This window comes from Actinomycetospora callitridis, assembly GCF_028737265.1.
GTDB lineage: Bacteria > Actinomycetota > Actinomycetes > Mycobacteriales > Pseudonocardiaceae > Actinomycetospora > Actinomycetospora callitridis.
Genome location: NZ_JAQZAK010000018.1, coordinates 1 through 47,982, shown reverse-complemented (window position 1 = coordinate 47,982; position 47,982 = coordinate 1). Strand labels below are relative to the sequence as shown.

The window sequence follows — 47,982 nt, the reverse complement described above, 5'->3', positions numbered from 1 at the left end:
ACTGGCAAACAAGACCAGGTGCACTCAAAGAAACCCAAACCGACACCCGACAACAAACCCCGGATGCCGACGGGAAAAACCCACCAAACATTCAGCACACTGTTGAGTTCTCAAAGGACAACCACACCACCGTACAAGCCGACCCACAGGGCCAGACCTTCCGGAAGGCGACCTTCCTAGCCTAGTTCTCCGCGAGGCCCGAGGGCAACCCCTGATCTCGCGATGACCAGAACTCTACACACGCCCGAAACCTGCCCTCACGCGGGGGGTGGATCAGCGCGTCGTCCCTGGTCACCCGAGGTTCCCCCGCGCCCAGCAGGCGAAACGGCTCAGGCGCCGGCCAGCTCCACCCCGGCGGCGTTGCGCTTGCCCCGTCGCAGGACCAGCCAGCGGCCGTGCAGGAGGTCGCCGTCGGCGGGCGCCCAGTCCTCGGTCTCGATCTTCGCGTTGTTCACGTACGCGCCACCTTCGGCGATCGTGCGCCGGGCCGCGCCCCGCCCGGTGGCGAGGCCGGTCCCGACGAGCATGTCGACGATCGTGGGGCGCTCCGAGCGCTCCGCCGTGTACGACGGGATCTCGGCGACCGCGGCGGCGAGCGTCTCGGCGTCCAGCTCGCGCAGCTCTCCCCGTCCGAACAGCGCGCGGCTCGCGGCCTCGGCCCGCTCGACCTCCTGCTGACCGTGCACCTGCGCCGTCACCGCCCGGGCCAGGGCCCGCTGGGCCTCGCGCGCCTGCGGCTTCTCCTCGGTGAGCCGCTCGAGCTCCTCGATCTCCTCGCGCTCCAGCCACGTGAAAGCGCGCAGGTACGTGCCCACCATCGCGTCCTCGGCCTGGATCCAGAACTGGTAGAAGGCGTAGGGGCTGGTCATGCTCGGGTCGAGCCAGACCGTGCCCGACTCCGTCTTGCCGAACTTGGTGCCGTCGGCCTTCGTGATCAGCGGTGTCCCGAGCGCGTGCAGCGACCGCCCCTCGACGCGGTGGACGAGGTCGGTGCCCGCGGTGAGGTTGCCCCACTGGTCGCTCCCCCCGGTCTGCAGCGTGCAGCCGTACCGGCGGTGGAGCTCGAGGAAGTCGTAGGACTGCAGCAGCTGGTAGGAGAACTCGGCGTAGCTGATGCCCTCGTCGGACTCCATCCGCCGGCTCACCGCCTCCTTGGCGAGCATCCGCCCGACCCGGAAGTGCTTGCCCACGTCGCGCAGGAAGTCCAGCGCGGAGAGGCCCTCGGTCCAGTCGAGGTTGTTGACCAGCAGGGCCGCGTTCTCGCCCGCGTCGAAGTCCAGGAACGGGCGCAGCTGCGCGCCGAGCTTGTCGACCCACTCGGAGACGACCTCACGGTCGTTGAGGACCCGCTCGGACGTCGGCTTCGGATCGCCGATGAGGCCGGTCGCGCCACCGACGAGGGCGATCGGACGGTGCCCGGCGCGCTGGAACCGGGCGAGCGTGAGCCACTGCAGCAGGTGCCCGATGTGGGCGCTGGGCGCGGTGGGGTCGATCCCGGAGTAGAGGGTGACCATCCCGGCGTCGAGGTCGCGGCGCAGGGCGTCGAGGTCGGTGCTCTGGGCGATCAGGCCCCGCCAGGCGAGGTCGTCGAGGAGGTGCGGGCCCCCGGTCGAAGCGGTCACGGCGCCATTCTCGCGCGCGGGCTCACCAGTCGGGACCGTCGGCCCGCGCCCGTCCCGCCTTGTAGGGCGTCACGGCCCGGGAGCCCGCGACCCAGAACCGCCACGGACGCTCCTGGCCCGCCGCGACGCCGACGCGCGGACCGGTGCGGACCTCGGCGTCCGGCACCCGCTGCCCGGTCTCGAGCCGGACCGGCGAGGACGAGGACAGTACGTCGATGCCGTTGTGCTCGCGCCCGAGCCCGAGCAGGGCGCACAGCCGGGCGGGGCCCCGGGCCAGCTCGGCGTCGCGTCCCCGCGCCGTGGGGCGGCGGGCGTGCGCGAGTCCCAGGTCCGAGATCACCTCCCCGGCGCGCAGCAGCACCGCACCGGCCTCGCCCTCGGTGACGCAGACGACGTTGGCGCAGAAGTGCATGCCGTAGACGAAGTAGACGTAGAGGTGCCCGGCCGGTCCCCACATGACGGCGTTGCGCGGGGTCTGTCCCCGGAAGCAGTGCGACCCGGGGTCGTCCGCGCCGCGGTACGCCTCCACCTCGACCACGCGCACGCGCACCTCCCCCTCGGGGGTGTCGGCGACGAGCTCCGCGCCGAGCAGGCGGGGGGCGGCCTCGAGCACGTCGACCGACAGGTCCGAGGCGTCCAGCAGCGTCATCGCCGCTGATCCTCCCCCGCGTGGCCGCACCGTCAGCGCGGCGCCCCCGTCCGCGCGAGGTACTCGTCGGCCCGGATCGCGCGGGGCTCGTCGTACCCGACGGGCAGGTGGACGCGGCCCGAGGTCGTCCGGAAGTACACCTCCCAGGCGTGGAAGGCCAGGAACGCGCGCTCGTCGGACGCCATCACGTCGGCGTAGGCGCGCACGGCGCGGACGTAGCGCGGGTCGTTGTTGTAGCGGCGCAGCGCCCGGTCCACGCCCGTCGCGGTGTCGGCCCCGTTGGCCTGCAGGTAGTTCGCCGCCCCGAGGATCGCGTCGCGGGGGTCGTAGACGTCGCCACCCAGCCCGTAGCTCGCCCAGGTGGACGGCATGAACTGCATCGGTCCGCGCGCCCCGGCCTCGGAGTGCGAGGCGATGCGTCCCATCCGGGACTCGACGAGGTTGACCGCGGCGAGGACGTGCCACGGGACGCCGAAGCGCTGCTCGGCCTCGGCGTAGAGGGCGCGCAGCCGGTCGGGCGGGAGCGGCTCGGCGATGCGCCACGCCGGGAGCTCGTCGCCGGGGGTGCCCTTCGCCATCGCGAGCAGGTCCCGTCCCGCGGTGACGATGCGGTTCGTGACGTCGGCGGGGCCCGGTGGCAGGGCGGCGAGGACGGGGGCGAGCCGCTCGGGGTGGAACGCGAGCTCCTCGTACGCGACCTGGGCGGTCCGGGCCGCGGCCGCGACCTCGCGCGGCGGCCGGGCGGGGTCGGCGATCGTGGCGTGGGCCGTGTCGATCTCCCTGGCCAGGGCCGCGGGGTCGCTGGAGACCGTCGGGCCGTGGGGGCCGATCGCGTCGGTCGACGGTGCCGGTGTGGCGGCCGGGACGGGTGCGGCGGGGGGCGGCGTCGGGGTTGGGTCGGCGCATCCGGCGAGCGCGGCGACCAGGGCGGCGACGACCGCGAGTCGCCGACCCCACCGTCCCCCGTTCACGGTGTCCGAGCGTAACGACGTCGGGCATCCTCGGGCGTGGCCGAGGAGGGCTCATGACCGCGTCCACACGGACGGAGGACCTGCTGCGCGGGCTCCGGGGCCGCTGCCTGGCGCTCCCCGAGGTGACCGAGGGCCCGACGCACGGCGCGCCGACGTGGTTCGTGCGCCGGCGGTCGTTCGTCAAGTTCGTGGATCCCGCCGGCCACCGGCTCGACGAGCGGAGCATCGCGTTCCGGGCGGCGGCGCCGCCCGGGGCCCGCGACGAGCTGATCGCCGCGGACCCCGGGCAGTACTTCGTCCCGCGGTTCGGCGGGCGCGAGTGGGTCGGCATGCGCCTCGACACCCCGGGCCTGGAGTGGGCGGAGGTCGGCGAGATCGTCACCGACGCCTACCGGCGGGTCGCCCCGAGGTTCCTGGTCGCGCGCCTCGACCGCGACCACGGACCGTGAGCCCGAGGTGCCCAGCCCGATCGTCTGCGTGGCCCTGTCGGCGTGTCCCCCGATTCGGACAGACTCGACGTCTGCGACGGTCCGTCGCTGACACGAAGCCGGGTGACCGTCAGCGACGGTCGATCGGGCGCCCGGCCCAGGCGTGGGCCTCGATCGCGGCGGCGAAGACGCGGTCGAGCTGCTCCGACACGCGCTTCGGGGCGGTGCCGCCGTGCGCGTCGCGCGAGGCGATCGAGCCGGCGACCGTGAGCACGGCGCGGACGTCGGGGGTCAGCGCCGGGTCGCACTCGGCCAGCTCGGCGTCGGTGAGCTCGTCGAGCCCCACGCCGCGGGACTCGGCCGCGCGGACGCAGGCGCCCGCCGCGGCGTGGGCCCGGCGGAACGGCACGCCCTGGCGGACCAGCCACTCGGCAAGGTCGGTGGCCAGCGTGAAGCCCGCCGGGGCGAGCTCGGCGAGACGGTCGGTGTGGAACGTCAGCGTCCTGATCATTCCGGCCATCGCCGGGAGGACCATCGCGAGCTGGGCCGCCGAGTCGAACAGCGGCTCCTTGTCCTCCTGCAGGTCCCGGTTGTACGCGAGCGGCAGGGCTTTGAGGGTGGTCATCAGGCCCGCGAGGTTCCCGACGAGCCGGCCGGCCTTGCCGCGCGCGAGCTCCGCGACGTCCGGGTTCTTCTTCTGCGGCATGATCGACGACCCGGTCGACCAGGCGTCCGCGAGCGTCACGTACCCGAACTCCGCGGTCGCCCAGAGGATGACCTCCTCGGCGATCCGGGAGAGGTCCACCGCGATCTGGGCCAGCACGTACGCGCCCTCGGCGGCGAGGTCGCGCGACGCCGTCCCGTCGATGGAGTTGTCGACGGCGTCGACGAACCCCAGGTCGTGGGCGACGGCCGCCGGGTCGAGGCCCAGCGAGGTCCCCGCCAGCGCCCCCGACCCGTAGGGCGAGTACGCCAGGCGCCGGTCGAGGTCCCGGCACCGGCCGACGTCCCGCAGCAGGGCCTGGGCGTGCGCCGCCAGGTGGTGGGCCAGCAGCACCGGCTGCGCGTGCTGCAGGTGCGTGCGGCCGGGCATGGCGGCGTCCGGGTACGCGCGGGCCTGGATGAGCAGCGCGTCGACCACACCCGCCACGCCGCGCACCACCTCGCGCAGCTCGTCGCGCAGCCACATCCGCAGCTGGGTGGCGATCTGGTCGTTGCGGGAGCGGCCGGCGCGCAGGCGCCCGCCGACGTCCTCCCCCGCCCGTTCGATGAGACCCCGCTCGAGGGCGGTGTGCACGTCCTCGTCGTCCTCGGCGGGCAGGAACGCGCCGGAGTCGACGTCCTCGGCGAGGCGGCGCAGCCCGTCGAGCATGGCCTCGAGCTGCTCGTCGGTGAGCAGCCCCGCGCCGTGCAGCACCCGGGCGTGGGCGCGGGAGCCGGCGATGTCGTAGGGCGCGAGCACCCAGTCGAACTGCGTCGACTTCGACAGCGCCGCCATCACCGCGTCCGGTCCGGACGCGAACCGCCCGCCCCAGAGGGCAGACCCTTCCGGCATCAGCCCTGGTCCCGCTTCGCCGCGATCTTCGAGGGCAGGCCCCAGAGCTGGACGAAGCCCTTGGCCAGCGACTGGTCGAACAGGTCGCCCTCGTCGTAGGTGGCGAGGTTGAAGTCGTAGAGCGACTTCGCGCTGCGGCGCCCGGTGGGCACCGCGCGACCGCCGTGCAGCGTCATCCGGACCTCGCCGGTGACGTGCTCCTGGGTGGTGTCGACGAAGGCGTCGAGGCTGCGGCGCAGCGGCGAGAACCACAGGCCGTCGTAGACCAGCTCGCCCCAGCGCTGCTCGACCTGGCGCTTGAACCGCGCCTGCTCGCGCTCGACGGTGACGTTCTCGAGCTCCTGGTGGGCGGTGATCAGCGCGATCGCGCCCGGGGCCTCGTAGACCTCGCGGCTCTTGATGCCGACGAGGCGGTCCTCGACCATGTCCAGCCGCCCGATGCCCTGGGCGCCGGCACGCCGATTGAGCTGCTCGATGGCCTGCAGGACCGTGACCTTCTGGCCGTCGATCGTCACCGGCACGCCGGCCTCGAAGCCGACGACGACCTCGTCGGCGTCACGCGGCTCGGCGGGGTTCGCGGTGTAGGAGTAGACGTCCTCGATCGGCCCGTTCCAGATGTCCTCGAGGAAGCCGGTCTCGACCGCGCGGCCCCAGACGTTCTGGTCGATCGAGTACGGCGAACGCTTGTTGACGTCGATCGGCAGCGAGCGCTCCTCGGCCCACTGGATCGCCTTCTCGCGGGTCCAGGCGAAGTCGCGGACCGGGGCGATCACGTCGAGATCCGGCGCGAGCGCGCCGACGCCGACCTCGAAGCGCACCTGGTCGTTGCCCTTGCCGGTGCAGCCGTGGGCGACGGTCGAGGCACCGTGGGCGCGGGCGGCGTCGGCGAGGTGCTTGACGATCAGCGGCCGCGACAGCGCCGACACCAGCGGGTAACGGTCCATGTAGAGCGCGTTGGCCCGCAGCGCCGGCAGGCAGAAGCCCTCGGCGAACTCGTCGCGGGCGTCGGCGACCGCGGCCTCGACGGCCCCGCAGTCCAGGGCGCGCTTGCGGATGACCTCCAGGTCCTCGCCGCCCTGCCCGACGTCGACGGCGACCGCGACGACCTCGCGCCCGGTCTCCTCCGCGATCCAGCCGATGGCGACGGAGGTGTCGAGACCTCCGGAGTACGCCAGCACGATCCGCTCGCTCACTGCTCTCCCTCTTCCTGCTCACGCTCGATGGTCGAGGACGACCGCGCCGTCGTCCGGGTGCTCAACGTCCGCAGCAGCGCCGCGAGACCTGCCCCGTCGAGGGGCTCGCGGGCGACGACGAGCACCGTGTCGTCACCGGCGATACAGCCGACCACCTCGGCCAGGGCCGCGCGGTCCAGTGAGCTGGCCAGGTAGTGCGCGGCCCCCGGTGGGGTGCGCAGCACCGCCAGGTTGCCGGAGTGGTCGGCGGAGACCAGCAGCTCGGCGAGCAGCCGGGACAGTCTGTCGGTGCCTCCGACGACGCCGCGCACCGGGCTGCCGTCGTCGGGCACGACGTAGCGGCCGACACCGCCGTCGGCCCCGCGCAGCTTCACCGCGCCCAGCTCGTCGAGGTCACGCGAGAGCGTGGCCTGGGTGACCTCGACGCCCTCGGACGCGAGCAGCGCCGCGAGCTCCGCCTGGCTGTGCACCTCGCGCTCGGTGAGCAACGAGACGACGCGAGCCTGGCGCGCGGCACGGCTCCCCATCGGCGTGCTCCTCGGGATGCCCCTGGTCTCGGTCATCGCGACCGCTCCAGCAGCCACGCCAGCACCGCCTTCTGGGCGTGCAGGCGGTTCTCGGCCTCGTCCCACACCGCCGACGCGGGCCCGTCGATGACGCCCGCGGTGATCTCGTCCCCGCGGTGGGCGGGCAGGCAGTGCAGGACGGTGACGCCGGCGCCCGCGCGGGCGACCGCGGCCTCGTCGAGGCGGAACGGCTCGAGCACCGCGCGGTCGCGGCCGTCGGACTCCTGCCCCATGGAGGTCCAGGTGTCGGTGACCAGCACGTCCGCGCCGTCGGCCGCGCCCGGGTCGTCGGTGACGGTGACCGAGCCGCCGGTCTCGACGGCGCGCACCCCGGCGTCCTCGACGACCGCCGCGTCGGGGGTGAAGCCCGTCGGCGCGGCGATCCGGACGTGCATGCCGGCGGTGGCGCCGCCGAGCAGCAGCGACCGGGCCATGTTGTTGGCGCCGTCGCCGAGGTAGGTCAGCGTGAGGCCCGCGGTGCAGCCGTGGCGCTCGACGATCGTCTGCAGGTCGGCGAGGACCTGGCACGGGTGGAAGCCGTCGGTCAGCGCGTTGACCACCGGCACCGTCGCGGCGCCGGCCATCTCCTGGATGCGCTCCTCGGTGCTCGTGCGCCACACGATCGCGTCGACGTAGCGCGAGAGCACGCGGGCGGTGTCGGCGATCGTCTCGCCGCGGCCGAACTGGGCGGCGTTCCCGTCGATCATCACGGGCGTGCCGCCGAGGGCGGCGATGCCGACCTCGAACGACACCCGCGTGCGCGTCGACGCCTTGTCGAACACCACCGCGACGGCCCGCGGGCCGGCCAGCGGCGTCCGGGCGAACGGGGCGGCCTTCATCGCCGCGGCGAGCTCCAGCACCTCGGCCTGCTCGGCCGGGGTCAGGTCGTCGTCGCGCAGCAGATGACGGACAGGAGATCCCGCCGAGGCGGAAGCACCCTCGCCGCTCCTCCGTCGCGTCGGGCCTGCTTCGCCGGCGGGTGGCACCGGTGCGTCGGTCGTGGTCACGAGCCCGCCGCCTCCGCGGCGGCCGCGCCCTGGTCGAGCACCTCGGGCAGGACGGCGAGGAAGCCGTCGAGCTGGGCGTCGGTGACCACGACCGGCGGCGCGAGCCGCACCCGCTCCGGGACGGCGTTGTTGATCAGGTAGCCGGACTCGCGGGCCGCGGCGGTGACCTGGGTGGAGATCGGGCTGCGCAGGGCGATCCCGATGAGGATGCCGACCGCGTCGACGTGGTCGACCTGACCGTGGCCCAGACCCTCGATCCGCGTGGCGACGTCGCGACCCAGGGCGGTGGCCCGCTCGAGCAGCCCTTCGGAGGCGATCGTGTCGAGGACGGCGAGCGCCGCGGCGCAGCACACGGGGTTGCCGCCGAAGGTGGTGCCGTGCTGGCCCGGGCCGAGGAGGTCGCCGGCCGCCCCGACCCCGATGCAGGCGCCGATCGGCAGCCCGCCGCCGAGGCCCTTGGCCAGCGTGACGACGTCCGGGACGACGTCGGTCCGCTGGTGGGCGAACCACAGGCCGGTGCGCCCGACACCGGTCTGGACCTCGTCGAGCACGAGCAGGGCGCCGCGCTCGGTGGTGATGTCGCGGGCGGCGCGCAGGTACCCGTCGGCGGGGACGATGACGCCGGCCTCGCCCTGCATCGGCTCGAGGAACACCGCAGCGGTGTCGTCGTCGACGGCCGCGCGCAGCGCCTCGACGTCCCCGTAGGGCACGAACTCCACGCCGGGCACGAGCGGCTCGAACGGCGTCCGCTTGGCCGGCTGCCCCGTCAGCGAGAGCGCGCCCATCGTCCGGCCGTGGAACGCGTTCTCGGCGGCGATGATCTTCGGGCGCCCGGTGCGCCGGGCGATCTTGAAGGCGGTCTCGTTGGCCTCGGCGCCGGAGTTGCAGAACAGCACGCGACCCTCGTGGCCGAGCAGCCCGAGCAGGCGCTCCGCGAGCTCGACGGTCAGGGGGTTGATGACGAGGTTCGACGTGTGGCCCAGCGTCGCGACCTGCCGGGACACCGCCTCGACCACGGCCGGGTGCGCGTGGCCGAGCAGGTTGACCGCGATGCCGCCGAGCAGGTCGAGGTACTCGGTGCCGTCGGCGTCCCACACCCGCGCACCGTCGCCGCGCACGAGGCTGATCGGCGGCGTGCCGTAGTTGTCCATGAGCGAGGCGGCCCACCGACGGCGGAGGTCCTCACCGGCTGCAGCCGTCTCCTTGGCGATCGCCGTCATCGTCAGGCCTCCTTCCCGTCCGTCGGGACGACCATCGTCCCGACCCCTGCGCTGGTGAACACCTCGAGCAGCACCGAGTGCGCGACCCGGCCGTCGATGACGTGGGCGCGCGGGACACCGCCGCGCACGGCCCGCAGGCAGGCCTCCATCTTCGGGATCATCCCGCTGGCCAGGCTCGGCAGGAGCGTGGCGAGCTCGGTGTCGTCGATCTGCGAGCGCAGGCTCGAGCGGTCCGGCCAGTCGGTGTAGAGCCCCTCGACGTCGGTGAGGACGACGAGCTTGCGGGCGCCGAGGGCCTCGGCCAGCGCGGCCGCGGCGGTGTCGGCGTTGACGTTGTGCACGACGCCGTCGACGTCCGGCGCGACCGTCGAGACCACCGGGATGCGCCCGCCCGCCACGAGGTCGAGCACCGCCGCCGGGTTGACGTCGACGACGTCGCCCACCAGCCCGACGTCGACCGCCTCGCCGTCGACGGTCGCGGTGCGCCGGGCCGCGGTGAACAGGCGCGCGTCCTCGCCCGAGAGCCCGACGGCATAGGGGCCGTGGGCGTTGATGAGCCCGACGAGCTCGCGGCCGACCTGGCCGACGAGCACCATCCGCACCACGTCCATGGTCTCGGGCGTGGTGACGCGCAGGCCGCCGCGGAACTCGCCCTCCATGCCGAGCCGCCCGAGCATGCTCGTGATCTGCGGCCCGCCACCGTGGACGACCACGGGGCGGATGCCGGCGAGGCGCAGGAAGACCATGTCCTCGGCGAACGCCCGGCGCAGCGCGTCGTCGGTCATGGCGTTGCCGCCGTACTTGACGACGACCACCGCGCCCTGGAAGCGCTGCAGCCACGGCAGCGCCTCGGCCAGCACGCCGGCCTTGGCGGCAGCCGAGTGGAGACGGTCGGGGACGTCGGCGGGGACGGGGATGGACGTGAGCGTCTGGTCGGTGTCGATGTCGGTCATGTCGAAGCCAGAATCATGATGAATACGCGCTGTTCTCCTCGACGTACGCGTGCGACAGGTCCGTGGTGAGCACGGTGGCCCGCCCGTCGCCCAGCCCGAGGTCGACGTCGACGGTGACCTCCGGGCCGGAGAGGTCGGCCTTCGAACGGTCGCCGACGGCCGCAGCGGCCTCGCAGAGCAGCACGCCGTTCACGGTGACGCTCAGGCTCTGCGGGTCGACGTACGCCTCGCTCGCCCCGACCGCGGCGGCGATCCGGCCCCAGTTGGGGTCGGAGCCGAAGAGCGCGGTCTTCACGAGGCTGTCGCGGGCGATCGTGCGGGCGCCGAGCAGGGCGTCGCGGTCGTCGCGGGCGCCGGTCACGGTGACGGCGATCCGCTTGGTGACGCCCTCGGCGTCGGCCTGCAGCCCCTTCGCGAGCTCGTCGCAGACCTCGGTGAGCACCTCGGTGAAGGCGGCGGCGTCGGCCTCGATCCCGGAGGCCCCGGAGGCGAGCAGCAGGACGGTGTCGTTGGTGCTGGTGGCGCCGTCGATGTCGAGGCGGTCGAACGTCGTCGACGTCGCGGCGCGCAGGGCGGCGTCGGCGGTGGCGGCGTCCACGACGGCGTCGGTGGTGACGACGACGAGCATCGTCGCGAGGCTCGGCGCCATCATCCCGGCGCCCTTGGCGAAGCCGCCGACCGTCCATCCGTGGCGGGTGCGGGCGGCCTGCTTGTCGACGGTGTCGGTGGTGAGCACGGCGGTGGCGGCGGCGGTGCCGGCCTCCTCGCCGTCGGCGAGCTCCGCCGCGGCGGCGTCGACCCCGGCGAGGAGCTTCGACAGCGGCAGGCGCTCGCCGATGAGGCCGGTCGAGCAGACGGCGACCTCGATGGCCCCGCAGCGCAGGACGTCGGCGACCTTCTCGGCGGTGCGGTGGGTGTCGCCGAACCCGTCGGGCCCGGTGCAGGCGTTGGCCCCGCCGGCGTTGAGGACGACGGCGCGCAGGTCGTGCTCGACGAGCACCTGCTGCGACCACAGCACGGGGGCGGCCTTGACCTGGTTGCGGGTGAAGACCCCGGCGGCGACCTGCGTCGGACCGTCGTTGACCACCAGCGCGAGGTCGGGGCGCTCACCGTGCGCCCGCAGGCCGGCGCGGACGCCGGCGGCCCGGAATCCCCGGGCGGCGGTGACGCTCACGGGCTCACTCCTGTCGTCGCGAGCCCGAGGGTCTCGTCGAGCCCCAGGGCGAGGTTGACCGACTGGAACGCGCCGCCGGCGGTGCCCTTGGTGAGGTTGTCGATGACGGCGGTGACGACGAGGCGCCCGGCGTCGGGGTCGACGGCGACCTGGATCTGCACGGCGTTCGACCCGACCACCGACTTGGTCGCGGGCTGGACGCCGGCCGGCAGCAGGTGCACGAACGGTTCGGCGGCGTAGGCCTTGGCGTAGACCTCGCGGGCCTGGTCCTCGGTGACGGCGTCGTCGGCCAGCGGGGCGCTCGCGACGGCGAGGATGCCGCGCGGCATCGGGGCGAGGACGGGGGTGAACGACACCCGCACCGGCTCCGGGCTGACCGTCGCGAGGTTCTGGACGATCTCCGGGGTGTGCCGGTGCCCGCCGCCGACGCCGTACGCGGTGGCCGAGCCCATGACCTCGGAGCCGAGCAGGTGCGCCTTGGCGGCCCGTCCCGCGCCCGAGGTGCCGGAGAAGGCGACGATGCTGATGTCCGGGCGCACGAGCCCGGCCGCCACGGCGGGGAAGGACGCCAGGGTGCTCGCCGTCGGGTAGCAGCCGGGGACGGCGATGCGGCGGCTGCCACGCAGCGCCTCGCGCGCACCGGGCAGCTCGGGCAGGCCGTAGGGCCAGGCGCCGGCGTGCTCGCCGCCGTACCAGCGCTGCCAGGCCGCCGGGTCGGTCAGCCGGTGGTCGGCGCCGCAGTCGACGACGAGCACATCGTCCGGCAGCTGCGCAGCGAGCTCAGCAGAACGCCCGTGCGGCAGGGCGAGGAAGACGACGTCGTGCCCGGCGAGCTGCTCGGACGTGGACTCCGCGATCGTCCGGTCGGCGAGGGTGGGCAGGTGGGGCTGGTGGCCGCCGAGCGCGGTGCCCGCGGACTCCCCCGCCGTCACCGCCCCGATCTCGACCTCGGGGTGGCCCAGGGCGAGCCGCAGCACCTCACCCCCAACGTACCCACTGGCTCCGGCCACGGCGACGCGCATACGCATCACTATGCATGCTCACGGAAATCCATGCAACGAGGGGGTCAGCGACGGCGCCGCCCGGCCCGCCAGGTGAACGTGATCGTCTCGTCCGGGGCGAGATCGCGCCAGCGTTCCCGCAGCGTGCGCAGCTCCTGGACCGCGACCGAGGCCTGCGCCGCCGTGAACGGGCTCGGGCCGGCCTCGGTGATCCCCCACGCCCGGTCCAGCGCCGCCTTCGCCGACGGACCGTCGCCGTCGAGGCTCTGCTGGAGGACGCCGACGACGGTCTCGGCGAGCCGCAGCTCCGCCGCGTTCTCCCGCCGGACGGCGTCGGAGCGCTGCCGGCGGTCGTGGCGCAGGCGGCCGGACACGACCTCGACGCTGTCGAACAGCGCGCCCGCCTGCAGGGAGCCCCAGAGCCCGCGGGTCAGGCCCAGCGCGCGCTCGCCGATGAGGTGGACCGCGTCGTGCGGGACCTCCCCCGTGCGGTCGTAGGAGCGCAGCCGCAGCCGCACCCCGTCCTCCCGGTCGATGAGCGCGAGCGACCCGCCGTCGGGGCGCTTCGAGAACGCGACGTCCACTGCGCCATGCCACCACCGACCGGTGGCGGCGCGCAGGCGATTTCTCCCGCGGTCACTGGCTGGTGTCGCTCGCTGAGCGAGCGATACCAGCCGGTGACGGTCTCAGTTGCGGCGGCTGTGGTCGGCGCTCAGGGAGTGGCGGGGCCTGCTCGTCGACGGGTACGGCGCGCGGGGGCCGCCCGTCGACTCGTCGCGGGCGTCCGTCGGGAACGACGGGTGCGGCTCGCGGAACGACCCGGACGGGCTCGGGTCGCCCACCGGCTCCCCGAACGACAGCGACGGGCTGGGCTCGCGGAACGCGGGCAGCGGGTAGCGGTCGGCGGGGCCGCCCTCGACCGTGTGCTGCTCGGCGAACGGCAGCGACGGGTGCGGCTCCTGCGCGGCGTCCTTCGCGGCGTCCGGCACGGCGGGGACGTCGCCCGACTGCATCACGGCCATCTGCAGGGCCGGGATGCCCTGGGAGTCGGTGGCGCTCCGGAGCGGCTCGGCGGCCGGGTCGACCGGGGCCCGGCGGACGACGGGGCGCGACCCGGTCGCGGACGGGTCGGCGCCCCACGTCGGGATGCCGCCGGTGACCGGGAGGACGGGCAGCTCGCCGGTCTCGCCGGTCGCGTCCTCCTCGACGCGCGGGGCCACCGTCGGCGGTGCGTCGGCGTCGGGCACGGGGGCGGCGTCGCGGCGGCCGACGGCGACGAGGTCCCGGCCGAGCAGGCCGGACACGAGCCAGTCCAGGGCGATGCGCACGGTGCGGTCGGCGGTGGGCATCGCCCACAGGTGGTAGGCGCGGTGGAGCACGAACGCGGGCCACCCGGTCATGCGCAGCGGCCCGATCTGCGCGGCGCCGCGGCGGCGCCCCAGCCCGGCGACCGCGCCGGCGTTCTTGTGGCGGTAGCCGCGCAGCAGGCGCCCGGAGAGGAACGCGTCGACGTTGCGCGCGAGCAGCCGGGCCTGGCGGACGGCGTGCTGGGCGGTCGGGGCAGTGGTGGCCGGTTCGCCGGTGCGGGTGGTCGGGACGGTCACGTCCGGCACCGCGGCACAGTCGCCGGCGGTGAACACGTGGGCGCGGTCGCGCACCTGCAGCGTCGTCGCGCAGCGCACGCGGCCCCGCGCGTCGAGGGGCAGGTCGGTGCGCTCGAGCAGCGGGTTGGGCACGGAGCCGGCCGCGACGACGATCGTGTCGGTGGCGAAGGTCGTCCCGCCGGCGAGCACGACCTGCCCGCCCTCGACGGAACTGATCTTGGCGCCGACCCGCACCTCGATGCCGCGGCGCAGCAGCTGGGCGTGCACGCGGGCGGCGAGCGCCGGGCTGACCTCGGGCATGATCCGCCCGGCCGCCTCGAGCACCACCCAGCGGACCTCCTCGCCGATGTAGGCGGGCTGGTGACGGGCGGCGCGCCGCGTCATGTCCTCGAGCTCGCCGAGCACCTCGAGGCCGGCGAAGCCGCCGCCGATGACCGTGAAGGTGAGCAGGCGCCGGCGCTCGGCGAGGTCGGTCGTCGAGGCGGCGGCGTCCAGGCGGGACAGCACGTGCTCGCGCAGGGCGAGGGCGTCGGTCACCGAACGGAACGGGAGCGCGCGGTCGTCGAGACCGGGGATCGGCAGGCGGCGCGGGGCCGTGCCGGGCGAGACCACGAGCACGTCGTAGGTGAGCTCGCGGGTGCCGCCGTCGGGCAGGCTGACGACCACGCGGCGGCTGGAGTCGTCGACCGCGGCGACCGACCCGGTGATCACGTCGCAGCGTCGCAGGACCCGGCGCAGGGGCACCGTGAGGTGGCGCGGCTCGATCGCGCCGGCCGCCGCCTCGGGCAGGAACGGCTGGTAGGTCATGTGCGCCTGCGGGTCGATCACCGTGATGCCGGCGATGCCGGAGCCCGCGTCGCCCGCGCCGAGGTGGCGCCCGCCCCGCGTGCCGCCGGGGAGCCGCGCCTGCAGCGCCCGCGCCGCCACGAGTCCCGCGTAGCCGCCCCCGACGACGACCACGCGCGCCCCCTCGGCGCCGTCGCCGGTGCGCGCGCCGCGCAGCCGGACGAGGAAGACCACCGCGACGACGCAGAGGAAGCCGCCGAGCGCGGCCGCGCCCCACGCCGGCAGCGCGCCGAACGCCCACAGCAGCGCCACGACCACCGGCCCGATGACGAGCAGCGACCCGCGCCCGACCACGGAGTCCGCGGTGGCCCACCGGCCGCCCGTGTCCGGGGACGGGTCGAGCTGGTGCGGCTCGTCGGGCGCGCTGGACATGCGTGGATCTCCTCGCGATCGGGGTCGAGGCGGTCGGCCCGGGCGATGGGGGAGCCCCCGGGGTCACGACTCGGTCACGCTACGAAGCTCGATCATGTCCGGGGCGCCACCTGAGAACGCAACGCGCCGCGAGCCGTCCATCCACCCGTGCCGCGCGGTCACCGGTCGGGTGATCCTCCGATCGGGGGAGCAGAGGCCCTCATGGCTCTCAGGAACGGCGACGAGCGGTCCTCACGGGAGCCGAGCGTGCGTGCGCGCGACGGCGGTGTCGGACGGCGTCGACGTCTCCCGGAACCGCGTGACCTCCAGCCGCCCCCGGGGCTCCGCCCACGTCCCGACGATCCGGCCCCGGTGGACGACGGTGGAGCGGAACACCCCGTTGCCGCCCGGGACGATGCGGTCGCGCTCGGCGGCGTCGAGGACGTCGTCGCGACCCCGGTAGCCCAGCACGAACTCATCGAAGCCCGGCAGCAGGTGCACCCCGACGGCCTGGCGGCGGTGCGCGGCGAGGAGGTCGGGCACGGCGGGGTCCAGCAGGTACTCGACGCCGTCGACGTCCATCGTGGCGAGGTCGGGGCGCGCGAGCGCGACGCCGGTGCGGGCGTCGGCCGCGGGCAGGCTGGTCCAGAGCGCGAACTCGGCGGCGGGGACGGGCCCGTGCGAGCGGAAGTAGCGGCGCGCCCACTCCCCCAGCGCCTCGTCGCGCTCGAGCGTGCGGGGCGCCGGGATCCAGCGCGCGACGTCGACGATCACGGGCTCGGTGCCGTCACGCACCGGGCCGTCACGGACTGGGCCGTCACGCATCGGGCCGAAGCACAGCACGCCGGTCTGGGCGAGCTCGGCCAGCAGGTGGTAGCCGCGGCCCTTCACCGGCTCGAGCCCCGCCTCCTCCCAGACGGCGAAGAGCTCGGCACGGGTGGCGGGCACGGCGGGGAGGGCCAGCTCGCGGGCCCGGTCGATGTCGGCGTCGGTGAGGCCCAGCTCGACGCGCCGCCGGGCGGCCTGGGCGCGGGCCCGCGGCGTCCCGAGCGGGAGCATCCAGCCGAGGTCCTCGGCCGGGACGAGGTGCAGCGTCCCGCGCATCGGCCAGCTGCGGACGACCTCGCCGGCGTCGCAGGCGGCGACGACCGCCGCCCGCGACCGGCTCGCCGTCCGGAGCGCCACGGACCGGAGCGCACCCGGGAGGTCCTGGGCCTGGACGGCGCCGAGGTGGCGGACGACGTCGGCGACGTCGTCCGCCTGTGTCCCGACGACGCGTTGGGCGACCAGCCGCAGCAGCCCGATCTCGGAGGCGCCCCGGGTGCTCACACCCCGAGATGCTGCCGGAACCACGCGACGGCGGCGGCGTCGGCCTCCGCGGCGTGCGCGGTCTGCGGCGCCGGCTCGAGTCCCGGCTCCTCGGCGAGCGCGTGCCCCATGCCCTCGATCACGACGACGTCGGCGGGGCCGGCGGCGCCCGCCGCGAGGTCCCGGGCGGGACCGAGGAAGGCGGACGCGTCGTCCTCGGACCCCACGACCAGCCGCACCGGCGTCTCCCCCAGCTCGGCGGCCCGGGCGACGTAGTCCATCCGCGCGGCGACGGCGTCGGACTCGGACGACCACCGGTAGTCCACGCCGAAGAGCTCCCCGAGGATCGCGACGACCGGGCGCAGCTGGACCAGGGGGCTCAGCGCCACCAGCGCCGCCACGTCGTCCCGCCGTGTCGCCACCTCCAGCGCGACGCCCGCGCCGGCCGAGCCGCCGAAGAGCCCGAGCGGCCCCGCGGCGCCGAACCGTGCGCGCAACGCCTCCAGAGCCACGTCGAACTCGTCGGCCGCCTGGGCGTTGACCGGCCCGTGCATGAGCATGACCGCGTCCTCGTACCCGCGGCCCAGGAGCTCGTCCATCCCGCCCGCGGGCAGCCGGGCACCCATCATCGGCAGGCCCAGGTAGACCCGCCAGGCGTCGAGCCCGGCCAGCGGCAGCGCCGCGGCGAACGCGGCCTCGCTGCGCGGCGCGTCCATGAGGTGCCAGCCGACGAGCACCGGCGCGTCGGCACGCGGCCCGTTCTCCGGCGGCACGACGACGAACGGCACACCTGCGGCGGTCCCGACCTTGGCAGAGCTGGTGATCACGGCGTTTCCCTCCGTCGAACTGTACGGTGTCCAGCGTACTGGACGGTGTACAGTTCGTCCATGCCCAGGACCCCGGGTCAGCGTGCCGGACTCACGTACGACGCCGTGCTCGCCGCGGCGCGGGATGTGTTCGCCGAGCGCGGACGGGCCGGTCTCTCGATGCGCTCGGTGGCCGCACAGCTGGGCGTCGCCCCCAACGCGCTCTACAGCCACGTCGCGGACAAGACCGCGCTCGTCGACGCCCTGCTCGACGACGTGCTCGGCACCCTCGCTCCCCCGTCGGCCGACGCGGACCCGACGACCGGCCTCCGCGACGTCATGCTCGCGACGTTCGACCTGCTCGTCGCCCGCCCGGGCCTCGTGCCGGCCTACCTCGAGCGCCAGGGCGCGCGCGGCCCCCGTGCGCGGGCGCTGGGCGAGGCGATGACCGTGCTGCTCGCGCGGCTCGGCGTCGGCGAGGACGCGGCCGGGCGCGTGGTGCGGGCGCTGATCGTCCACACCCTCGGCTACGCGGCCCTGGCGACCGCCGACGACGCGACCCTGAGCCCCGCCCAGCTCCGCGCCGACCTCGAGGTCACGCTCGACTGGCTGCTGGTCGGCGCTTCGGGCTCGTGAGGGCCGGCCGGGGCTCGGATGTCCGCTCCCGGGCACGGAGCACGGCGGCGACGGTCAGCACGACCAGGGACAGCACCGGCAGGGGCCCGGTGACCGCGACGCCCAGGACCGTCTCGGCGATCGGGGCGAGGACCGCGAGGGCGAACAGCCACGCCGGCGCCGAACCCGGGCGCCGGACGGTCGCGGCACGACGCGTCCTCCCTCCCGGCTTCGCGACCGAGAGCCAGACCTGCACGGCGAAGGCGCCCGCCATCAGCGTGGCCGCAGCGCCGAGCCCGGCGACGCCGGCGGTACCCCCGCTCGTCACGGTGGTGACCGCCGCGTCCATGCGCGGCGACAGGATGCCGATGCCGAGGTAGAGCTGCCCGGTGGTGAGCACCAGTTTGATCGCCACCCAGCGGTGCAGCCAGAAGCCCCAGCTCGTCGTGGCCGCCAGCAGCAGCCCCGTCGCCGTCGCGATGTTCGCGGAGTACACGAGCAGGGTGGCGTCCAGGAGCTTCGCCGACGTCGCCGCGCCGACCCGGACGGGCGCCGACGCCGGCCCGATGGCCGTGAACAGCAGGACGGCCAGCGCCGCGGCCTGACTCATCCAGCTCACCGACGACGCCACGTGCAGCCACACGAGCAGCTGTCGCCACGTCCGAGCCGACATCGCCGTCCTCCTGTCTACCAACTGGAAGACAGAATGCCGCGGCGTCCGCTCGGGTGTCAACCACGTGGTAGACAGGCGCGGATCGAGTGCGTGGTCCTCTCGGCGTGCTCCCCTGATTGGGACGTCCGACGTCTGCGGCGCCACGCCGCTGACGTCCGAACGCTGCCGTTCAGACGCTGAGCAGGGAGACCAGCTGCTCGACGCCGGCGGCGGCGAGGCCGTCCGGCAGGGGCGCGCGGGTCTGGGCGCCGAGGCAGAACTCCATGAGCAGGCCGGCAGTGGCGTCGGGATCGAGGTCGGCGCGGAGCTCCCCCGCCGCCTGCCCCCGCGCCACGAGCGCGACGAGATAGCCCCGCCACCGGTCCATGTACCGCCCGAGGGAGGCGACGACCTCGTCCGCGTCGCCGTGGCGCAGGAGCTCCAGCATGGCCGCCGTGCGCGCGTCGTCGCCGTAGCCCGCGACCACGCCGTGCAGGACCCCGCGCAGCTCGTCGAGGGCCGTCGTCGCGGTCGAGCGCTCGACCAGCGGGACGGCGATGCCCTCGTAGATCAGGCCGTGGAGCACCGCGGCGACGAGGTCGGCCTTCGTCGGGAAGTAGTAGTGCAGGGTCGCGTGACTGACGCCGACCTCGCGCGCCACCGCCCGCACGCGCAGCGCCGGGAGGCCGTCGCGGGCGATCGTGGCCGTCGCCACCCGCACGATCTCCGCGCGGTGGTCGCCGCCCCCGGTGGCCGCCATGGCTGCTTCGTGCGCTGCGCCTGGACGCGTCAGCGCAGCCGCGCCCCGTGGCGCTCGGCGGCGGTTGCGACGGCGGCGTCGCGGCGGGCGGACGCCTCCTCGAGGGTCAGCGTCCGGTCCGGGGCGCGCAGGCGCAGGGCGAAGGCGAGCGAGCGGTTCCCCTCGCCCACCTGCGGGCCCGTGTAGACGTCGAAGAGCCGCACGTCCTCGACGAGGTCGCCGCCGCCGTCGCGCAGGGCCGTGACCACCGCGTCGGACGGGACGGCCGCGTCGAGCACGAGCGCGACGTCGAGCAGCACCGGCGGGAACGGCGACACCGCCGGCGACGGGCGTGCCTCGACGAGCGGGAGACGGTCGAGCTCGAGCTCCATCGCGCAGGTGCGCGCGGGCAGCCCGAGGGTCTCGAGCACCTTCGGGTGCAGCTCGCCCGCGTGGCCCACGAGGGTGCCGTCGGGCAGGTGCAGCGCCGCGCAGCGTCCGGGGTGCCAGGGCGCGTGCCGGTCGGAGGTCACGGTCAGCTCCGCGCCGTACACCTGGCCGACCAGGCGGGCCGCCTCGATCGCGTCCGCCCAGTCCGCGGGGCGTCCGGGACCCCACCAGCCGGCCCGGTCCCACGCCCCCGCGAGCACCGCACCCACCCGCAGTGGCTGGTCGGGCAGGCCCTCGAGCACGGTCGCGAACGCCGCGTCGTCGGGCCGGGCGTCCACCGGCAGCACCGGGGCCTCGGCCGGGCCGTCGGCGCCGGGCCGCACGACCTGGCCGATCTGGTAGAGCGCGAGGTCCCGCAGGCCGCGCGACACGTTGCGGACCACGGCGTCGAGCAGCCCGGGCAGCAGCGTCGTGGCCATGAGGGCGCGGTCGGCGTCGAGCGGGTTCGCCAGGCGCAGCGCGCGGCGGCGCGGGTCGCCGTCGTCGAGACCCAGCGCGTCGAACACCGACGGCGCGACGAACGGCGACGGCAGCACCTCGTCGTACCCGGCGTCGGCCAGCGCCCGCGACACCTGGCGACGGCGGCGCTGCCCGAGCGTGAGACCGGTGCCGGGGCGCGCGGCCGGCAGCTCCGAGGGGATGCCCGCGTAGCCCTCGAGGCGCAGGACCTCCTCGACGAGGTCGGCGGGGCGGGTGAGGTCGGGGCGCCAGGTCGGCGGGGTGGCGCGCACGCCGGCCTCGCCGCTGCCCCCGGGATCGGCGCCCGCGACCTCGACCGCACAGCCGATCTGGCTCAGCCGCCGCACCACCGCGCCGCGCTCGTAGCGGGTGCCGGCGACGCGGTCGGGCAGGTCGAGGGCCATGAGCACGGGGGCGGGGGCCGGCACGGGGTCGGAGAAGGGGCCCTCGTCGGTGACGCCGGACGACACCGTGGCGCCGCCGTAGTTCGCGAGCAGCCAGGCGGCGCGATCGGTGGCGGCCCGGGCGACCGCGGGGTCGACCTCGCGCTCGAAGCGGCGGGCCGCCTCGCTGGGCAGGCGGTGGCGTCGCGCGGCGCGGGCCACGGACGGCGCGTCCCACGTCGCGGCCTCGAGCAGGACGTCGGCGGTCTCCGGCCCGACCTCGGTGCTGGCGCCGCCCATGATCCCGGCGAGCCCGATCGGCCCGGAGTCGTCGGTGACGAGGACGTCGTCGGGGTCGAGCGCGCGCTGGGCGTCGTCCAGGGTGGTGATCTTCTCATCGGCCCCGGCGCGGCGGACCACGATGTCGCCGCTGAGCCTCGTCGCGTCGTAGGCGTGCATGGGCTGACCGAGCTCGAGCATCACGTAGTTGGTGACGTCGACGGCCAGCGAGATCGGGCGCACCCCGCACAGCAGGAGGCGACGGCGCAGCCACCACGGCGACGGGGCGGTGGGGTCGAGGTCGGTGACCCGGCGGGCGACGAAGCGCCGGCAGCCGGACGCGGGGTCCAGGTGCACGGGCCACGCGTCGCCGTCGGGGGTCGGCAGCTCGAACCCCATGAGGGCCGGGTCGCCGTAGGGCGCGTCGAGCGCGCACGCGAGCTCCCGGGCGACCCCGCGCACCGAGAGCGCGTAGCCGCGGTCGGGCGTCACGGCGATGTCGAGGACCGCGTCGTCCAGGCCGAGCAGCGTCGCGCCGTCGTCGCCGGGGTCGGCGGTGCCGGGCGGGAGCACGAGGATGCCGCTGTGGTCATCGCCGAGGCCCAGCTCGTCGAGCGCGCAGATCATGCCGTCGGAGACGTGCCCGTAGGTCTTCCGGGCCGCGATCGCGAAGTCGCCGGGCAGCACGGCGCCGGGGAGAGCGGCCACGACGAGGTCGCCCTCGACGAAGTTGGTGGCCCCGCAGACGATGCCGCGGGTGCCCGCGCCGTCGCCCTCGGTGTCGTTGTGCTCCGGTCCGACGTCGACCCGGCAGTAGCGGATCGGCTTCTTGAACTCCGTGAGCTCCTCGATCGACGCGACGCGGCCGACGACCAGCGGGCCCGTGGTGGCGGGGATCGGGAGGACGTCCTCGACCTCGAGCCCGACCCGGATCAGCGCCTCGCCGACGGCGTCGGCCGTCAGCGGAGCACCGTCCGGGGGCAGCTGGACGTGCTCGAGGAGCCAGGAGACGGGGACGCGCACTTCGGTCAGGACCTTCCGTGGGTGGGGGTGGCGGAGCGGAGCAGTTCTAGGGTTCAGCCAGGATCACGGTTCGACCGCGAAGGCCGAGGTGAACCGCACGTCGCCCTCGACCATGTCCCGCATGTCGGGCAGGCCGTTGCGGAACTGCAGGGTGCGCTCGAGACCCATGCCGAACGCGAAGCCGGAGTACTTCTCCGCGTCGACGCCGCAGGCCCGCAGGACGTTCGGGTCGACCATGCCGCAGCCGCCCCACTCGACCCAGCCGGCACCGCCGCGCTTCTCCGGGAACCAGACGTCGACCTCGGCCGACGGTTCGGTGAACGGGAAGTACGACGGGCGCAGCCGCGTCACCGACTCCGGGCCGAACATCGCCTGGGCGAACGCGTCGAGCGTGCCCTTGAGGTGGGCCATCGTGATGCCCTCGTCGACGGCCAGCCCCTCGACCTGGTGGAACACCGGGGTGTGGGTGGCGTCCAGCTCGTCGGTGCGGAACGTCCGGCCGGGGCAGACCACGTAGACCGGCAGGTCGCGCGCGAGCAGCGTGCGGATCTGCACCGGCGAGGTGTGGGTGCGCAGCACCTGGCGGGCCTCGGGCGGCTCGACGTGGAACGTGTCCTGCATCGTGCGCGCCGGGTGGTCGGGCAGGAAGTTCAGCGCGTCGAAGTTCAGCCACTCCGACTCGACCTCGGGACCCTCGGCCACCTCGTAGCCCATCCCGATGAAGATGTCGGCGACCCGCTCCGAGATCTGGGTCAGCGGGTGCCGGCTGCCGCGCGCGTGCCGGTCGCCGGGCAGGGTGACGTCGACGGCCTCCTCGGCCAGCACCCGCTCGTCGCGCTCGGTGGAGAGCACCGCGTGGCGCTGGTCGTACTCGGTCTGGATCGCCTGCCGGACCTCGTTGACGCGCTTGCCCGACTCCGAGCGCGCCTGCGGGGGCAGCGCCCCGATCTCGCGGCGCGCGGTGAGCACCGGCGAGCGGTCGCCGAGGTGCGCGGGCTTGAGCGCCGTCAACGCCTCGAGCGTCGTCGCGCCGGCGAAGGCCGCGCTCGCCTCGGCCCGTGCCGCGTCGAGGGTCTCGGGGTCGAGCGCCGCGACCTGCTTGGGGTCGTAGAGGTCGTTGGTGCCGGACATCGAGGTGGTCTCGCTCCTGCCGCTCTCGGGTGCGTCGACGATGGTATCGGAGCAGGTCGAACCCGTTCCGCGACCGCCTCCCGGATCAACCCTCGGAGGCGGCCGGCCCCGACCCCTGCCCGAGAGCCGCCAACCTCGCGCGCACGGTGTCGCCGATGGTCGCCAGGGTGTCCAGCTCGTCCGGCGAGAGGTGGTCCATGAGGACCTCGCGGACGTCGCCGACGTGCTGCGGGGCCGCGGCCTCGATGAGGACCCGGCCCCGATCGGTGAGGGCGACGACGGCCCCGCGCTGGTCGGTGGCGCACGGCTCGCGCGTCACCAGCTCACGCTTCTCCATCCGACCGAGGTGCTGGGACAGCCGGCTCTTCTCCCAGCGCAGCAGCCGGCCGAGCTCGAAGGGCCGCAGCCGCCCCTCCGGCGCCTCCGCCAGGTGGGCCAGGACCTCGTAGTCGGCCCCGGAGAGCCCGCAGCGCGTGCGGAGCCGCCGGTCGAGGAACTCGGAGAGCCCGTCCTGCATGACCATCAGGGCGCGCCAGGCCCGTTGCTCGCGCTCGTCCAACCACCGCGCCTCGTCCACGACCGGCAGCCTAGCGATTGGTTGACGTGTGAACCAACCGGACGTACGTTTCGTTCACACGTGAACTACCGGCTGGGCAGCGAGGAGAGCGAACATGAGGATCGTGACGATCGGGCGGGGGAACATCGGTGGCGGGCTGGCCCGGCTCTGGCGCGCGGCGGGACACGACGTCGAGGAGCTCGGGCGGGACGGCGGGGACGCGTCGGACGCGGACGTCGTCCTCGTCGCCGTGCCGGGCGATCAGGTCACGCCGGCGCTCGGGAAGGTCACCGGCCTCGCCGGGAAGATCGCCATCGACGCGACCAACGTCTTCGGCGACCGGCCGGGCGACGTCCCGTCGAACGCCGAGGAGGTGCAGGCCTCCACCGGCGGGCCGGTGGCCAAGAGCTTCAACATGAACTACGCGAGCCTGTTCGACCGCGTCCGCGAGCAGCGGGTGCGCCCCAGCAACTGGTACGTCGCCGACGACGGCGCCGTCGAGGTCACCGAGACGCTGATCCGCGACGCCGGCTACGACCCCGTCCGCGTCGGCGACCTGTCGCGGGCCCGCGCCTTCGAGCACGCGGTGTGGCTGCTCCTCGCCGCCACGCCGCCCGGTGGGGTCTTCTACCGGTTCGCGCCCCCCGGCGAGCTCTGAGCGGCCCCGCCCGTCAGTGCTGCACGCGCGCCGACGCGTAGAGGCAGACCGCGGCGGCGGTGGCGAGGTTGAGGCTCTCGGCCCGGCCGTGGATCGGGACGCGGACGCGACGGTCCGCGCGGCGGGCGACGGCGTCGTCGAGCCCGTGGGCCTCGCTGCCGAACAGCCAGGCCGTGGGCCCGGCGAGCAGGTCGTCGGCGGTCGCGTCGAGCACGGTGTCGCCGTCGCCCGCGGTGGCCAGCACGGTCAGGCCGCGGGCCCGCAGGGCGTCGAGCACCTCGTCGACGTCGCGGTGGACCGCCACGGGGACGTGGAAGAGGCTGCCCATGCTCGCCCGGACGCACTTGCCGTTGTGGGGGTCGACGGCCTCGCCCGCGAGCACGACGGCGTCGGCGCCCGCGGCGTCGCTGGTGCGCACGACCGTGCCGGCGTTGCCGGGGTCGGCCACGCCGACCAGCACCGCGACCAGGCGAGGGTCGCCGGCGAGGGCCTCGTCCAGGCCGACCGTGACGGTGGAGCACACCGCGGCGACGCCCTGGGGCGTGACGGTCTCGGAGAGGGCGGCCGCGGCCTTGTCGGTGACACGGGCGACCCGCACACCGGCGGCCTCCGCCCGGTCGCCCAGCTCCGGGTGGCGGTCGGCCACCGCGTCGGTGAGGAAGAGGTCGTGCATGCGGCGCTTCTCATGACCGCCCGGGTCGTCCTCGGCCCAGGTCAGCGCGTCCCGCACGGGGCGCAGACCCTCGACCAGGAAACGCCCGGCCTCGAAACGCGCCGCGCGCCGCAGCAGCTTGCGGGCTGCTACGACGCGCGGCGTGCGTTCGGTGAGGAGCTCGCTCAGGCGGCGTCCTCGTTCTTCGCGTTCTTGTCGTCGGGGACCGCCGCCCGGGCGACCTCGACCAGCGCGGTGAACGCGGCCGGGTCGGAGATGGCGATCTCCGAGAGGTTCTTGCGGTCGACCTCGACGCCCGCGAGCTTGAGGCCCTGCATGAACCGGTTGTAGGTCATGTCGTTGGAGCGGGCCGCCGCGTTGATGCGGGTGATCCACAGCTGCCGGAAGTCGCCCTTGCGCTGCTTGCGGTCGCGGTAGGCGTACGTCAGCGAGTGGAGCGTCTGCTCCTTGGCCTTGCGGTAGAGCCGGGAGCGCTGACCGCGGTAGCCGCTGGCCATCTCCAGGGTGGTGCGACGCTTCTTCTGCGCGTTGACCGCGCGCTTCACGCGTGCCACGTGGTCCTGCCTTCGATCTGATCAGGGAGCGGAGGTGATCCGTCCGGGGTGGGTCGGCCGGGGCCGGGGTGGGGCTCAGATACCGGTGAGGCTCAGCTGTTGCCGAGCATGCGCCGGATGCGCCCGGTGTCCTGCGGCGCGACCACGTCGTTGCCGGAGAGCTGGCGGGTCTTGTGGCTGGACTTCTTCTCCAGCAGGTGGCGCTTGCCCGCCCGCTCGCGCAGCAGCTTGCCGGTGCCGGTCACCTTGATGCGCTTCTTGGTGCCGCTGTGCGTCTTGTTCTTCGGCATGTCCTGTCCTTGCTCCTCGTGCGGATCGGGATGCTCCGGAGTCGATCGTCGAGCTCCGCTGCGCTCCGTCTCCTGCCGGGGTGGTCGACGCCTGCACCGTGGTTCTCACGACGGTACGGACGCCCGGGATCCCGGCCGACGCCCACCCGGGGGTGGGTCCGGCCGGTCGTGCGGACCGCTCAGCTCGCCGGCTCGTGCGCGTCCTGGTTGGCTTCCTGGTTCGCGCGCGGCGCCTTCTGCGGCTTCTTGTTCGGCGCGAGCACCATGGTCATGTTGCGACCGTCCTGCTTCGGCGTCGCCTCGACGTAGCCGAGCTCGCCGACGTCCTCGGCGAGACGCTGGAGGAGACGGAAACCCAGCTCCGGGCGCGACTGCTCGCGGCCACGGAACATGATGGTGACCTTGACCTTGTGACCCTGCCCGAGGAAGCGGGTCACATGACCCTTCTTCGTCTCGTAGTCGTGCGGGTCGATCTTCGGCCGGAGCTTCTGCTCCTTGATCACCGTCTGCTGCTGGTTGCGCCGCGACTCGCGAGCCTTCTGCGCGCTCTCGTACTTGAACTTGCCGTAGTCCATGAGCTTGCAGACCGGCGGGCGGGCCTGGGCGGCCACCTCGACCAGGTCGAGGTCGGCCTCGCGGGCCAGGCGCAGGGCGTCCTCGATACGGACGATCCCGACCTGCTCCCCGTTGGGGCCGACCAGTCGCACCTCGGGAACGCGGATGCGCTCGTTGATGCGGGTCTCTGTGCTGATGAGCTCTCCTCGGGTCCGTGACACTGTCTCTGCGACCCTGGCGCGAGGAGCCCCGATGAACGTCGGGCCCCGCGCCACGTCAGGTGGCTGCAGGGCCCACGGTCGACCGATCCCGCGTCCCGTCTCGGGGACGCGTCCACCCCGACACCCACGTGCCACGGTGGCGGACCGGAACCCGCTCGCCTGTGCGGCGGACGGGTGGGAGCCGGGGCTCCACTTGCCGCTCGGTGGACGCAGAACACCCATCGAGCTGGTCGCTCAGGTCACAACGTACCACTGCGCTGCAGTGTTCCCCGGCAGCGGGTCAGCGGGCCTCGCGGGGCGTCACGCCGGGCCCAGGAGCTGGGCGAGGGCCGACTCGGTCAGCCACTCCCGGTGACGCTCCGGGGACCAGCCCATCTCCACCACGAGCAGGTGGTGCATCTCCGGGCTGGCCAGCGCCGCGTAGCGCTCCCCCGCCTCCTGTGCGGTCATCCCGGCCGGGAGCGCCCCGTCGAGCAGGTCCGAGGCCAGGCGGACGATCTCGTCCACCCGTCGGTCCAGGAGCCGTCGGCGCAGGTCGACCGCGAACTCCTCGCGATCCGCCGCGCCCCGGATCACCGCGTGCACCGGACTGGTCCGCTCCAGGGTGCGGCAGCTCGCCGCGACCCAGCCCCGGAGCCGCTCGGCGGCCGTGGGCAGCTCCCGGACCTCGTGGACCCACTGCTGGTGCAGCATCACCGCGCCGTCCGGCCCCGTGATCGCCGCCTCGATGACGCCCTCGAGCAGGCCCCGCTTGCCGCGCAGCGAGGTGTAGATCGTCTCCGGCGAGACCCCGGCCTCCTCGGCGATGGCCGTGACCGTCGTGCGCGCGTACCCGTGCTGCACGAACAGGCGCGTGGCGGCCTCGACGGCGCGCCGTCGTGTGGCCTCCACCTGCTCGGCGCGCACCGGTGAGCGGTACGGGCGCCGCGCCCCCTTGACGTCACCGGCCATTCGGGAACAGTATCACTCAGGTCACTACAGTGTGTCTGTACCCGATTCCTCGGGAGTCGCCATGTCGTCCCAGGTGCTCGGCCCCGGCGGTGGCCGCCGACCGGCCCCGACCCTCGCGATGAAGGTCGAGCCGGACGCCGCGGCCTTCGCGGTCTTCGAGTCGGAGCTCGCCCCGGGCGCGCCGGGGCCGGCGCCGCACCGCCACCTCGTCGACGACGAGGCCTTCTACGTCCTCGCCGGCTCGGTGGCGTTCCTGCTCGACGGCGAGGTCACCACCTGCGGACCGGGCTCCTGCGTCCTCGTCCCTCGCGGCGTGGCGCACGGGTTCGCCAACCCTTCCGCGGAGCCGGCGCGCGTCCTGGTGGTCACCACCCCCGGCGCCACCCGGCTGGTCGAGGGCCTGCACGCCCTGCGGCGCCGGGGTGCGGGGCCCGAGGAGATCGCCGACCTCTACCGCCACCACGACACCGAGCTCGTCGCGATGCCGTCCGGGAGCCCGCGGTGACGGAGGTGTCCGCGTCCCCTGCGACGTCCCCCGCGACGTCCCCCGCGGTGGGCGCCGACCGCGTGCGTCGCGTCGTCTCCGCCGACGGCACCGAGATCGTGCTCGAGCGGGTGACCGACGGGGACCTCGACCTGCTCCTCGTGCCGGGAGGCCCGTCCCGGCGTACCCGCTGGGCGGCCGTGGCCGCCGGCCTGGCGGGTCGGTGGTCGTGCTGGCTCGTCGACCGGCGCGGCAAGGGCGACTCCGGCGACACCGCGCCCTACGCCCTCGAGCGGGAGTACGAGGACCTGGCCGCCGCGGTGACGTCGTTCCCCGGGCCGGTCGCCCTGGCGGGCCACTCCAGCGGCGCGATCTGCGTGCTCGGCGCGGCCGGTCTGGTGACGCCCGCCGCCCTCGTGCTCTACGAGCCGCCCTGGCCGGTCGGACGTCCGCGGGTGCCGGCCGAGCGGATCGACGCGCTCGACGACCTGGTCACACGGGGCGACCGGGAGGCGGCGGTCGCGCTGGCGTTCCGGGAGATGGTGGGCGTCCCCGAGCCCGTGCTCGCGGGCCTGCGGCGCAGCCCGGCGTGGTCGGAGTCGACCGACCTGATCCACACCTGGCCGCGGGAGATGCGGGCGATCGAGGCGCTGCCCGGCGACCTGGGTGTCCTCGCCGGGATCGCCGCCCCCGCGCTCGTGCTCGTCGGTAGCGCCTCCCCCGAGCACCTCCGCGTGTCGTCGTGCGCGGTGGCCGCCGCGCTGCCCTCGGCGACCACCGTCGAGCTGGAGGGCCAGGGCCACTCGGCCCTGGCCACGGCGCCCGACGTGGTGGCCGCCGCGATCCGCGACGGGCTCGGCGATCGCTCCTAGCCGGCCTTGCGTGCGCGAGCGCGGCGCACCGGCGCGATCTCGGGTTCGACGAGGTCGGCCAGGAACTGACCGGTGTAGCTGCCCTCCACGGCCGCGACCTGCTCCGGGGTGCCCTGGGCGACGACGGTGCCACCGTTGTTGCCGCCTTCGGGGCCCATGTCGACCACCCAGTCGCTGACCTTGATGACGTCGAGGTTGTGCTCGATGACGAGGACGGTGTTGCCCTTGTCGACGAGGCCGTTGATGACGCCGAGCAGCTTGCGGATGTCCTCGAAGTGCAGACCCGTGGTCGGCTCGTCGAGGATGTAGATCGTCCGGCCCATCGACCGCTTCTGGAGCTCGGAGGCCAGCTTCACGCGCTGGGCCTCACCGCCGGAGAGCGTCGGGGCCGGCTGCCCGAGCCGGACGTAGCCCAGCCCGACCTCGGTGAGCGTCTGCAGGTGCCGGTGGATCGCGCCGATGGGCTTGAAGAACTCGGCGGCCTCCTCGATCGGCATGTCGAGGACCTCGGCCACGTTCTTGCCCTTGTAGTGCACCTCGAGCGTCTCGCGGTTGTACCGCGCGCCCTTGCAGACCTCGCAGGGCACGTAGACGTCGGGCAGGAAGTTCATCTCGATCTTGATGGTGCCGTCGCCGGCGCACGCCTCGCAGCGCCCGCCCTTGACGTTGAACGAGAACCGCCCGGGCCCGTAGCCGCGGACCTTCGCCTCGTTGGTGGCGGCGAAGAGCTTGCGCATGTGGTCCCACACGCCGGTGTAGGTCGCGGGGTTGGACCGCGGCGTGCGGCCGATCGGCGACTGGTCGACGCGCACCAGCTTGTCGAGGTGCTCGAGGCCGGTGACGCGGGTGTGGCGGCCCGGGACCTGGCGGGCCTTGTTGAGCTTGTTGGCCAGCACCGTCGCGAGGATGTCGTTGACCAGCGTCGACTTGCCCGAGCCCGATACCCCGGTGATCGAGACGAGGCAGCCGAGCGGGAACGCGACGTCGACGTCGTGCAGGTTGTGCTCGCGCGCGCCGACGACGCCGACCTGGCGCGTCCGGTCGATCGGACGGCGGATCTCCGGGATCGGGATCTGCTCCCGGCGCGAGAGGTAGGCCCCGGTGAGCGACTCGGGGCACTTCTCGAGGCCCTCGACCGGGCCGGAGTAGACGACCCGCCCGCCGTGCTCGCCGGCACCGGGCCCGATGTCGACCACCCAGTCCGAGGCGCGGACGGTGTCCTCGTCGTGCTCGACGACGATGAGGGTGTTGCCGAGGTCGCGCAGCCGCGACAGCGTGTCGATCAGCCGGCGGTTGTCGCGCTGGTGGAGCCCGATCGACGGCTCGTCGAGGACGTAGAGCACCCCGACCAGGCCCGACCCGATCTGCGTGGCCAGCCGGATGCGCTGCGCCTCGCCGCCGGACAGCGTCGCCGCCGCGCGGGCCAGCGACAGGTAGTCGAGCCCGACGTCGAGCAGGAAGCCCAGGCGGGCGTCGATCTCCTTGAGCACCGCCCCGGCGATGACCTGCTCGCGCGGCCCGAGCTCGAGGCCCTTCATGAACTCGGCGCAGTCGGCCACCGAGAGCGCGCAGACCTCGGCGATCGAGCGGTCGCCCAGGGTCTCGTGCCGCAGCGTGACCGCGAGGATCTCCGGCTTGAGCCGCGTCCCCCCGCACGCCGGGCACGGCACGTCGCGCATGTAGCCCTCGTAGCGCTCGCGGGCGCTGTCGGACTCCGCCTGGTCGAGCCGGCGCTCGAGGAACGGCACGACGCCCTCGAACGACGCGTAGTACGAGCGCTCGCGGCCGTAGCGGTTGCGGTAGCGCACGTGCACCTGGTCGTCCGAGCCGTGCAGCACGGCCTTCTGCACCCGCGCCGAGAGCTTGCGCCACGGTGCGTCCATACGGAAGCCGACCTGCTCGGAGAGCGCGGTGAGCAGCCGGGTGAAGTACTCGGCGGACTGGCCGATGGCCCAGGGCGCGATGGCGCCGTCGGCGAGCGAGAGCTCGTCGTCGGGCACCAGCAGCTCCGGGTCGACCTCCTTCTTGATGCCCAGGCCGGTGCACGTGGTGCAGGCGCCGTAGGGCGAGTTGAAGGAGAAGGCGCGGGGCTCGAGGTCGTCCACCTGGAGCTGGTGGCCGTTCGGGCAGGCCATCCGCTCGGAGAAGCGGCGCTCGCGGTCCGGGTCGTCGTCGGGGAGGTCGACGAACTCGAGGACGATGATGCCCTCGCCGAGACGCAGCCCGGTCTCGACGGAGTCGGTGAGGCGCTGCTTGGCGCTCGACTTCACCGACAGGCGGTCGACCACGACCGAGATGTCGTGCTTCTCCTGCTTCTTCAGCGTGGGCGGCTCGGACAGTGGATAGACGGTGCCGTCGACCAGCACGCGGGAGTAGCCCTGACCCTGGAGCTGGCTGAACAGGTCGACGTACTCGCCCTTGCGGCCGCGGATGACCGGCGCGAGCACCTGGAAGCGCCGGCCCGGCTCCATGTCGAGCACCTGGTCGACGATCTGCTGGGGCGTCTGCTTCGAGATGATCTCGCCGCACGTCGGGCAGTGGGGCGTACCGGCGCGGGCGTACAGCAGGCGCAGGTAGTCGTAGACCTCGGTGATGGTGCCGACCGTCGAGCGCGGGTTGCGGCTGGTCGACTTCTGGTCGATCGACACGGCGGGCGAGAGGCCCTCGATGAAGTCGACGTCGGGCTTGTCCATCTGCCCGAGGAACTGGCGCGCGTAGGCCGACAGCGACTCGACGTACCGCCGCTGCCCCTCGGCGAAGATCGTGTCGAAGGCGAGGCTGGACTTCCCGGACCCCGAGAGGCCGGTGAAGACGACGAGGCTGTCCCGCGGCAGGTCGAGATCGACGCCCGTGAGGTTGTGCTCACGGGCGCCTTGGACGACGAGACGATCGACCACGTGCAGGGCCTCCTGGTCTCCGGTGAGAGCGCGCCGAGGTGGGGACACACGTCTTCGGCTGCCTCTCCCCCGGCGTTCTCCATGCTAAGAGGGACCCCCGACAACGGCCGTCGGTGGCCGGGTGGGCTCGGCCGGGTGGGGGCTCGGGGCGACGACCGGTCCGGGGCGGCGGGTGCCCGGCGTGTGGCTCAGGGCGCCGGGTAGCGCCGGGCGTACCAGGTGGGCGGTTCGCCGAACAGATCCGTGAAATCGCGCGAGAGGTGCGCCTGGTCGGCGTACCCCAGCTCGGCGGCGAGGCCCGCCCAGTCGGCCCGCGTGCCCGCCTCCCACCGGTCGACGACCTCCTGCAGCCGGTACCGGCGGATGACCCACTTGGGACCCAACCCGACGTGCTCGGAGAACAGGCGCTGGAGGCTGCGCATTCCCAGCCCCGCCGCCGCGGCGAGCCGGTCGACCCGCGCGATCGTGGGATCGGCGGCGACCCGGGCGACGAGCTCGCCGGCCTCCCGCGCCGCGGGTCCGGGACCCTCGGCGGGCAGGTGGGCGCGCAGCCAGTCGGTCATCGCGCCCTCCAGGACGGGCTCGCCGGCCAGCGCCGGCAGGGCGGCCACCTCGACCTCGCGGTCGACGAGCGCGCTCACCGGCCCGTCCGCGAGCGCCCGGAACACCCCCGGCCGGAAGGCGGCGCCCACCACCGAGCCGCGCCCGGCCAGCTCACGCACCATGTGCCGGCTGCGGGGCCCGACGACACGCGGCGGTCCCCTGTCGATGAGCGACACGTGCACCTGCGGCAGCGGCACGATCTTCTGGGCGTAGGGCTCCGCGTACTCCCAGGACGCCGTCCACAGCCGCTCCACCCACGGGGCGAGCTCCGCGTCGGGCTCCTGCACGGCGATCCGCTGGGCCGTGCGCCAGTGCCCGCCGAGCTCGCGGGGGTCCCGCTCGTCGGGTTGTCGCGTTCGTCCATGACCGGGCGCCGGCACGTCACTAGCGTCCTCGTCGTGTTCCCCGACTTCACGCCCCGCCCGCACCTCGTCGCCGCCGCGGCCGCGCCGCACGAGGCCCTCGTCGCCGCGGCCGCCGACCACCTCGACGCTCCCGTCCCCTGCGAGGGCTGGACCGTCCGCGACCTCGCCGAGCACATGCTCACCTGGACACCGGTGCTCGCCGGCGCCGGTCGCGGCGCGCCGCCCGAGCCCGGGGCGCCGACGCTCGAGGGCGACTGGACCGCCGTCCTCGGCAAGGACCGTGACGACCTCGTCGCCGTCTGGAGCGACCCGGCCTCCTGGCAGGGCACCACCACCATGACCAGCTCGGAGCTGCCCTCCACGGTCGTCGGGACGATGACGTTCTGCGAGCTCGTGCTGCACGGCTGGGACCTCGCCCGCGGGCTCGGCGAGACCGCGACCTGGGACGACGCGCTGCTCGAGGAGGCCTACGAGGCGCTCTCCCAGCTCACACCGCTCGGGCGGCAGATGGGGGCCTTCGGCCCCGCCATCGAGGTCGCGCCCGACGCGCCGCTGCTCGACCGCGTCGTCGCCGTCGCGGGGCGTGACCCGTCCTGGCGGCCCTGACCTCCCCGGCGGGGGCAGGATGGTGTCCATGAGCGAGATCGACCCCGCGGACCTGGCCCGGTTGCGGTCGCGGCGGGCCTGGAGCGAGGAGGTCGGCGAGGACCGCGCCGCACGCCGCGCCGAGTGCGCCGCGACTCGCGCGGGCCACCTCGCCGTCGTCGTCGCGTCGGGCGAGGTGCCGCGGTGCGAGCACTGCGGCGAGACGCTGAGCCCGGACGCGCTGCGGAAGGCGGGCTACAAGCCCGCGCGGTCCTGACCGGCACTACCCTTCCGGGCGTGGACCTCCTCGACCAGTACACCGGCCATGTCGAGCCCGCCGGCCCCGCAGCGCGCCGCGACCTCCAGGACGTGTCGATCACCAAGGTGTCGGTCGGCCCGATGGACAACAACGCCTACGTCCTGGTCGACAAGGCCACCGGGCAGGCGCTGCTGATCGACGCGGCGAACGAGACCGACCGGCTGCTCGACACCGTCGACACGGTCGCCTCGCGGGACAAGCTCTCCGCGCTCGCGACGACCCACAGGCACTGGGACCACATCCAGTCGCTCGAGGACGTCGTCGGCGCCGTGCACCCGAGCACCTACGCGCACGAGAAGGACGCCCCGGAGCTGCCCGTCACGCCGGACCACACGGTCGGCGACGACGACACCGTGTCCTTCGGCAACTCGTTCGTCGAGATCATCCACCTCGACGGGCACACGCCCGGCTCGATCGCCCTGCTCTACCGCGACCCGGCCGGCAGCGCCCACATCTTCACCGGCGACTCGCTGTTCCCGGGCGGCCACGGCAAGACCGCGACCCTGGAGCACCACGAGTCGCTGATGAACGACCTCGAGCACAAGGTGTTCAGTCGCCTCGACGACGACACCCACGTCTACCCGGGCCACGGCGACGACACGACCCTGGGCGCCGAGCGCCCGCACCTCCCGGAGTGGCGCGAGCGGGGCTGGTGAGCGGGCTACTCGCGCTCGACCCTCCGTAGCCCGTGCGCGGGCGTCCACCACTCGACGACGAGGCGCGTGGCCCGCTCGTCGAGGTGGGTGTGGACGACCTCGTCGATGTCGGCGTGGAACAGATCGCCGTCCGGCCCCTCGGTGATCGCCCCGGCGACGACGGCCCGACCGGCGATCTTGGCCTCGCCCGGCCACTGCGCCTCGGCGCCCTCGACGGGGTCGACCGTGGCGCTGTGCACGGCGAACCGCGGGTCCCGGCGCAGGTCCGCGCCCTTGCGCGCGCCGGGCATCGAGCCGAAGGTCAGCCGACCGTCCTCGAAGACCGTCTCGATCCCCGAGATCCGCGGCGAGCCGTCGGCCCGCAGCGTGGCGAGGGTCTTGTGCTTGTGGGCGTCGAACAGCGCGCGCACCCGCTGCGCGAACTGCGGCGCCGCCTCTTCGACGTCGTGCCAGGCCACCATGCGCCGAGGATGGCACCGGGCACCGACAACCCGGCACGCGCCGAGGCGGTCGACGACCCACTCGTTCGGCGTATCGGCTCGCTAACGATCCGTCGATCTGCTCCGATCGTGCTGCTGACAGGTCGCGCACAACCATCGGGGGATGTCCATGTCGACGCAGGAGAGCTCGCCGCCGCGGGGGCGGACACGGATCGTCGTCGGGGTGCTGGCGGCGCTCCTCGTGGTGGTCGTCGTCCTCGCCGTGCTCGTGCTGACGGGGGTCACCCGCGGCCTGTTCGCCAAGGACATCACCCGCACGGTCCGCAACGACGTCGACGCGAGCGGGCTGGTCGCCGCGCTCGTGTCGTACCCGGACTCGATCCGCGGGGGCACGCTCGCGGGGGGCCAGGCCGAGCTCGGCGTCCAGATCGACCAGGCGGCGCTGCGCGGCGGCGACCCCGCGGCCCAGCCGGCGACGATCGTCCTGCGCACCTACAGCTGCCCGGGCGCCGACGGCAGGCCCGCGACGACCCGCATCACCGTCGAGGGTGCCGACGCCGCCCACGTCGCCCCGCGGCCGGCCACGGCCGGCGGCGGCGTGGCGCTGACCGGCACGTTCGAGATCGTCGGCGTGCAGCCGGTGGCGCCGGGCGCCGCGCCCGAGTGCCGGATCGAGCTCGCCGCACGCTGACCGAACCGTGACGCGGGAGCGGTATCCGCGCCGCACCCCGGCAGGCCAGGCTCGGGTCGTCACGGTCGACGACTTGTGGGAGCGACGATGCGCGAAGACATCTCTTTCGACGCCGAGGGCGCGACGCTGCGCGGGTGGTTCTACGCACCCGACGCCGCGGACGCGAGCGGTGGCCATCCCTGCGTGGTGATGGCGCACGGCTTCTCGGCGGTCAAGGAGCAGCACCTCGACGACTACGCCGAGGTCTTCGCCGCCGCGGGCCTGGCGTGCGTCGTCTACGACAACCGCGGGCTCGGCGCCTCCGACGCCGCGCCGGGCACGCCGCGCCAGGAGATCGACCCCTGGGAGCAGATCCGCGACTACCAGCACGCGATCACCTACGCGCAGGGCCGCGACGACGTCGACGCCGGCCGGATCGGCGTCTGGGGTTCCAGCTACTCCGGCGCCCACGCCTACGTCGTCGGTGCCATCGACCGGCGCGTGAAGGCGGTGTCCGGGCAGGCGCCACTGGTCTCCGGACGGCGATCGTTCGAGTCGCTCGTGCGCATCGACGCGTGGGGACCCACCTGGGACGCGTTCGCCGCCGACCGTCTCGAGCGGGCCCGGGGCGGTTCGCCGGCCATGATGCCGGTGGTCACCGACGATCCGGCCGGGGCCGCCGCGCTGCCGACCGCGGACTCGTACGAGTTCTTCACCCGCACGCAGCGGGAGCGCGCGCCCTCCTGGGAGAACCAGGTGACGCTGCGCTCGATCGAGCTGTTCCAGGGCTACGAGCCGGGCCGGTACCTGCCGCTCATCGCGCCGACGCCCGTGCAGATGGTCGTGGCGCAGGAGGACCGCCTGGTGGCGAGCGAGCTCGCGACGGCGGCCTACGAGACCGCCGCGCACCCGAAGAAGCTGGTCATCGCGCCCGGCGGACACTTCGACGCCTACACGGGCCCGGGCTTCGAGGTCAGCTCCTCCGCCGCCCGGGACTGGTTCGTCGAGCACCTGCGCGTCGGCAAGACCGGCTGAGGCGGCCCGGAGCACCTCAGCTCCAGGCCCACCCCGTCCACCGGGTGACCTCGACGACGATCACCGGCCCCTCGGGCGGCTCCTCGCGGTGCTGGGGGTAGCGGGCGCCGAGCGCCCCGCGGGCCCGCGCGAGCTCCGCCGCGTCGTCGGTGACCGTCGCGACGCCGTCGGCGCGCACCCACCACAGGGCGCTCCAGTCGTCGTCGTAGTGGTCGACGAGCAGCGTGACGCCCGGATTGTCGGCGATGTTGCGCAGCCGCTTGAGCGCGCGGTGGCGCTTGGGCTTGGCGTCCACGGCGATGAGGACGGTGTCGTCCTCGACCGCGAACACGACGGGCACGAGGTGCGGCTGCCCGTCGCCCGCGACCGTGGCCAGACGGGCGACGCGCGCCGCGGCGAACCGGCGGCGCGCGTCGTCGACCTCGAGCGTGGGCACGTCAGCCGACGAGCTTCGCGAGCTCGTCGAGCTCCTTCAGGACGGTGTCGCGGTCGGCGGAGCTCACACCGTAGATGGCCCGGTCGAGGCCGATGCGGCGGTAGCCGTCGAGGGCCTCGGACGAGGTCTCGGCGCCGAACAGCGACATCGGGATGCGGCCGCGACCGGCGTCGGCGGCGCGCTGCTGGAGCGCGTTCGCCCGCTCCTCGAACTGACCGATGTTGTCGGGGCCGACGCGCTGCGGCAGCCAGGCGTCGCCGAAGTCGAGGACGCGGTCCTCGACGCCGGGTCCCATGCCGCCGACGTAGACCGGCGGGTGCGGGTCCTGCACCGGCTTGGGCCAGGCCCAGCTCGGGTCGAAGTCCACGAACTCCCCGTGGAACTCCGCCTCCTCCTTCGTCCACAGCTCCTTCATGGCCTTGATCTGCTCACCCATGAGGCGCATGCGGGTCTTGGGGTTGGTGCCGTGGTCCGCCATCTCCTCGCGGTTCCACCCACCGCCGATCCCGAAGAGGAAGCGTCCTCCCGACAGGCGGTCGAGGCTCGCGACCTCCTTGGCGGTGTTGATCGTGTCGCGCTCGATCACCAGGCAGATGCCGGTGGCCAGCTTGAGCGTCGTCGTCGCGGACGCCGCGGCGGTGAGCGCGACGAAGGGGTCGTAGGTGTGGGAGTACATCCGCGGCAGGTCGCCGCCGCCCGGGTAGGGCGACTCCCGGCTGGTCGGGATGTGGCTGTGCTCGGGGAACCAGAGGGAGTCGAAGCCCCGGGCCTCCACCTCCTTGGCCAGCGCGGCCGGGTCGATGGCGTAGTCGGTCGGGAACATCATGATGCCGTGGTCCACGTCCCGTCGGTTATCCCGTCGCGAGGGACGGCACACTGGGCGGGGATGGAGTCCACACGCGTCGACCGCTGGCTGTGGGCGGTGCGGCTGACCAAGACCCGCGCCGACGCGGCCGAGGCCTGCCGGGGTGGGCACGTGCGCGTCAACGACACCCCGGCCAAGCCCGCCACCGTCGTGAAGCCGGGCGACACGATCCGCACGCGGGTCTACGAGATCCCCCGCATCGTCGAGGTCACCAAGGTCATCGAGAAGCGCGTCGGCGCCCCCGTGGCCGTGACCTGCTACGTCGACCACACCCCGCCGCCTCCTCCGCCGGAGGAACGGCCCGCGCCGGTCGCGGTGCGCGACCGCGGCGCGGGCCGTCCGACCAAGCGGGACCGTCGGCTGATCGACGCCCTACGGGAGAGCGCCGACCCCGACGGGGTGTGAGCGCCGCTCAGAGCGTCGCCGAGAACGACTTGGTCGTCAGACCCCGGCCGCCGATCCAGGGCTCGAAGCCGGCCTGGACGCTCGTCATGAACCACTCGGGCTTGGCGACGCCGCGGCGCTGGGCGTCGGCGACGAACTGGTCGAGCGGGAGGTCGGTGACCTCGAGCGTCGGCTGCCGGCGCACATAGCTGATCGTCGGCAGGTCGATCGCGCCGAGCCAGACGTCCCAGGTCGTGCCGCCGATGCTGACCTCGGCCTTCTTCTCCCCGATCGGCTGCACGCGCGGGGTGTTCTTCAGCCAGATCATCAGCTCGAGACCGGTCGGACGGCCGTTGCGCCGCGGTGTCGGGTCCATCCAGAGGTCGTACGAGACGTTGTAGTCACCCGTCGGCGGCACCGCGACCGACCAGGAGGAGCGCAGCCCCGCGAGCTGCGAGACCGGCTTCGGGAACGGGCTGTCCTTCGTGCAGTTGCCGTAGTTGCAGCCCCAGACCATCGACGGGTACGACGCGGGCTCGTGCTCCTTGTGGTGGTCGGCCGGGTCGACGACGAAGCCGGTGTCGAACGCGGTGATGCACTGCGGGGTGTCGGCGCCCCACACGTTGTTCTGCGCCTCGTAGCGCCCGCCCGCCACCGGGGTGGACTCGGTCTTGCCGCAGACCCGGGTCCCTTCGACGCGGGGTGTCGTGGCCGTCGCCGGGCTCCCGCCCAGCAACACCGAGAGCACGGCCAGGAGCGCCACGATCATCCCGCTCGTCGCCCGTCGTCGACCGTTCATCTGCCGCCATCCTCGCTGCTCGACCGTTCGTCGCGCCTGAAGCTACGTTCGTCGCCGCAGTCGGAGCAGCCTCGTCCCCCGTTCGAACGGGTGGACCTTCCCCCACACGGACCTCAGAGGAGCACTCAGACACCGTTCCGGGTGAGCGCGAACGCGTCGGTGGACAGGCCCTCGCCGCCGATCCAGGGCTCGAAGCCGGCCTGCACGTTGGTGAGGAACCAGGAGGGCTCGACCACGCCGCGCCGGGTGGCGTCGGTGATGAAGTCGCTGATCGGGAGGTCGAGGACGGTGGTGGTCGACTCCTCGCGGACGTAGGAGATCACCGGCAGGCCCTCGTTCTCGCCCTGCCAGATCTCCCAGCGGGCGTCGCCGATCTCGACGTCGGCGCGCTTCGAGCCGATCGGCTGCACACGGTCGGTGCGGTCCAACCAGATCATCAGCTCGGCGCCGGTGTTGGCGCCGTCGCGGCGCGGGGTCGGGTCGAGCCAGACGTCGTAGGCGACGTTGTAGTCGCCGCGGCGCGGGACGGTGACCGCCCAGCTGGAGCGCACGTCCCCGAGGTCGGCCAGCGGGCGCGGGAACGGCGCGTCGCGGGTGCAGGTCCCGTAGTTGCAGCCGACGACGATCGACGGGTAGGCGGCCGGCCCCGAGTCCTTGTCGTGGCTCGCCTGCACCGAGAAGCCGGTGTCGAACGCGGTGGTGCACTGCGGGGTCGTCGCGCCCCAGGCGTTGTTCTGCACCTCGTAGCGCCCGCCGGCCACGGGCACCGACTGGAACTTCCCGCAGATCCGCTGACCCTCGCGCGAGCCCTCCGGGGGCAGCGGCGCGAGCGGACCGCCGGCCCCGGCGCCGTTGACGATCGGGGCCCCGGCGGTCGGGATCGTCAGCGGTGTCCCCTCGGTCTCCTCGCCCGCCCCGCCGCAGCCGGCGAGGACGAGGACGAGGGCCAGTACGGCCACTGCGGCGGCGAGCAGTCGCCGGGCGTCACCCATACGGGGGGAGGCTAACGAGGAGGATCCGGACGCACGGCGGGGGTCGGGACGCGTCGGGCGAGCACGTCGTCGAGCCCGGCGCCGTGGTCCTCAAGGGCGGCGACGATGTCGACGGGCGGGTCTGCGCCCGTGATCACCGCGGCGGCCAGGACGGCGGCCGCCGGCGCGGTCTCGATGCCCGAGCCGCCCTGGCCCGCGAACAGGTGCAGGCCGGGGTGCTCGGGGCGGTCGCCGATCACCAGGGAGCGGTCCGGGGCGAAGGTGCGCAGCCCCGTCCAGCTCGTGACCACCGAGCGCAGGCCCAGCGTCGTCACGTCGTTGACGGCCTCCAGGGCGCGGGCGACGTCGAGCTCCTCGGGACGGGGGTCGCCCGGCTCGGCGGGGGTCTCCTCGGAGGGCGAGACCAGCAGGTACTCGCCCTCCGGTTTGGCGTACCAGTGCTCGCCCACGGAGACGGCGAACGGGTCGTCGCGGCGTACCGGCGCGCCGTCGGGTATCCGGGCGATCGCGATCGTGCGCCGCAGCGGGCGCAGGCCGATCGGCGCGGCGCCGGCGAGGGTGAGCAGACGGTCGGTCCAGGCCCCGGCGGCGAGCACGACCGTGTCGGCGTCGACGTGGTCGTCCCCGATCCCGACGCACCAGCCGGTCGCCGTCGCGTCCAGCGCCGTGACCGGGATACCCGTGCGAATCTCCCCGCCGCGGGCCCGCAGGGTGCGGCGGTAGTGCTCGTGCAGGCCCAACGGGTCGGCGTCCTGGGCGTCCTCGACCACGCCCGCCGCCCGCACGCGGTCCGCCCGCAGCGCCGGCCAGCGCCGGACGACCTTGGCGACGGTGAGCTCGTCGACGGTGCCGAGCGTCAGGATCTCCTCGCGCAGCGTCCGCTCCTCGTCGTCGTCCTGCGCGATGTGCAGGACCGCCCGCGGCCGCAGGAACGAGTGCCCGGCCTCCTCGGCCAGGGCGGCGAAGCGCTCGCGCGAGGCGGCGACGAGCGCGCGGGCGGGCGCCGCGCCGTGGCCCGGGATGTAGCTCGCGGCGGAGCGTCCCGTCGTGTGCCGGGCCAGCTCGCGCTCGCCCTCGACGAGCAGCACGTCACGGTCGCGCGCGAGCTCCGCGGCGACCGACATCCCGGCGATCCCGCCACCGACGACGACCACACCCATGTGAGCGATCTTCCCGGCTATCGCCGAGAACGTCACTCACGGACGGAGGTCGAGGCCCAGATCGAGGACGGGCGCGGAGTGGGTGAGGGCGCCGACGGCGAGGTAGTCGACGCCCGCGGCGGCGTGGGCGGCGGCGGTGTCGAGGGTCAGGCCGCCGGAGACCTCCAGGCCCGTGCCCGGCGCGCGGGCGTCGCGACGCGCCACGGCCTGGGCCGTCTGCGCGGGCGTGAAGTTGTCGAGCAGGATCAGCGCGACGCCGAGCCCGAGGGCCTCGTCGAGCTGCGCGAACGAGTCGACCTCGACCTCGCACGGCAGGTCCGGCGCCGCGGCGCGGGCGGCGGCGAGGGCCGCGGTCACCGACCCCGCGGCGGCGACGTGGTTGTCCTTGATCAGGACCGCGTCGCCGAGCGACATCCGGTGGTTCACGCCGCCCCCGCAGCGCACGGCGTACTTCTGCAACGCCCGCAGCCCGGGGACGGTCTTGCGGGTGTCGCGAATGCGGGCGCGGGTGCCCTCGACGGCGTCGACCCAGGCCGCGGTGGCCGTCGCCACCCCCGAGAGCTGCCCGAGCAGGTTGAGCGCGGTGCGCTCGGCGGTCAGCAGGGTGCGCAGGGGCGCCCGGACGGCGAGGGCGACGTCGCCGGCGGCCAGCCGGTCGCCGTCGGCGCGGGCGTCGAGGATCTCCAGGTCGGGCCCGCAGACCCGCTCGAGCACGCGCACCGCCACCCGGACGCCGGCGAGCGTGCCCGCCGGACGGGTGCGGAACTCCCCCACCGCGACGGCGCCCTCGGGCACGCACGCCTCGGTGGTGGCGTCCGGCCCGTCGCGCAGGTCCTCGTCGAGGGCGCGCGCGACCACCGCGTCCACCTCGGCGGCGTCGAGCGTGTCCGGCAGGGACGAGGTCGTGGTCATGCCGCACCTCCGTGGCGGGCGTCGGTGGTCCCGACGTGCAGCCGCCCGTCGGCGTCGAGCGCGACGGTGCTCGAGGCGCGCTGCCAGTGCTCGTCGGTGGCCGGGTGGTCGGTGCGGACGTGGCAGCCCCGCGTCTCGGTGCGCGACCCGGCCGCGGCGAGCAGGGCGTGCGCGGCGAGGGTCAGGGCGGCGTCCTCGGTCTCGGCGCGGGTCACGGGCAGCCGCAGGGTGCTGGCGGCCTCGACGGCGTCCGAGGCGGCGGCGAGCCCCGCGGCGTCGCGCCCGATCCCGGCGCTGCGGGTCAGCGCGGCACGGAGCACGGCGCGGTCGGCGACGGGCACGGGCCGGGCCCGGGTCTCCGTCGGCTCGGCGAGCCGCCGCGGGCCGGCGAGTGCCCGCGCGACGTCGTCGGCGGCGCGGCGACCCACGACCAGGCCCTCGAGCAGGCTGTTCGAGGCGAGCCGGTTGGCCCCGTGCAGGCCGGTGCGCGCGACCTCCCCCGCCGCCCAGAGCCCCGGCACCCCGGTGCGCCCGTGGGTGTCGGTGACGACGCCGCCGCACGAGTAGTGCGCGGCGGGCCGCACGGGGACCGGGTCGCGGGCGAGGTCGACGCCGATCGCCGCGCAGGAGGCGGCGACCGTCGGGAAGCGCGCGGCGACGTCCGGGACGCCGGTGGCGTCGAGCCAGACGTGGTCGACGCCGAGCGCCGTGATCCGCCGCGTGATCGCGGTGGCGACGACGTCGCGCGGGGCGAGGTCGCCGAGCGGGTGCACGCCGGCCGTGACCGAGGCGCCGGTCGTGTCGCGCAGCACCGCGCCCTCCCCGCGCAGGGCCTCGGTGACGAGCGGGGCGCGGCCGTGGGCTCGCGGTGTGTAGAGCGCCGTCGGGTGGAACTGCACGAACTCGACGTCGGCCAGCGCGGCGCCGGCACGCAGGGCGAGCGCCCAGCCGTCGGCGGTGGCCACGTCGGGGTTGGTCGTCGTCTCGTAGAGCCCGCCGACGCCGCCGGTCGCGAGCAGCACCGCGGGCGCCGCCAACCACCCCGCGCGCCCGTCCGCGTCGCGGACCTCCAGGCCCCGCACGGTGCCGTCGGGGCCCGTGAGCACCGACGACGCCGCGTGGCCGGCGAGCACGGTCAGGCCGGCGCGGTCACCGGCGGCGAGCAGGGCGCGCTCCACCTCGGCGCCGGTCGCGTCCCCGCCGGCGTGCACGACGCGCAGCGCCGAGTGCCCGCCCTCGCGGGTGCGGGCGAGGCGCGCGGCGGGCCCGTCGAAGACCGCGCCCTCGGCGCGCAGCGCGGCGACGGCGGCCGGGCCGGCGGCGAGGATCTCCGCGGCGGCGCCGGCGTCGACCAGCCCGCCGCCGGCCGCGAGCGTGTCGGTGAGGTGGGCGTCGACGGAGTCGTTCCCCTCCTGTGACACCGCGTCGCCGAGCACCACCGCGATGCCGCCCTGGGCCCAGCGCGTGCTCCCGGCGTCCGGGGCGTCCTTGGTGACCACGACGACGCGCAGGCCGCGGCGCTGCGCCGCGAGCGCCGCGGTCAGCCCGGCGACCCCGGAGCCGACGACGACGAGGTCGGCCGTCGTCTCCCACTCACCCGCGCTCACTCCCCGCCCCCGGGCCGCCCGATCTCGATCATCCGCTGGACGGCGCCGCGGGCGCGCTCGGCCGTCTCGAGGTCGACGTGCACCTCGTCGCGCCCCTCGAGCAGCGCCCGGGTCAGCGCCCCCGGCGTGATCATCTTCATGTAGCCGCAGGAGGCGCGGTCGTTGACCGCGCGGAAGTCGACGTCGGGGTTGGCGCGGCGCAGCTGGTGGAGCATGCCGACCTCGGTGGCGACGAGGACGCTGCGCTTGGTGGTGTTCTTCGCGGCGTCGAGCATCCCGCCGGTGGACAGGATGTGGACCTGCTCGGCGGGGACGGCGCCCGCGCCGGCGAGGTAGAGCGCGCTGGTCGCGCAGCCGCACTCGGGGTGCACGAACAGGTCGGCCTCCGGGTCGGCCTGCGCCTGCGCGGTGAGCTCGGCGCCGTTGATGCCGGCGTGGACGTGGCACTCGCCGGCCCAGATGTGCAGGTTCTCCCGGCCGGTGATGCGCTTGACGTGGGCGCCGAGGAACTGGTCGGGCAGGAAGAGGACCTCGAGGTCCTCCGGGATGGACGCCACCACCTCGACGGCGTTCGACGACGTGCAGCAGACGTTCGTCTCGGCCTTCACCGCGGCCGTCGTGTTGACGTAGCTGACGACCACCGCACCCGGGTGCTCGCTCTTCCACTCGCGGAGCTCGTCGGCGCTGATCGAGTCGGCGAGGCTGCAGCCGGCGCGCGCGTCGGGGATGAGCACGGTCTTCTCCGGCGCGAGGATCTTCGCGGTCTCGGCCATGAAGTGGACGCCGCAGAAGACGATCGTGCCCGCGTCGCTCGCGGCGGCGATCCGGCTCAGGGCCAGCGAGTCGCCGGTGTGGTCGGCGACGTCCTGGATCTCGGGGCGTTGGTAGTTGTGCGCGAGCACCACGGCGTCGCGCTCGCGGGCGAGCCTGCGGATCTCGTCGGCCCATCCCGGTCCGGCGGTCAGCGGCCCGACGAGGTCCGTGGCAGCGGTGACGGTCATCGCCGTCTCCTCCCCCGGCGGCCCCTCGGCGTCGAGGGCGGCCGGTCTCGGTGGTTTTCGCCTCGTGGTCGAAAACATGGTCGACCGTACCCGTCACCCCGAGCCCCACGCCAGCACCCGTCACGGGCAGTGACGCGCACCACCGCCCGGAATGTCAGCGGCGTGGCGCTACGGACACCCAGTGTCTGCAGCGCCACGCCGCTGACACCTACGATCACTCTCCGTGGAGACCGCAGGCGAGCAGGGCAACTACGCCCACGACGTGCTCGCCGTCGTCCTGCGCATCACGGGCTCGGTGCCGAGCGTGCTGCTCTGGCAGCGGGCGCGGGAGCCGCACGCCGGCCGGTGGGCGCTGCCCGGGGGTCGGTTGGGGCCCGACGAGGACGTCGAGGCCTCGGTGCGCCGCCACCTCGCCGAGAAGGTCGACCTCGCCGAGGTCGCCCACGTCGAGCAGCTCGGGGTGTTCTCCGACCCCCACCGCGGCCCGCCGCCCCGGCGTGTCGCCACCGCGTTCCTCGGCCTCGTGCCCTCCGACGCCGACCCGGCCGTCCCCGACGACACCGCGTGGCACCCGGTGGACGCGCTGCCGGAGACGGCGTTCGACCACGGGGCGATCACCCGCGACGGCGTCGACCGGCTGCGCGCCAAGCTGTCCTACACGAACATCGGCTTCGCGCTCGCCCCCGACGCCTTCACGGTCTCCGAGCTGCGCGACCTCTACGCCGCGGCGCTCGGGCACCGCGTCTCGGCGACCAACCTGCACCGCGTCCTGACCCGTCGCGGCGTCCTGGTGCCCACCGGCGAGACGGCGCCGCCGGGCCCGAGCGGTGGGCGCCCCGCGGCCATGTACCGGTTCTCCGAGCACGAGTTGCGCGTGACCGATCCCTTCGCCACGCTCCGGCCTCCCGGGGCTGCGGTGTGACGCCACCCGGCGGCGAGGTCCCCGGGGTCGTAGCGTGGTCGACGTGGTCGAGACGCTGCCCCTGTTCCCGCTGGGAACCGTGCTGCTTCCCGGCGCCTCGCTGCCACTGCACGTCTTCGAACCCCGCTACCGCCAGCTCACGATCGACCTGGTGACCGGGACGATCCCGGGCAAGCAGTTCGGGGTGGTCGCGGTGCGGGAGGGCTGGAGCCCCGACGACGGTCGCGAAGGCCTGCACGACGTCGGCTGCACCGCGTCGCTGCGCGAGGTGCGGCGCCTGCCCGACGGGCGCTTCGACCTCCAGACCACCGGCGACCGGCGCTTCCGCCTCGTCGACGTCGACGACTCCACGGCGCCCTACCTCGTCGCCAACGTCGAGTGGCTCCCCGACGACGAGGGCGACACCCCCACCGACCTCGCCCCGTTCGCGATGGCCGCCCGCGCCGCGCACCGCCGCTACTGCACCACCGCCTGGCGCCAGCAGGGCGGCGGGGACGGCGAGATGCCCGCCGACCTCACCGACGAGGCGGCGACCGACGTCGCCGACCCCGAGCTCGCCCACATCCTCGCCGGCGACTGCCTCCTGCCGCTCTCCGATCGCCAGGAGCTGCTCGAGGAGACCTGCCCGAGGCAGCGCCTGCAGCTCATCCGGCGCTCGATGACCCGCGAGGCGGTCCTGCTCGCCGAGCTGCGCGCGGTGTGGGCCCCGAGCGCCAAGTTCGCGGTCGAGCACAGCCCGAACTGAGGCCCGCGCGCTCGTGACCCTCCCCGTCCCGGGCCTCGAGTTCCTCGCCCACGTCGAGGTCGAGCTCGGCGAGCTGCTCGACCTCGGCGTCACCGACGCGGGGCACCGGCGCATCGTCGCGATCGTCGGGGGCACCGTGACCGGCGAGCGCTTCTCGGGCGTCGTCCTGCCCGGCGGCGCCGACTGGCAGGTCGTCCACGACGACGGTGCCGTCACCATCGACACCCGCTACACCCTGCGCGCCGACGACGGCGCCCTCGTCCACATCCGCACCGGCGGGGTGCGCTCCGGGCCGCGCGCGGTGCTCGACGCCCTGGGGCGCGGCGAGGACGTCGACCCGTCGGCGTACTACTTCCGCGTCACGGCGACGTTCGAGACCGCGGCGCCGCAGCACCGCTGGATGACCCGGGTGCTCACGGTCGCCGTGGCCCGCCGACGGGCCTCGGCCGTCGTCTACGACGCCTACACGGTCACCTGAGACGGAGGCCGGGTCAGGACCGGGCGTCTCAGGTCAGCGCGCCGAGCACCGCCCGGTAGGCCTCGGCGGCCGGGCCGATGAGGCCGGCCGGAGCGGTCTCGTCGGTGACGTGGGCCTGCTCGGGCTCGCCGGGACCGAAGACGATCGTGTCGGCGCCGCCGAGGGCGGGGGCGAGCACGCTCGCGTCGGTGAAGTAGGTGGCGTAGCTCGGCGTCCCGCCCCCGAGCAGCTCGACCGTCCGCGTGACCCGCGCCGGGTCGGTGTCGATCAGCGGCAGCTCGACGAGGCGCTCGGTCTCGACGGGGCAGCCCGCGAGCCCGACGGTCGTGGCCTCGGCGGCGTCGGCGGTGTCGCCGGGGACCAGCCGCAGGTCGACGGTGAGCGCGGCCCGGTCCGGCACGACGTTCGGCTGGATGCCGGCGCGCATCATCCCGACGTTCGCGGTCGTCGCGCCGTGCGTCCGGCTCGTCGGCCACCCGTCGTGCTCGTGGATCCGCACCGCGGCGCGGGCCAGGTCGACCAGCGCGTTGTGGCCGAGGTCGGGCCGCGAGCCGTGCGCCGGGACGCCGCGGGCCCGCAGCACGAGCCACAGCACGCCCTTGTGTCCGAGGACGACGCGGTTGGACGTGGGCTCGGCGACGAGCAGCGTCCCGGACGGGGTCAGCGCGTCGGACGGGATCTCGCGGGCGCCCTCGCAGCCGGTCTCCTCGCCGAACGTCAGCACGACCTGCACGCCGCGGCCGCCCGCGCGGACGTGCTCGGCGGCCGCGACGACCGCCGCGGCCACGCCCGCCTTCATGTCGCTGCTCCCCCGCCCGCGCAGCCGTCCGTCGACGACGTCGCCGGCGAGCGGGTCGAACGACCACACGGCCTCGTCGGCGGGCACGGTGTCGAGGTGCCCGGTGAGCGTCACGGGCGTCTCGTCGCCGTGGCGCGCGACGACGTTCGCCCGGCCCGGCCGGGTCTCGTGGACCGCGACGGACAGCCCGGCGTCCTCGAGGTGCCCGGCGAGCAGCGCCGCCGCCGCACTCTCGCCACCGCCCCGGGTGTCGAGACGGACCAGTTCACAGGCCAGGTCGACGGCGTCCGTGCCACTCATGGGTGCCTCCCGCGGGGGTCAGAGCGGGTCGTCCCGCCCCATGTCCTCGTGCCCGTCGACGATGGCAGACAGCACGTACGTCAGCGCCGCCCCGAGGCCCGCGACCAGCGCGATCCACCACGGTCCCGGAGACGGCGGCAGGCTCGTCAGGACGGCGGGCACGGGGGCCCCGGGAGCGCCGGCCGTGCCGAGCGCCCGCGGGTCGACGAGCAC

General features: G+C 74.6%; 53 protein-coding genes. 15 read left to right on the top strand and 38 right to left on the bottom strand.

Translation table 11 applies throughout. From position 1 onward, the window contains the following. On the top strand, positions 1-185 hold a 185-nt coding region (locus tag PH191_RS29760; protein WP_274198247.1), incomplete at its 5' end, for a hypothetical protein. 144 nt (positions 186-329) lie between these two features. Here the strand turns inward: PH191_RS29760 and tyrS are convergent. The 3 genes from tyrS to PH191_RS29745 are packed head-to-tail and all read right to left on the bottom strand — an operon-like array spanning position 330 to position 3,242. Beyond that, positions 330-1,622 (bottom strand): tyrosine--tRNA ligase, encoded by a 1,293-nt coding sequence (gene tyrS / locus PH191_RS29755; RefSeq protein WP_274198246.1) that lies wholly within the window; start codon positions 1,620-1,622, stop codon positions 330-332. Between the two features lie 22 nt (positions 1,623-1,644). Further along, complete coding sequence (locus PH191_RS29750) at positions 1,645-2,271, bottom strand: DNA-3-methyladenine glycosylase (RefSeq protein ID WP_274198245.1); 627 nt, start codon at positions 2,269-2,271, stop codon at positions 1,645-1,647. Positions 2,272-2,303: 32 nt separating this feature from the next. Continuing rightward, positions 2,304-3,242: a lytic transglycosylase domain-containing protein gene (locus tag PH191_RS29745; RefSeq protein WP_274198244.1), complete on the bottom strand. Its 939-nt coding sequence runs from the start codon at positions 3,240-3,242 to the stop codon at positions 2,304-2,306. 53 nt (positions 3,243-3,295) lie between these two features. On the opposite strand from PH191_RS29745, the gene PH191_RS29740 reads away from it, so the two are divergent. Beyond that, on the top strand, positions 3,296-3,691 hold the full coding sequence (locus tag PH191_RS29740; protein ID WP_274198243.1) for an MmcQ/YjbR family DNA-binding protein: 396 nt from the start codon (positions 3,296-3,298) through the stop codon (positions 3,689-3,691). 109 nt (positions 3,692-3,800) lie between these two features. Here PH191_RS29740 and argH read toward each other — a convergent pair whose 3' ends face one another. The 12 genes from argH to PH191_RS29680 form a co-directional block, all read right to left on the bottom strand. Then, positions 3,801-5,225, bottom strand: a complete 1,425-nt coding sequence (gene argH / locus PH191_RS29735) for an argininosuccinate lyase (protein ID WP_274198242.1) — start codon at positions 5,223-5,225, stop codon at positions 3,801-3,803. Next, positions 5,225-6,418: an argininosuccinate synthase gene (locus PH191_RS29730; protein WP_274198241.1), complete on the bottom strand. Its 1,194-nt coding sequence runs from the start codon at positions 6,416-6,418 to the stop codon at positions 5,225-5,227. The genes argH and PH191_RS29730 overlap by 1 nt, the downstream gene beginning before the upstream one ends. Next, on the bottom strand, positions 6,415-6,945 hold the full coding sequence (locus PH191_RS29725) for an arginine repressor (RefSeq protein ID WP_274198240.1): 531 nt from the start codon (positions 6,943-6,945) through the stop codon (positions 6,415-6,417). Before PH191_RS29725 ends, PH191_RS29730 begins: the two co-directional genes overlap by 4 nt. Before the next feature lie 32 nt (positions 6,946-6,977). After that, positions 6,978-7,886, bottom strand: coding sequence for an ornithine carbamoyltransferase (argF, locus tag PH191_RS29720; RefSeq protein ID WP_274198250.1), 909 nt, complete (start codon positions 7,884-7,886; stop codon positions 6,978-6,980). A 101-nt stretch (positions 7,887-7,987) separates the two neighbouring features. Next, positions 7,988-9,211 (bottom strand): acetylornithine transaminase, encoded by a 1,224-nt coding sequence (locus PH191_RS29715; RefSeq protein WP_274198239.1) that lies wholly within the window; start codon positions 9,209-9,211, stop codon positions 7,988-7,990. Between the two features lie 2 nt (positions 9,212-9,213). Then, positions 9,214-10,164 (bottom strand): acetylglutamate kinase, encoded by a 951-nt coding sequence (gene argB / locus PH191_RS29710; RefSeq protein ID WP_274198238.1) that lies wholly within the window; start codon positions 10,162-10,164, stop codon positions 9,214-9,216. 13 nt (positions 10,165-10,177) lie between these two features. Next, on the bottom strand, positions 10,178-11,338 hold the full coding sequence (argJ, locus tag PH191_RS29705) for a bifunctional glutamate N-acetyltransferase/amino-acid acetyltransferase ArgJ (RefSeq protein WP_274198237.1): 1,161 nt from the start codon (positions 11,336-11,338) through the stop codon (positions 10,178-10,180). After that, positions 11,335-12,366, bottom strand: coding sequence for an N-acetyl-gamma-glutamyl-phosphate reductase (gene argC / locus PH191_RS29700; protein WP_274198236.1), 1,032 nt, complete (start codon positions 12,364-12,366; stop codon positions 11,335-11,337). The genes argJ and argC overlap by 4 nt, the downstream gene beginning before the upstream one ends. A 38-nt stretch (positions 12,367-12,404) precedes the next feature. Further along, positions 12,405-12,923, bottom strand: coding sequence for a hypothetical protein (locus PH191_RS29695; RefSeq protein WP_274198235.1), 519 nt, complete (start codon positions 12,921-12,923; stop codon positions 12,405-12,407). 102 nt (positions 12,924-13,025) lie between these two features. Then, positions 13,026-15,161 (bottom strand): FAD-dependent oxidoreductase, encoded by a 2,136-nt coding sequence (locus tag PH191_RS29690; protein ID WP_274198234.1) that lies wholly within the window; start codon positions 15,159-15,161, stop codon positions 13,026-13,028. Between the two features lie 231 nt (positions 15,162-15,392). Continuing rightward, the gene (locus tag PH191_RS29685) at positions 15,393-16,469 is read right to left on the bottom strand and encodes a winged helix DNA-binding domain-containing protein (protein ID WP_274198233.1); all 1,077 of its coding nucleotides are present in this window, start codon (positions 16,467-16,469) and stop codon (positions 15,393-15,395) included. Beyond that, a complete protein-coding gene (locus PH191_RS29680) occupies positions 16,466-17,275 on the bottom strand; it encodes an alpha/beta hydrolase family protein (protein WP_274198232.1) in 810 nt (269 codons plus the stop codon). Before PH191_RS29680 ends, PH191_RS29685 begins: the two co-directional genes overlap by 4 nt. Before the next feature lie 60 nt (positions 17,276-17,335). On the opposite strand from PH191_RS29680, the gene PH191_RS29675 reads away from it, so the two are divergent. After that, positions 17,336-17,890 (top strand): TetR/AcrR family transcriptional regulator, encoded by a 555-nt coding sequence (locus PH191_RS29675; protein ID WP_274198231.1) that lies wholly within the window; start codon positions 17,336-17,338, stop codon positions 17,888-17,890. Here PH191_RS29675 and PH191_RS29670 read toward each other — a convergent pair. From PH191_RS29670 to PH191_RS29650, 5 genes are all read right to left on the bottom strand, one after another. Next, a complete protein-coding gene (locus tag PH191_RS29670) occupies positions 17,850-18,542 on the bottom strand; it encodes a hypothetical protein (protein ID WP_274198230.1) in 693 nt (230 codons plus the stop codon). The two genes, PH191_RS29675 and PH191_RS29670, sit on opposite strands and share 41 nt — an antisense overlap. A gap of 169 nt (positions 18,543-18,711) precedes the next feature. Continuing rightward, positions 18,712-19,281 (bottom strand): TetR/AcrR family transcriptional regulator, encoded by a 570-nt coding sequence (locus PH191_RS29665; protein ID WP_274198229.1) that lies wholly within the window; start codon positions 19,279-19,281, stop codon positions 18,712-18,714. 29 nt (positions 19,282-19,310) lie between these two features. Beyond that, complete coding sequence (gene pheT, locus PH191_RS29660) at positions 19,311-21,854, bottom strand: phenylalanine--tRNA ligase subunit beta (RefSeq protein WP_274198228.1); 2,544 nt, start codon at positions 21,852-21,854, stop codon at positions 19,311-19,313. Between the two features lie 63 nt (positions 21,855-21,917). Continuing rightward, positions 21,918-22,985: a phenylalanine--tRNA ligase subunit alpha gene (gene pheS, locus PH191_RS29655; RefSeq protein ID WP_274198227.1), complete on the bottom strand. Its 1,068-nt coding sequence runs from the start codon at positions 22,983-22,985 to the stop codon at positions 21,918-21,920. An 85-nt stretch (positions 22,986-23,070) separates the two neighbouring features. Beyond that, a complete protein-coding gene (locus PH191_RS29650) occupies positions 23,071-23,562 on the bottom strand; it encodes a MarR family winged helix-turn-helix transcriptional regulator (protein WP_274198226.1) in 492 nt (163 codons plus the stop codon). 94 nt (positions 23,563-23,656) lie between these two features. Between PH191_RS29650 and PH191_RS29645 the strand changes: the two genes are divergently transcribed. Then, positions 23,657-24,199 (top strand): NADPH-dependent F420 reductase, encoded by a 543-nt coding sequence (locus tag PH191_RS29645; RefSeq protein WP_274198225.1) that lies wholly within the window; start codon positions 23,657-23,659, stop codon positions 24,197-24,199. A gap of 13 nt (positions 24,200-24,212) precedes the next feature. On the opposite strand, the gene PH191_RS29640 is transcribed toward PH191_RS29645, so the two are convergent. From PH191_RS29640 to PH191_RS29620, 5 genes are all read right to left on the bottom strand, one after another. Continuing rightward, positions 24,213-25,040, bottom strand: a complete 828-nt coding sequence (locus tag PH191_RS29640) for a TrmH family RNA methyltransferase (RefSeq protein WP_274198249.1) — start codon at positions 25,038-25,040, stop codon at positions 24,213-24,215. Further along, positions 25,037-25,426 (bottom strand): 50S ribosomal protein L20, encoded by a 390-nt coding sequence (rplT, locus tag PH191_RS29635; protein WP_274198224.1) that lies wholly within the window; start codon positions 25,424-25,426, stop codon positions 25,037-25,039. The genes PH191_RS29640 and rplT overlap by 4 nt, the downstream gene beginning before the upstream one ends. A 92-nt stretch (positions 25,427-25,518) precedes the next feature. Continuing rightward, entirely contained in the window at positions 25,519-25,716 is a 198-nt protein-coding gene (gene rpmI / locus PH191_RS29630) for a 50S ribosomal protein L35 (RefSeq protein WP_274190115.1), read from the bottom strand. A gap of 179 nt (positions 25,717-25,895) precedes the next feature. Beyond that, a complete protein-coding gene (gene infC / locus PH191_RS29625) occupies positions 25,896-26,492 on the bottom strand; it encodes a translation initiation factor IF-3 (RefSeq protein ID WP_274198223.1) in 597 nt (198 codons plus the stop codon). Between the two features lie 300 nt (positions 26,493-26,792). Next, the gene (locus tag PH191_RS29620) at positions 26,793-27,443 is read right to left on the bottom strand and encodes a TetR/AcrR family transcriptional regulator (protein WP_274198222.1); all 651 of its coding nucleotides are present in this window, start codon (positions 27,441-27,443) and stop codon (positions 26,793-26,795) included. Between the two features lie 61 nt (positions 27,444-27,504). On the opposite strand from PH191_RS29620, the gene PH191_RS29615 reads away from it, so the two are divergent. Further along, positions 27,505-27,948 carry a cupin domain-containing protein gene (locus PH191_RS29615; RefSeq protein ID WP_274198221.1) on the top strand — a complete coding sequence of 148 codons (444 nt, stop codon included), beginning with the start codon at positions 27,505-27,507 and terminating at the stop codon, positions 27,946-27,948. Continuing rightward, entirely contained in the window at positions 27,945-28,799 is an 855-nt protein-coding gene (locus tag PH191_RS29610) for an alpha/beta fold hydrolase (RefSeq protein WP_274198220.1), read from the top strand. Before PH191_RS29615 ends, PH191_RS29610 begins: the two co-directional genes overlap by 4 nt. Here the strand turns inward: PH191_RS29610 and uvrA are convergent. Further along, positions 28,796-31,696, bottom strand: a complete 2,901-nt coding sequence (uvrA, locus tag PH191_RS29605) for an excinuclease ABC subunit UvrA (RefSeq protein ID WP_274198219.1) — start codon at positions 31,694-31,696, stop codon at positions 28,796-28,798. The two genes, PH191_RS29610 and uvrA, sit on opposite strands and share 4 nt — an antisense overlap. Positions 31,697-31,884: 188 nt before the next feature. Further along, on the bottom strand, positions 31,885-32,679 hold the full coding sequence (locus PH191_RS29600; protein ID WP_274198218.1) for an AraC family transcriptional regulator: 795 nt from the start codon (positions 32,677-32,679) through the stop codon (positions 31,885-31,887). 18 nt (positions 32,680-32,697) lie between these two features. Here PH191_RS29600 and PH191_RS29595 point away from each other — a divergent pair, with 18 nt between their 5' ends. The 3 genes from PH191_RS29595 to PH191_RS29585 are packed head-to-tail and all read left to right on the top strand — an operon-like array spanning position 32,698 to position 34,224. After that, positions 32,698-33,270 carry a TIGR03086 family metal-binding protein gene (locus PH191_RS29595; RefSeq protein ID WP_274198217.1) on the top strand — a complete coding sequence of 191 codons (573 nt, stop codon included), beginning with the start codon at positions 32,698-32,700 and terminating at the stop codon, positions 33,268-33,270. A 28-nt stretch (positions 33,271-33,298) separates the two neighbouring features. Then, a complete protein-coding gene (locus PH191_RS29590) occupies positions 33,299-33,526 on the top strand; it encodes a hypothetical protein (RefSeq protein ID WP_274198216.1) in 228 nt (75 codons plus the stop codon). A gap of 20 nt (positions 33,527-33,546) precedes the next feature. Further along, the gene (locus PH191_RS29585) at positions 33,547-34,224 is read left to right on the top strand and encodes an MBL fold metallo-hydrolase (RefSeq protein WP_274198215.1); all 678 of its coding nucleotides are present in this window, start codon (positions 33,547-33,549) and stop codon (positions 34,222-34,224) included. Positions 34,225-34,229: 5 nt separating this feature from the next. Here the strand turns inward: PH191_RS29585 and PH191_RS29580 are convergent, their stop codons facing one another. After that, positions 34,230-34,685 carry a pyridoxamine 5'-phosphate oxidase family protein gene (locus PH191_RS29580; RefSeq protein WP_274198214.1) on the bottom strand — a complete coding sequence of 152 codons (456 nt, stop codon included), beginning with the start codon at positions 34,683-34,685 and terminating at the stop codon, positions 34,230-34,232. A 142-nt stretch (positions 34,686-34,827) separates the two neighbouring features. Here PH191_RS29580 and PH191_RS29575 point away from each other — a divergent pair, with 142 nt between their 5' ends. Further along, complete coding sequence (locus tag PH191_RS29575) at positions 34,828-35,355, top strand: hypothetical protein (RefSeq protein ID WP_274198213.1); 528 nt, start codon at positions 34,828-34,830, stop codon at positions 35,353-35,355. A gap of 87 nt (positions 35,356-35,442) precedes the next feature. Further along, on the top strand, positions 35,443-36,369 hold the full coding sequence (locus PH191_RS29570) for an alpha/beta hydrolase (protein ID WP_274198212.1): 927 nt from the start codon (positions 35,443-35,445) through the stop codon (positions 36,367-36,369). Between the two features lie 16 nt (positions 36,370-36,385). On the opposite strand, the gene PH191_RS29565 is transcribed toward PH191_RS29570, so the two are convergent. After that, positions 36,386-36,805 (bottom strand): TIGR03668 family PPOX class F420-dependent oxidoreductase, encoded by a 420-nt coding sequence (locus tag PH191_RS29565; RefSeq protein WP_274198211.1) that lies wholly within the window; start codon positions 36,803-36,805, stop codon positions 36,386-36,388. Position 36,806: 1 nt separating this feature from the next. Then, positions 36,807-37,646, bottom strand: a complete 840-nt coding sequence (locus tag PH191_RS29560) for an LLM class F420-dependent oxidoreductase (RefSeq protein ID WP_274198210.1) — start codon at positions 37,644-37,646, stop codon at positions 36,807-36,809. Positions 37,647-37,691: 45 nt separating this feature from the next. Between PH191_RS29560 and PH191_RS29555 the strand changes: the two genes are divergently transcribed. Continuing rightward, complete coding sequence (locus PH191_RS29555; RefSeq protein WP_274198209.1) at positions 37,692-38,075, top strand: RNA-binding S4 domain-containing protein; 384 nt, start codon at positions 37,692-37,694, stop codon at positions 38,073-38,075. Between the two features lie 7 nt (positions 38,076-38,082). On the opposite strand, the gene PH191_RS29550 is transcribed toward PH191_RS29555, so the two are convergent. The 6 genes from PH191_RS29550 to nadA all read right to left on the bottom strand — a co-directional run bounded on the left by PH191_RS29550 (position 38,083) and on the right by nadA (position 44,525). Beyond that, positions 38,083-38,853: a GH12 family glycosyl hydrolase domain-containing protein gene (locus tag PH191_RS29550; RefSeq protein ID WP_274198208.1), complete on the bottom strand. Its 771-nt coding sequence runs from the start codon at positions 38,851-38,853 to the stop codon at positions 38,083-38,085. Positions 38,854-38,978: 125 nt separating this feature from the next. Further along, the gene (locus PH191_RS29545; protein ID WP_274198207.1) at positions 38,979-39,845 is read right to left on the bottom strand and encodes a GH12 family glycosyl hydrolase domain-containing protein; all 867 of its coding nucleotides are present in this window, start codon (positions 39,843-39,845) and stop codon (positions 38,979-38,981) included. A gap of 11 nt (positions 39,846-39,856) precedes the next feature. After that, complete coding sequence (locus tag PH191_RS29540; protein WP_274198206.1) at positions 39,857-41,005, bottom strand: NAD(P)/FAD-dependent oxidoreductase; 1,149 nt, start codon at positions 41,003-41,005, stop codon at positions 39,857-39,859. A gap of 36 nt (positions 41,006-41,041) precedes the next feature. Then, positions 41,042-41,917, bottom strand: a complete 876-nt coding sequence (nadC, locus tag PH191_RS29535; protein ID WP_274198205.1) for a carboxylating nicotinate-nucleotide diphosphorylase — start codon at positions 41,915-41,917, stop codon at positions 41,042-41,044. Continuing rightward, a complete protein-coding gene (locus PH191_RS29530) occupies positions 41,914-43,524 on the bottom strand; it encodes an L-aspartate oxidase (RefSeq protein WP_274198204.1) in 1,611 nt (536 codons plus the stop codon). The genes nadC and PH191_RS29530 overlap by 4 nt, the downstream gene beginning before the upstream one ends. Further along, entirely contained in the window at positions 43,521-44,525 is a 1,005-nt protein-coding gene (gene nadA, locus PH191_RS29525) for a quinolinate synthase NadA (protein WP_274198203.1), read from the bottom strand. The genes PH191_RS29530 and nadA overlap by 4 nt, the downstream gene beginning before the upstream one ends. Before the next feature lie 223 nt (positions 44,526-44,748). On the opposite strand from nadA, the gene PH191_RS29520 reads away from it, so the two are divergent. The 3 genes from PH191_RS29520 to PH191_RS29510 are packed head-to-tail and all read left to right on the top strand — an operon-like array spanning position 44,749 to position 46,670. After that, positions 44,749-45,447, top strand: a complete 699-nt coding sequence (locus tag PH191_RS29520; RefSeq protein WP_420791867.1) for an NUDIX hydrolase — start codon at positions 44,749-44,751, stop codon at positions 45,445-45,447. Between the two features lie 43 nt (positions 45,448-45,490). Further along, a complete protein-coding gene (locus PH191_RS29515; RefSeq protein WP_274198202.1) occupies positions 45,491-46,192 on the top strand; it encodes an LON peptidase substrate-binding domain-containing protein in 702 nt (233 codons plus the stop codon). Between the two features lie 13 nt (positions 46,193-46,205). Continuing rightward, on the top strand, positions 46,206-46,670 hold the full coding sequence (locus tag PH191_RS29510; RefSeq protein ID WP_274198201.1) for a DUF3237 domain-containing protein: 465 nt from the start codon (positions 46,206-46,208) through the stop codon (positions 46,668-46,670). A 28-nt stretch (positions 46,671-46,698) separates the two neighbouring features. Here the strand turns inward: PH191_RS29510 and PH191_RS29505 are convergent, their stop codons facing one another. Together PH191_RS29505 and PH191_RS29500 are read right to left on the bottom strand one after the other, a co-directional pair. Continuing rightward, positions 46,699-47,769, bottom strand: coding sequence for a M20 family metallopeptidase (locus PH191_RS29505; RefSeq protein ID WP_274198200.1), 1,071 nt, complete (start codon positions 47,767-47,769; stop codon positions 46,699-46,701). Between the two features lie 18 nt (positions 47,770-47,787). Further along, the coding region (locus tag PH191_RS29500) for a hypothetical protein (RefSeq protein ID WP_274198199.1) at positions 47,788-47,982 on the bottom strand (195 nt) is incomplete at its 5' end.

Coding starts and splice junctions, on each gene's coding strand:
- PH191_RS29750 (WP_274198245.1), bottom strand. CDS start 2,271: ATGACGCTGCTGGACGCCTCGGACCTGTCGGTCGACGTGCTCGAGGCC.
- PH191_RS29740 (WP_274198243.1), top strand. CDS start 3,296: ATGACCGCGTCCACACGGACGGAGGACCTGCTGCGCGGGCTCCGGGGC.
- argH (WP_274198242.1), bottom strand. CDS start 5,225: ATGCCGGAAGGGTCTGCCCTCTGGGGCGGGCGGTTCGCGTCCGGACCG.
- PH191_RS29725 (WP_274198240.1), bottom strand. CDS start 6,945: ATGGGGAGCCGTGCCGCGCGCCAGGCTCGCGTCGTCTCGTTGCTCACC.
- PH191_RS29715 (WP_274198239.1), bottom strand. CDS start 9,211: ATGACGGCGATCGCCAAGGAGACGGCTGCAGCCGGTGAGGACCTCCGC.
- argB (WP_274198238.1), bottom strand. CDS start 10,164: ATGACCGACATCGACACCGACCAGACGCTCACGTCCATCCCCGTCCCC.
- argC (WP_274198236.1), bottom strand. CDS start 12,366: ATGCGTATGCGCGTCGCCGTGGCCGGAGCCAGTGGGTACGTTGGGGGT.
- PH191_RS29690 (WP_274198234.1), bottom strand. CDS start 15,161: ATGTCCAGCGCGCCCGACGAGCCGCACCAGCTCGACCCGTCCCCGGAC.
- PH191_RS29675 (WP_274198231.1), top strand. CDS start 17,336: ATGCCCAGGACCCCGGGTCAGCGTGCCGGACTCACGTACGACGCCGTG.
- PH191_RS29670 (WP_274198230.1), bottom strand. CDS start 18,542: ATGTCGGCTCGGACGTGGCGACAGCTGCTCGTGTGGCTGCACGTGGCG.
- PH191_RS29665 (WP_274198229.1), bottom strand. CDS start 19,281: ATGGCGGCCACCGGGGGCGGCGACCACCGCGCGGAGATCGTGCGGGTG.
- pheS (WP_274198227.1), bottom strand. CDS start 22,985: ATGTCCGGCACCAACGACCTCTACGACCCCAAGCAGGTCGCGGCGCTC.
- PH191_RS29645 (WP_274198225.1), top strand. CDS start 23,657: ATGAGGATCGTGACGATCGGGCGGGGGAACATCGGTGGCGGGCTGGCC.
- rpmI (WP_274190115.1), bottom strand. CDS start 25,716: ATGCCGAAGAACAAGACGCACAGCGGCACCAAGAAGCGCATCAAGGTG.
- PH191_RS29620 (WP_274198222.1), bottom strand. CDS start 27,443: ATGGCCGGTGACGTCAAGGGGGCGCGGCGCCCGTACCGCTCACCGGTG.
- PH191_RS29615 (WP_274198221.1), top strand. CDS start 27,505: ATGTCGTCCCAGGTGCTCGGCCCCGGCGGTGGCCGCCGACCGGCCCCG.
- PH191_RS29590 (WP_274198216.1), top strand. CDS start 33,299: ATGAGCGAGATCGACCCCGCGGACCTGGCCCGGTTGCGGTCGCGGCGG.
- PH191_RS29580 (WP_274198214.1), bottom strand. CDS start 34,685: ATGGTGGCCTGGCACGACGTCGAAGAGGCGGCGCCGCAGTTCGCGCAG.
- PH191_RS29575 (WP_274198213.1), top strand. CDS start 34,828: ATGTCCATGTCGACGCAGGAGAGCTCGCCGCCGCGGGGGCGGACACGG.
- PH191_RS29570 (WP_274198212.1), top strand. CDS start 35,443: ATGCGCGAAGACATCTCTTTCGACGCCGAGGGCGCGACGCTGCGCGGG.
- PH191_RS29555 (WP_274198209.1), top strand. CDS start 37,692: ATGGAGTCCACACGCGTCGACCGCTGGCTGTGGGCGGTGCGGCTGACC.
- PH191_RS29550 (WP_274198208.1), bottom strand. CDS start 38,853: ATGAACGGTCGACGACGGGCGACGAGCGGGATGATCGTGGCGCTCCTG.
- PH191_RS29545 (WP_274198207.1), bottom strand. CDS start 39,845: ATGGGTGACGCCCGGCGACTGCTCGCCGCCGCAGTGGCCGTACTGGCC.
- PH191_RS29540 (WP_274198206.1), bottom strand. CDS start 41,005: ATGGGTGTGGTCGTCGTCGGTGGCGGGATCGCCGGGATGTCGGTCGCC.
- nadC (WP_274198205.1), bottom strand. CDS start 41,917: ATGACCACGACCTCGTCCCTGCCGGACACGCTCGACGCCGCCGAGGTG.
- nadA (WP_274198203.1), bottom strand. CDS start 44,525: ATGACCGTCACCGCTGCCACGGACCTCGTCGGGCCGCTGACCGCCGGA.
- PH191_RS29505 (WP_274198200.1), bottom strand. CDS start 47,769: ATGAGTGGCACGGACGCCGTCGACCTGGCCTGTGAACTGGTCCGTCTC.